General features: G+C 39.4%; 36 protein-coding genes and 2 pseudogenes (1 of these 38 cut by a window edge). 10 read left to right on the top strand and 28 right to left on the bottom strand.

The genetic code is table 11. From position 1 onward, the window contains the following. Window positions 1-271 precede the first annotated feature (271 nt). From I6F53_RS01410 to trhO, 3 genes are all read right to left on the bottom strand, one after another. On the bottom strand, window positions 272-982 hold the full coding sequence (locus I6F53_RS01410; protein ID WP_166419014.1) for a 3'-5' exonuclease: 711 nt from the start codon (window positions 980-982) through the stop codon (window positions 272-274). Between the two features lie 3 nt (window positions 983-985). Then, window positions 986-2,881 (bottom strand): DUF294 nucleotidyltransferase-like domain-containing protein, encoded by a 1,896-nt coding sequence (locus tag I6F53_RS01405; protein WP_165727499.1) that lies wholly within the window; start codon window positions 2,879-2,881, stop codon window positions 986-988. A 147-nt stretch (window positions 2,882-3,028) separates the two neighbouring features. Further along, the gene (gene trhO / locus I6F53_RS01400; RefSeq protein ID WP_165727498.1) at window positions 3,029-4,036 is read right to left on the bottom strand and encodes an oxygen-dependent tRNA uridine(34) hydroxylase TrhO; all 1,008 of its coding nucleotides are present in this window, start codon (window positions 4,034-4,036) and stop codon (window positions 3,029-3,031) included. Between the two features lie 208 nt (window positions 4,037-4,244). Here trhO and I6F53_RS01395 point away from each other — a divergent pair, with 208 nt between their 5' ends. Both I6F53_RS01395 and I6F53_RS01390 read left to right on the top strand, forming a co-directional pair. Continuing rightward, entirely contained in the window at window positions 4,245-5,573 is a 1,329-nt protein-coding gene (locus tag I6F53_RS01395) for a DEAD/DEAH box helicase (RefSeq protein WP_166419015.1), read from the top strand. Between the two features lie 2 nt (window positions 5,574-5,575). Then, a complete protein-coding gene (locus I6F53_RS01390; protein WP_024590152.1) occupies window positions 5,576-6,409 on the top strand; it encodes a CvfB family protein in 834 nt (277 codons plus the stop codon). A 43-nt stretch (window positions 6,410-6,452) separates the two neighbouring features. Here the strand turns inward: I6F53_RS01390 and I6F53_RS01385 are convergent, their stop codons facing one another. From I6F53_RS01385 to gyrA, 10 genes are all read right to left on the bottom strand, one after another. Next, a complete protein-coding gene (locus tag I6F53_RS01385) occupies window positions 6,453-6,827 on the bottom strand; it encodes a hypothetical protein (protein ID WP_166419016.1) in 375 nt (124 codons plus the stop codon). A gap of 93 nt (window positions 6,828-6,920) precedes the next feature. Beyond that, window positions 6,921-7,625 carry an orotidine-5'-phosphate decarboxylase gene (pyrF, locus tag I6F53_RS01380; protein WP_197238243.1) on the bottom strand — a complete coding sequence of 235 codons (705 nt, stop codon included), beginning with the start codon at window positions 7,623-7,625 and terminating at the stop codon, window positions 6,921-6,923. Window positions 7,626-7,668: 43 nt separating this feature from the next. Next, a complete protein-coding gene (gene lapB / locus I6F53_RS01375; RefSeq protein ID WP_166419018.1) occupies window positions 7,669-8,805 on the bottom strand; it encodes a lipopolysaccharide assembly protein LapB in 1,137 nt (378 codons plus the stop codon). Between the two features lie 2 nt (window positions 8,806-8,807). After that, complete coding sequence (locus I6F53_RS01370; RefSeq protein ID WP_024600249.1) at window positions 8,808-9,089, bottom strand: lipopolysaccharide assembly protein LapA domain-containing protein; 282 nt, start codon at window positions 9,087-9,089, stop codon at window positions 8,808-8,810. A gap of 21 nt (window positions 9,090-9,110) precedes the next feature. Then, entirely contained in the window at window positions 9,111-9,398 is a 288-nt protein-coding gene (ihfB, locus tag I6F53_RS01365; RefSeq protein WP_007583054.1) for an integration host factor subunit beta, read from the bottom strand. 67 nt (window positions 9,399-9,465) lie between these two features. Further along, entirely contained in the window at window positions 9,466-11,133 is a 1,668-nt protein-coding gene (gene rpsA / locus I6F53_RS01360; protein ID WP_002961176.1) for a 30S ribosomal protein S1, read from the bottom strand. A gap of 96 nt (window positions 11,134-11,229) precedes the next feature. Continuing rightward, window positions 11,230-11,940, bottom strand: a complete 711-nt coding sequence (gene cmk, locus I6F53_RS01355; RefSeq protein ID WP_076923977.1) for a (d)CMP kinase — start codon at window positions 11,938-11,940, stop codon at window positions 11,230-11,232. 106 nt (window positions 11,941-12,046) lie between these two features. After that, window positions 12,047-13,324, bottom strand: coding sequence for a 3-phosphoshikimate 1-carboxyvinyltransferase (gene aroA, locus I6F53_RS01350; protein ID WP_166419019.1), 1,278 nt, complete (start codon window positions 13,322-13,324; stop codon window positions 12,047-12,049). Beyond that, window positions 13,324-14,406, bottom strand: coding sequence for a 3-phosphoserine/phosphohydroxythreonine transaminase (gene serC, locus I6F53_RS01345; RefSeq protein WP_165739711.1), 1,083 nt, complete (start codon window positions 14,404-14,406; stop codon window positions 13,324-13,326). Before serC ends, aroA begins: the two co-directional genes overlap by 1 nt. 118 nt (window positions 14,407-14,524) lie before the next feature. Further along, on the bottom strand, window positions 14,525-17,224 hold the full coding sequence (gene gyrA / locus I6F53_RS01340) for a DNA topoisomerase (ATP-hydrolyzing) subunit A (protein ID WP_165727490.1): 2,700 nt from the start codon (window positions 17,222-17,224) through the stop codon (window positions 14,525-14,527). Between the two features lie 177 nt (window positions 17,225-17,401). Here gyrA and ubiG point away from each other — a divergent pair, with 177 nt between their 5' ends. The 5 genes from ubiG to yfaE all read left to right on the top strand — a co-directional run bounded on the left by ubiG (window position 17,402) and on the right by yfaE (window position 22,951). Then, window positions 17,402-18,112, top strand: a complete 711-nt coding sequence (ubiG, locus tag I6F53_RS01335; RefSeq protein WP_165727489.1) for a bifunctional 2-polyprenyl-6-hydroxyphenol methylase/3-demethylubiquinol 3-O-methyltransferase UbiG — start codon at window positions 17,402-17,404, stop codon at window positions 18,110-18,112. Further along, on the top strand, window positions 18,112-18,792 hold the full coding sequence (locus I6F53_RS01330) for an HAD family hydrolase (protein ID WP_197238242.1): 681 nt from the start codon (window positions 18,112-18,114) through the stop codon (window positions 18,790-18,792). The genes ubiG and I6F53_RS01330 overlap by 1 nt, the downstream gene beginning before the upstream one ends. A 408-nt stretch (window positions 18,793-19,200) precedes the next feature. Further along, the gene (nrdA, locus tag I6F53_RS01325; protein WP_165739716.1) at window positions 19,201-21,483 is read left to right on the top strand and encodes a class 1a ribonucleoside-diphosphate reductase subunit alpha; all 2,283 of its coding nucleotides are present in this window, start codon (window positions 19,201-19,203) and stop codon (window positions 21,481-21,483) included. Between the two features lie 65 nt (window positions 21,484-21,548). Continuing rightward, window positions 21,549-22,679 (top strand): class Ia ribonucleoside-diphosphate reductase subunit beta, encoded by a 1,131-nt coding sequence (gene nrdB / locus I6F53_RS01320; RefSeq protein WP_165727486.1) that lies wholly within the window; start codon window positions 21,549-21,551, stop codon window positions 22,677-22,679. After that, window positions 22,679-22,951 (top strand): class I ribonucleotide reductase maintenance protein YfaE, encoded by a 273-nt coding sequence (gene yfaE, locus I6F53_RS01315; protein WP_197238241.1) that lies wholly within the window; start codon window positions 22,679-22,681, stop codon window positions 22,949-22,951. The genes nrdB and yfaE overlap by 1 nt, the downstream gene beginning before the upstream one ends. Before the next feature lie 87 nt (window positions 22,952-23,038). Here the strand turns inward: yfaE and aldA are convergent, their stop codons facing one another. The 3 genes from aldA to I6F53_RS01300 are packed head-to-tail and all read right to left on the bottom strand — an operon-like array spanning window position 23,039 to window position 26,310. After that, complete coding sequence (gene aldA / locus I6F53_RS01310) at window positions 23,039-24,487, bottom strand: aldehyde dehydrogenase (protein WP_166419025.1); 1,449 nt, start codon at window positions 24,485-24,487, stop codon at window positions 23,039-23,041. Window positions 24,488-24,491: 4 nt separating this feature from the next. Then, window positions 24,492-25,256, bottom strand: a complete 765-nt coding sequence (locus tag I6F53_RS01305) for a 2,5-didehydro-3-deoxy-L-galactonate 5-reductase (protein WP_033016439.1) — start codon at window positions 25,254-25,256, stop codon at window positions 24,492-24,494. A 31-nt stretch (window positions 25,257-25,287) separates the two neighbouring features. Continuing rightward, complete coding sequence (locus I6F53_RS01300; RefSeq protein WP_166376312.1) at window positions 25,288-26,310, bottom strand: zinc-dependent alcohol dehydrogenase; 1,023 nt, start codon at window positions 26,308-26,310, stop codon at window positions 25,288-25,290. Window positions 26,311-26,600: 290 nt separating this feature from the next. On the opposite strand from I6F53_RS01300, the gene I6F53_RS01295 reads away from it, so the two are divergent. Beyond that, window positions 26,601-28,556: a CRTAC1 family protein gene (locus tag I6F53_RS01295; protein ID WP_197178679.1), complete on the top strand. Its 1,956-nt coding sequence runs from the start codon at window positions 26,601-26,603 to the stop codon at window positions 28,554-28,556. Between the two features lie 70 nt (window positions 28,557-28,626). On the opposite strand, the pseudogene I6F53_RS01290 reads toward I6F53_RS01295, so the two are convergent. The 11 genes and pseudogenes from I6F53_RS01290 to I6F53_RS01240 form a co-directional block, all read right to left on the bottom strand. Then, window positions 28,627-29,123: pseudogene (locus I6F53_RS01290) on the bottom strand (helix-turn-helix domain-containing protein). Window positions 29,124-29,237: 114 nt separating this feature from the next. Beyond that, window positions 29,238-31,601 carry an alkaline phosphatase D family protein gene (locus tag I6F53_RS01285; protein ID WP_197178681.1) on the bottom strand — a complete coding sequence of 788 codons (2,364 nt, stop codon included), beginning with the start codon at window positions 31,599-31,601 and terminating at the stop codon, window positions 29,238-29,240. 305 nt (window positions 31,602-31,906) lie between these two features. Further along, a pseudogene (locus tag I6F53_RS01280) lies at window positions 31,907-32,032 on the bottom strand (IS3 family transposase); the annotation flags it as partial. Between the two features lie 98 nt (window positions 32,033-32,130). Then, window positions 32,131-35,598, bottom strand: coding sequence for a TonB-dependent receptor (locus I6F53_RS01275; protein ID WP_197238240.1), 3,468 nt, complete (start codon window positions 35,596-35,598; stop codon window positions 32,131-32,133). Window positions 35,599-36,063: 465 nt separating this feature from the next. After that, on the bottom strand, window positions 36,064-38,403 hold the full coding sequence (locus I6F53_RS01270; protein WP_197238239.1) for an alkaline phosphatase D family protein: 2,340 nt from the start codon (window positions 38,401-38,403) through the stop codon (window positions 36,064-36,066). A 67-nt stretch (window positions 38,404-38,470) separates the two neighbouring features. Further along, the gene (gene galE, locus I6F53_RS01265; protein ID WP_197208603.1) at window positions 38,471-39,499 is read right to left on the bottom strand and encodes a UDP-glucose 4-epimerase GalE; all 1,029 of its coding nucleotides are present in this window, start codon (window positions 39,497-39,499) and stop codon (window positions 38,471-38,473) included. A 10-nt stretch (window positions 39,500-39,509) separates the two neighbouring features. After that, the gene (gene galK / locus I6F53_RS01260; RefSeq protein ID WP_165727477.1) at window positions 39,510-40,664 is read right to left on the bottom strand and encodes a galactokinase; all 1,155 of its coding nucleotides are present in this window, start codon (window positions 40,662-40,664) and stop codon (window positions 39,510-39,512) included. After that, complete coding sequence (locus tag I6F53_RS01255; RefSeq protein ID WP_166110873.1) at window positions 40,661-41,716, bottom strand: UDP-glucose--hexose-1-phosphate uridylyltransferase; 1,056 nt, start codon at window positions 41,714-41,716, stop codon at window positions 40,661-40,663. The genes galK and I6F53_RS01255 overlap by 4 nt, the downstream gene beginning before the upstream one ends. Before the next feature lie 12 nt (window positions 41,717-41,728). After that, window positions 41,729-42,811: a glycoside hydrolase family 117 protein gene (locus I6F53_RS01250; protein WP_197238238.1), complete on the bottom strand. Its 1,083-nt coding sequence runs from the start codon at window positions 42,809-42,811 to the stop codon at window positions 41,729-41,731. 9 nt (window positions 42,812-42,820) lie between these two features. Next, window positions 42,821-43,759 (bottom strand): sugar kinase, encoded by a 939-nt coding sequence (locus I6F53_RS01245; protein ID WP_165727474.1) that lies wholly within the window; start codon window positions 43,757-43,759, stop codon window positions 42,821-42,823. Next, complete coding sequence (locus I6F53_RS01240) at window positions 43,756-45,351, bottom strand: MFS transporter (RefSeq protein ID WP_197238237.1); 1,596 nt, start codon at window positions 45,349-45,351, stop codon at window positions 43,756-43,758. The genes I6F53_RS01245 and I6F53_RS01240 overlap by 4 nt, the downstream gene beginning before the upstream one ends. A 326-nt stretch (window positions 45,352-45,677) precedes the next feature. On the opposite strand from I6F53_RS01240, the gene I6F53_RS01235 reads away from it, so the two are divergent. Then, entirely contained in the window at window positions 45,678-48,017 is a 2,340-nt protein-coding gene (locus I6F53_RS01235) for an agarase (RefSeq protein ID WP_197238236.1), read from the top strand. A gap of 171 nt (window positions 48,018-48,188) precedes the next feature. Further along, a complete protein-coding gene (locus I6F53_RS01230; protein WP_149605600.1) occupies window positions 48,189-48,803 on the top strand; it encodes a GntR family transcriptional regulator in 615 nt (204 codons plus the stop codon). Between the two features lie 291 nt (window positions 48,804-49,094). Here I6F53_RS01230 and pbpC read toward each other — a convergent pair whose 3' ends face one another. After that, window positions 49,095-50,483, bottom strand: the 3' portion of a protein-coding gene (gene pbpC / locus I6F53_RS01225; RefSeq protein ID WP_197238235.1) for a penicillin-binding protein 1C. It continues 1,002 nt past the right edge of the window; 1,389 of the gene's 2,391 nt are visible here — the last part of the coding sequence; its start codon lies beyond the right edge, outside the window — the gene reads right to left on this strand; it ends in the stop codon at window positions 49,095-49,097.

Here is a 50,483-nt window from a genome sequence, read left to right as displayed (position 1 = left end):
ATTTTTAGATTCATATACACCTCAAAGTTGAGGTGTTATTTTATCAAATTAAGGAGGTTTAAGCGCTTAAATTAAATCGAAATTTTTGATATTGGTCTGATCAATGTCTGATATAGGGTCTATTTAACGTTAAGAAAATCACGCTAGAACTAGGCAAAATTTTTAACGACGTTATAGTGAAATTTAATTCGTTAAATTGATCAAAGATTTATGCAGGTTGGTATAACTATTTAAGATTATCAATTCGCTTAATAAAGTGATCTAATTGGTATTATACCCACAACTCTGAAATTGGAGTATCTACACGGTAATGATGACTCAGCTGCGCTTGTAATAGCTCAGCGGTAGCAAGAGCATCTGTTAATGCATTATGGTTTTGATACGCGGGCAAAGAATAACGCGCACGGCAATCTGTTAATCTGAGTGAGCCAAGTTTTGTGTTAAACAATCGACCTAATACTCCCTGCCTTGCTTTTAGTGCTCTTTTTTCTAACTCCATTGTATCAACAAGTGCAAACTCAATACCTTCTTTAAGCCTCAGTAATAACGCATTATTTAAAAAATGGCGCTCTATTGCAGCGTAATGCACCACGACAACTTTGCCACTTAGCGCTTCAAGTAAAGGTTCAATAATTCGGTTAAAGTCAGGAGCGTCATCCACCTCAGAGTGCGTTATTCCATGGATTAAAATAGACTCTTCATGCAGGTTACGTCTAGGTTGAACAACCCAATGCCGGCTGTGCTTACAATAAATACGCTTTAAATTAAATGGCACTAAGCCAACACTCACAATATCGTCGTTCTGGCTATTTAAACCTGTTGTTTCAAAGTCCATTGCTACAAAAGGCACATCTTCTACTGCGGCTTTATCTTGGTTATAAGCACCTGCATAAAAGTGTTTTAACAATTTATTTTTGGTGTTGTTGGCAAGCTCGTTATATCTAGCTTGCCAATCAAGTACTTTATAATTACGTGGATTCATAGGCTACTTCACACCAGAATTTGCTGTGTAGCTAAATTTTAAATAGCTTTGTGCTTTTTCTAAAATAGCAAACGCCTCTTTTAAATTTCGCTGCTCGAACGGAGACAATAAATGTGGATCTAAGTCATTATCAGGCTCTTCGCCCTTCTCTATTTGCCACGCTTGATGACGAATTCGCATCATAGCAATATACTCAAGTGCATCACGTAAATCTTGGGCTTTACCCTGCGGTAATAGTTTAGCTTCAATAATATCTTCTAAACGCTCAAACGAATTTTGTTTACGCGAACCAATGGCTAACGCATGCACGCGTATAACATCAGAAAGCGGTGCTGTACCTCTTCGCTTTAAGTTCATTGAACGTTTATGCTGGCCATTATGCTCCATAACAAAGCCTTTAAAAAAGCCAAGCGGTGGTGTTCTATTTCTTGCATTTGCTGCCATGTTAGCTAGAAATATACGATTCGCTTTACTTTGTTTCGCTATAAATATTTTAAGCTCATTAGCCCACTTAGTTTTGCCCCACACCCCGTCTAAATCAAAAAATATAGAGCTATTAAGCAGTGCTTGTGGTTTTGGCTGAGCAATCCAATCAGCAAATTGATCAAACCATTCGGAGCGGGTTTTACGCCACTTTTTAAACGACGCCATTATTTCGCCATCACAATAGGTATAACCACATTGCGCTAGGCCATCACACACAAAGTCTGAGATATTCTGAAAATATTCGTTATGTTTTTCGTCGTCGTAACTGTCATCTAAAATTAATGCGTTATCTTGATCAGTTACAATAAGTTGCTCGTCGCGAGCCATTGAGCCCAGTGCAATAAAGCAATAAGGAACGGGAGGTGGGCCAAATTTTTCTTCAGCTAATACGAGTAATCTTTGCTTAAATGTACGCCCGATAACCGCCATGGCAGTACCAATCATGTGTGAATTTGCATCTTCATTAACCATGCGTACAAATACATTGGGTAATTGGCGTGCATAATGCGCTAAATCCTCAATTGTTTGTTGAGCAAGTATGCCGCGCACGAGTAATAAGCTGCTTTGCGATTCATAACGTAAAATATCAGAGAGTGATATAACTCCTATAGGACGTCTTTTTTGTACTACAGGCAAATGATGTAAGTTATCTCTAAGCATGGCAAGTACTGCTTCGAAAATATAGTCATTAGCATCTAAAAGCACTAAGTTAGTCGACATAATCTCTTTTGCTTGAGTATTAAAATCAAGCCCTTTAGCCACTACTTTTGAGCGTAAATCCCTATCGGTTATTATGCCAACGACTTGCCCATCATCTTCTTCTGGGTCATCATTTATAGGTTTATTTACATCAGTTACCAAAACTGACGAAACGGCCTCTTCGGTCATCAATTTTGCAATATCTTGTATTGTAGACGTTGCATCTACGGTGACTACATCTCTGTGAATTAATGATTTTACCTTCGCAGTTGTAAGGTCATTCCCATCGGCTTGTTCAACAATAGCTTGATGTAAACGCACATTACCATCTGTTTCAAAGTAGTCAGCAAACGCATCAAACTCATCACAGTAACGATTGAATAGTTCAACATTTATGCAATAAACTAACGTATCTTCAAGAGCAGTTGCAGGAAAACGCACCTTACGGTTCATCAATAAACCCATTTGACCAAATATTCCTGCGATAGCCAAACGATTGTATAGCTCACCATTTCGGCGATACATTTCTACAGAACCACTTCTAATCACATACAAATCAGATATGTCTTGTCCAAAACTTAAAATGTCAGTTTTTGCTCTAAAATAAGCAACCTCAACTTGTTGAGCTAGCTCATTAAGCGCTTTTTGAGGTAAGTCATCAAAAGGAGGATGTTGTGCTAAAAATTGTGCGATTTCAACTTGTTCGGCTTGCATAAATCCCTTCCTGTATGCGCATTAAAATGACTAAATATGTTTGCAGATTAACACTATCATCGGAGCGTGAAAACAATTACTGCACAATTTTGGGCACAAAAAAAGAGCCCAGATAGACTCTTTAAATGTGATACTTATTGTAAAAATTTATTTACCGCGCTGAGCGTCTTTTTGCGCTTTTTTAGCTTCTTTACGTTGCTGTAAAACGGCTTGCGCTTCATTGCCAATATGACCTTCACCACGGGCTTGTGCTAGTTCTATTTGCTTTTGGCGTTCAGCAAATCGCGCGCGTTGCTCGTCTGTTACTTCCTCAATACAATGATGACAAGATACACCTTCCATGTATTCAGGCTTTAACTTTTCTTCTTCTGTAATTGGCATACGGCACGCGTGGCATTGATCATAAGAACCTTTTTGTAAGTCGTGATCAACCGCAACGCGATTATCAAATACAAAACATTCGCCTTCCCACATGGTTTCTTCTTTTGGCACTTCTTCAAGGTATTTTAAAATACCGCCTTCAAGATGATAAACCTCATCAAAACCTTGCTCTTTCATGTAGGCTGTCGATTTTTCACAGCGAATGCCGCCGGTACAAAACATTGCTACTTTTTTATGTTTCTCAGGGTCTAAGTTTTCTTTTGCCCACTGTGGAAATTCACGGAATGTCGTTGTATTTGGATCGACTGCATTTTGAAAAGTACCAATCTCAATTTCGTAGTCGTTTCGTGTATCAATTAAAATAACTTCTGGATCAGAAATAAGCGCATTCCAATCTTTTGGTTTTACATAGCTACCCACAACTTTTAGAGGGTCAATTCCCTCAACGCCCATCGTTACAATTTCTTTTTTGAGCTTTACTTTAGTGCGATAAAACGGGCATTCATCATCGTAAGATTCTTTTGTTACGATGTTTTTTAAATTTGGTTGCTTATCAAGCCATGCTAGTAAATTGTCTATCCCTTCACGTTTTGCAGAAACAGTGCCGTTTATTCCTTCAGCCGCAAGTAGTAATGTACCGCGTACTTCATTCGCTTCCATCACTTCAAGTAATGGCTTACGGATAGCTTCAAATTCAGGTAAACCAACAAACTTATACATCGCACACACTACAAAGTGCTCATTTGTTACATTATCTTTATGGACAGCCGTCATTTTATTTCCTATTTTGCTTTTTTAGCCAGTATTGGCGTTTACCGAATCGTAAATCCGGCGCATATGGGGCGCGTATTTTACGCTTTTTTAATTTAATTGCAAAAAATAGCGCTATAGATTGGTTTTTACTGTTAGCGACCTATCTGTGTAAGCTATAATGCGCTGATAAATTTATAGACTTAATTTGCTCATTTTGGAGAAACACACATTGCAGTTTACTGATCTTGGGATTGATACACGCCTTGAAACACAATTAGCACATCAAGGGATCACCCAGCCCACCGACATTCAAGCTCATGCGGTGCCTACAGCACTTGCGGGGTATGATATTTTCGCTCAGTCTAAAACTGGGTCGGGCAAAACCTTGGCGTTTTTATTACCTGCTGTACAAAGGGTTATGAAACAAAAAGCACTCAGTAAACGCGATCCTCGTGTACTTATTGTTGCTCCTACGCGTGAGCTTGCTACGCAAGTATTTACTCAACTGCGTTTATTAATTGCAGGCACAGCCATTAAGGCCGTAAAAATACTTGGCGGCGAAAACTTTAATGACCAAATAAAAGCACTTAGAAACGACCCACAATTCGTAGTTGCTACACCTGGGCGTTTAGCCGATCACATTACAAAACGCTCACTACAATTGAGTGGGCTAGAACTGCTTATTTTTGATGAAGCCGATCGTATATTAGATTTAGGCTTTACCGAGCAGTTAAAAATGATTAACGAGCAAGCTAATCACCGTTTACGTCAAACGTTATTGTTTTCTGCAACACTTGACCATGCTCAAGTAGATGCACTATCACGTAATCTATTAAAAAAGCCAAAGCAAATCACGCTAAGTGCGGCGAACGAGCAACATAGCGATATTAAACAAACGTTATACCTTGCCGATCACCTTGATCATAAAGAAGCGCTTTTAGAGCATTTCTTGAATCAAGATGATGTTGGCCAGTGTATTATCTTTACAGCAACACGTTCTGACACAAGTCGCTTGAGTGAAGCGCTTAATGCTAAAGGCTTCAAGTCTGTAGCGCTTGCTGGTGATTTAACTCAAAGTAAACGTTTAGATATTATGGATTCGTTTAGTCGCGAAAACTTTAAAATATTGATAACGACCGATGTTGCGTCTCGTGGTTTAGATTTACTAAGCGTAACGCATGTTATTAACTTTGATTTACCAAAACACGCAGAAGAGTATGTACACCGCATAGGTCGTACTGGGCGTGCTGGTTTTAAAGGTAACGCAATTTCATTAGTTGGGCCTAAAGATTGGGCAAGTTATTTAGCTATTAAAGCATTTTTAAATGACGAGTTAAAATTTGCGAGCGTAGAGGGTTTAAAAGCTAAGTTTAAAGGTTTAAAAGAGAAAAAACCTGAGGCAACGTGGGATAAATCTAAAGAAAAAGCAGCTGCTGTTAAAAAGCCTGTATTTAAACGCAAAGCTAAACCTAAAAAGCCAACAGCACCAATTAAAGCACCAATGAACATTGATGGCGATACACCAATGCGCCGTAAAAAAAAGACTGAGCAGGAATAATTATGAGTTACCTAGGAACCACACAAACATTATTTGTAAAAGAAGTGAGTAACGAAGGTGCTTACTTAGACGGCCATGATTTAGGTGAAGTATTTTTACCAAAGCAAGAAATTAAACATGAACTTGAAGCTGGCGATAGCATAAGTGTTTTTATCTTTTTAGATAATGCTAATTTAGCGACTGCGACAACTAAAAAGCCACACGCACAAGTAGGTGAATATGCCCTACTTCGCGTTAAAGAAATTAATAGTATTGGTGCATTTTTAGATTGGGGTCTTGAAAAAGATGTTCTAACTCCGTTCAACGAACAAAAACCACGCATGCAAGAGGGTCATTCATATTTAGTTCGTTTGTACCTTGATAATGCAAGCCAACGTATTTGTGCATCAAACAACTTTAATCGTTTCTTATCTAAAGATGAGCCGCAATATACTCACTTACAAGAAGTGGATTTAATCGTCGCTGGCAAAACGGATATTGGCTACAAGGTATTAATTGAAGAATCGCACTTCGGTGTTGTTTTTTACAATATGGTATTTAAAAGCTTATTTGTAGGCCAAAAGCTTAAAGGATTCATTCAAAAAGTACGTGAAGACGGAAAAATTGATGTTGTACTAGAAAAACCAGGCATGGGTAAAGTAAGTGACCTTGGTGAAACTATTATGCAAAAACTTAAAAACGAAGGTGGAGTTATTCCATTAGGCGATAAGTCTGAACCTGAAGCGATTAAAAAGATGTTTTCTACTAGTAAAGCTAATTATAAAAAAGCGATTGGTGGATTGTTTAAACAAGAGTTAATAGATATTGAAGCGAAGTCCATTCGCTTAAGATCTTAGTCATAAATAATAGACTTTAATTACCAATAATATCTGTTGGTAATTAACCTAAAATATACTTGTAAGGTAATGTACATTGCGTATATTGCCTTGAATAATCAAGAACTTCACCTTCCGACTCAATATTGAGTGGCGCTAAACGAAAAACCTTTTTTTCACATTCTGTTTTTTTATCATCAAGTTTCGATATGCATTCACTCACACTCACATGCTGAGATATGAGTGTATCTTCATTCTTGTAACACAGGTGATGAGCATAATCTTGCATTGTTTTTTTAAAATAAAACATATCGACTGGGTACGTTGAAATTATATCTGTAACGGTTGTTACACCGTCATATGCTTTATTAGAAAAAACATATTTATTTACCGAAAAAACTGCAACAATAATTATTAATGAACCAAATACTAACTTCAAAACAAACCCCTTACTTCGTCTTTATTCTAACAATGTAACATAAAATACGTATTAGGTAAGGGTTTTAGCACTATATTGCTGCTTTTTGTTAAATTATGATATGGTTTTATTAACATCGTTGAGCACTTTTACGGGATTATCCGATTGAGTAATAGGTCGGCCTATAACTAAATAATCACTTCCTGCATCGATTGCTTGCTTAGGAGTCATGATACGCTTTTGATCGCCGGCATCACTCCCTTCAGGACGTATACCTGGTGTAACAAGCTTAAAGCTTTCACCTAACTCTGTTTTTAATACTTTAGCTTCTTGCGCAGAACACACAACCCCATCAAGCCCTGCTTCCTTTGCAAGCTTAGCTAAATATATAACTTGCTCTTGAGCCGATTTATCAACGCCCAAACGCTTAAGTTCTGTTTCATCCATGCTGGTTAATACAGTAACAGCAATAAGCAGTGGCGCTTTATCACCAAATTGCTCAAGAGCAGATTTAGCTTTACTCATCATTTCAAAGCCACCAGATGCATGTACGTTAACCATCCATACACCCATTTTCGCAGCGGCAGTAACCGCTTTAGCTACTGTATTAGGAATGTCATGAAATTTTAAATCTAAAAAAACATCAAAACCTAAATCAATTAACTCTTTAACAAATGCAGGCCCAAAATAAGTAAACATTTCTTTGCCGACTTTAAGACGACATGTATCAGGAGAAAGTTGTTTAACAAAGTTTAAGGCAACTTCTTGATCATTGTAATCTAATGCTATAAGAATTTTTTTTGAGTGTTCGAAAGACATGACTATCCTAATGTATGGCAGTAAAATTATTAATATGGGGTTATTAAAATCCGTCTAAGCCTCGACTTGGAACAATGGTTTCCCAATGCTTACAAGAAGGGCAATTCCAATATATTGTGTAACTTGTAAAACCACAATGCTGACATTGAAAGTCAGGTTTTGTAGCAATATAAGAGGTTACAAGCTTATCAATTTCGTTAAGTACTTCTTTGGTATTTTTATTTTGATCGCCCATCAATTGCAGTAAAAAACTGAAACCACGAATAGTAGGTTGACGTTTTAAGCTATCAGTTAAAAATTCAAAGGCTTGTTTTGTATGCCCTTGTTCAAGTAAGGCTTGGCAATGTTTTATTTTAATTAATACACCGCCCTTTTCTAATAAATCACTGACTAATTCATGAAATTGATGCGTTAAATTTAATTGTTTATAACTGTGGGCAAGCTCATCAATAAACAACGGCGCAAACAAAGTGAATTGAGTAACAAGTTCACGCCAGTAATAAATAGCTTTAACGTAATCTTCTTTTGCGTAAGCAACTAAACCTAATTCGTACAGCGGACGCACGGCTTTATAATTTAAGCTAATCGCTTTTCTCATTAGTTGGGGGGTACTGTCACTTAAAGCCGACTCACAATAAAAATTAGCAATCGCTTTAAATTGTTGTTCTTTTGAAAATAGCTCGCTGTGGGCTTCAAACATGTTGATGCCTTTCTCCCATTCACGGGTTTGCGAGTATAAAGTAATAATAGGATCTAGCGCTTCTACATGCCCTGCTTTAACTAACCAAACTAAGTGCTCTTCCGCACTGTCTAGTAGCCCAGCCATTATGTAATCTTCGGCAAGTTCTAAACGGCTAGTTGCAGCTTGTTGTTCATTTAAGCCTGGGTGTTTTAATAGAAGTTCATGAATTTTAATTGCGCGGTCTAATTCACCTCTTCGGCGAAACATGGTGGCAAGTGTAGAATAGTGCTCAACTGAGTCGGCTGACACTTCAAGTAAGTTGATTAAGTGCTCTAAGCCTTGATCTTCTTCTCTATCGAGTAGAAACTTTAAGCCTTTGCTATATTCAGAAGTGATCTGACGATTAAGTTGATGAGCTTGGTTTTTAGCACTGTTTTTACCCATAATCCAACCGTAACCGGCGGCAACAGGTAATAGTAAAAACAAAAGCTCAATCATAGTTAGGTGTCTTTATTCGCGGCAAGCTTTTTCTTATCTTTTTCAGGCGCTAATTGCTTTTTTAAACGGTAGTTTTGCCACTTTAATTGCGAAAACAATTTAAAGCTAATAAAACAACCAATCAAAACACCTAATAAAAAGCAGATACTTATTATTACAGCTAAAGGTAGTGTATTACTGGCTATAATATAATTTATTTGTACTAACTGTGGGTTTTGTGACCCTAATACAAATGCACTGATAAGGCATAGCGCAACCAGAATAATTTTTAATACCTTGAACAAGTAACTACTCCACTAAGTTAACTAGGCAATGCTTTCATTTACGCGGTCGCGTAATTCTTTGCCTGGTTTAAAATGAGGTACATGCTTTCCTTCAAGCTCAACTGTATCGCCAGTCTTAGGATTACGACCTGTGCGAGGAGCGCGGAAATGCAAAGAGAAACTACCAAAACCTCTGATCTCAATACGATCTGAAGTAGATAATGAGCCGGCCATTTGTTCAAGAATTTCTTTTACAGCATTCTCAACATCTTTCACTGGAACGTGTGCGTGTTGTTCCGCAAGTGTTTCTATCAGTTCTGACTTAGTCATAGCGTTTCCTTAAAAAGAGATATAGGAAGGGCAAAAAATGCCCTTCCAACTAAAAACTAATTATATATTAGTCTTTTTGTGCATTTGCGAAAGCAGCTGCCATTGCGTTTTCAAACACTGGCTCTTCTTTCTTAAGCTTCTCTAGTACTTCTTTCTCTTCTGCTTCGAAAAGAGCTTTTACAGATAAGCTTAAAGTGCGGTTCTTACGATCAACACCAACGTATTTAACTTCAATCTCGTCGCCTACAGAAACAACAGTAGTTGCATCTTCAACGCGCTCTTGAGCGATATCAGCTACACGGATGTAACCTTCAACGCCTTCGATAAGTTCAACAGTTGCGCCTTTCGCATCAACTTCAGTCACTTTACCTTTAACAATAGCACCTTTTTTGTTTGCATCAAGGTAGTTATTGAATGGGTCAGCTTCGATTTGCTTAACACCTAGAGAGATACGTTCACGCTCTGGGTCAACTTGCAATACGATAGCAGTGATTTCGTCGCCTTTCTTGAATTCACGTACAGCTTCTTCGCCAGGTGTATTCCAAGAAATGTCTGAAAGGTGTACAAGACCGTCAATACCACCGTCAAGACCGATAAAGATACCGAAGTCAGTGATTGATTTGATCTTACCAGTAACTTGATCGCCTTTGTTCTGTAGACGAGCAAATTCCTGCCAAGGATTAGCAATACATTGCTTAAGACCAAGAGAAATACGACGACGTTCTTCGTCAATTTCTAAAACCATAACTTCAACAGTGTCGCCTAAGCTAACAACTTTTGAAGGATGGATATTTTTGTTAGTCCAATCCATTTCAGAAACGTGTACTAAACCTTCAACGCCTTCTTCGATTTCCACGAAACAGCCGTAATCTGTAAGATTAGTAACACGACCAGAAAGTTTAGAACCTTCTGGGTAACGACCAGCGATAGCTGCCCATGGATCTTCACCAAGCTGTTTAAGGCCTAGAGATACACGAGTTTTATCTTTGTCGAATTTAAGAACTTTAACTGCGATTTCGTCGCCAACATTAACGATTTCTGAAGGGTGCTTAACACGCTTCCAAGCCATATCAGTAATGTGTAGTAGACCATCAACACCACCAAGGTCAACGAATGCACCGTAGTCAGTAAGGTTCTTAACGATACCTTTAACTTCTTGACCTTCAACAAGGTTAGCAAGAAGCTCTTCACGTTCTTGTGAGTTTTCAGATTCGATAACTGCACGACGTGAAACAACAACGTTGTTACGTTTTTGGTCAAGCTTGATTACTTTAAATTCAAGCTCTTTGCCTTCAAGGTGAGTTGTGTCACGTACTGGACGAACATCAACAAGTGAACCAGGTAGGAAAGCACGGATTGAATCAACTTCAACTGTGAAACCGCCTTTAACTTTACCGTTGATAACACCAGTAACAGTTTCTTGCTCTTCACATGCTTTCTCAAGACGGATCCATGCTTCGTGACGCTTAGCTTTCTCACGAGAAAGGATAGTTTCACCGAAACCGTCTTCAATTGCATCTAGTGCAACATCTACTTCGTCGCCAACAGCAACTTCAAGTTCACCAGCAGCATTTTTGAACTGCTCAGCAGGGATAGCACTTTCTGATTTAAGACCAGCATCTACAAGTACAATGTTGTTCTCGATTGAGATTACTGTACCTTTAACGATAGAGCCTTGCTCTGCTTCAAAACCCTTTAAGCTTTCTTCAAATAACTGCGCAAAATTTTCTGACATACGAATATACGTCTCTATATATTATACCAATAAGCAACCATGCTGCATGGGGTTGTTAAAATAGCACTGGCATCCTGCTGGCGCATAAAATGTGTTTTAGCTTCGTTTAGGAAGCTTACCTTCAGAGATAGCAATATCTAATAAAGTTATTACTTTATCAAACACTTGCTGTGCATTAAGTTCGCTAGTATCGATCTCAATAGCATCCTCTGCAGGTACAAGCGGAGCAACGGCACGATTCATATCGCGCTCATCACGAGCTTGAATGTCCTGTAATAGACCACTTAGTGTAACATCAAGACCGCGCGTATTCAACTCAACAAAACGTCTGCGAGCACGCTCTTCTGCGCTTGCTGTTAAATATATTTTTAACGGTGCATCTTGAAAAACCACAGTGCCCATATCACGACCATCGGCGATTAAGCCATTTTCAGTGCGAAATGCACGCTGGCGGCGTAATAATGCTTCACGAACGCGAGGTAATGCTGCAACCTTTGACGCTGCAGCGCCTACTTCTTCATTACGAATAGTAGTCGTTACATCTTCGCCTTCTAAAATAACTTTTCCTGCATTAGTTTGGCTATCTACCAAAAACTGCACATCTAAATTTGCAGCAAGAGGGACAAGCCCTTCTTCATTGTCTAATGCAATTTGGTGATGAAGTGCAGCTAAAGATAAAACGCGATAAATCGCACCACTATCTAGTACATCCCACCCCAACTTGTCGGCTAACAAGCGACAAACAGTTCCTTTACCTGAACCACTTGGGCCATCAACGGTGATCACGGGCATTAATAACGCCTGCATTTAAAACCTCCTGCAATGCACACCTAAATAAACCGCGACATTATACGTCAGTTATTAAAATATATCTGCTATTAGTGTGTAACTTTTGTAATTACTTCTAAATAGCTTATTCACTGACTGATGCTAAAACATTGAAAAATGTAGGAAATGTTTTATAAGTACATTTTGGATCATTAATCGTTATTGGCTTTCCGCCTACGGCAACCATAGCAAAACACATAGCTATACGGTGATCGTCGTAAGTATCTATAGCAACATCATTAAAATGTTCAGGTGGAGTGATTTCTATAAAATCCTCACCCTCTACAACTTCAGCGCCTACTTTTCTAAGCTCAGTTGCCATTGCGTACAAACGGTCTGTTTCTTTAACGCGCCAGTTATAAATATTACGAATAGCGGTTTTACCTTTAGCAAACAAAGCAACTGTTGCCAGTGTCATTGCTGCATCAGGAATTGCATTCGCATCTATATCTACGCCATTAAGCTCGCCTTTGCGAACAACTAAACGCTCATCATACCAATCAATTTTAGCGCCAACCTGCTCCATGACTTTAGCAAAGCCAATATCACCTTGAACCGATTTAGCGCCAACACCTTTAATTTCTATCTCGCCACCGGCAATCGCTGCGGCTGCAACGAAATAAGAAGCCGATGAAGCATCACCTTCAACCATAATACGCTCGATTGATTGATACTGTTGACCACCTTTAACGTTAAAAGTTGCATAGTCACTGTGCTCAACATCAATACCAAAGCGCGCCATAACACCTAACGTAATATCAATATAAGGTTTAGATACTAAAGTACCCTTAATAGTTATATGTGTATCGCCGTTAAATAAAGGTGCTGCCATTAACAAGGCAGTTAAAAATTGACTTGAAATACTGCCGTCAATTTCAACTTCACCGCCGTTGATTTGGCCGCCTACGATTTTAAGTGGTGGATAATCTTTATGTTTTGTATAGGTAACATCGCCACCCAGCGTTTGTAGAGCATCAACTAAGTGCCCTATTGGACGCTCTTCCATACGCGGCTCGCCTATTAGCTCGTACTCACCACTTACAGCAGCAAGTACAGCGGTTAGAGGTCGGTAGGCAGTGCCTGCATTACCTAAAAACAATGGTTCACTTGGTGTTTTAAACACACCACCAACACCCTCTACAGTGGCTACAGTGCGTTCTTCATTAAGTGTCACATTTACACCTAAAAGCTTCAGAGCACCCAACATATGACGAATATCATCACTATCAAGTAAGTTCTCTACAACAGTAGTACCACTAGCAAGCGCTGCTAATAATAAAATACGGTTTGATAAACTTTTTGACCCAGGTAAGGTAACTGTGCCGTTTACACGAGAAATGGGCTCTAAACGAAGTTGCTCCATTAGCTATTTTCCTTTGCAAAGGCAGCCATAAAGTCAACTAGTGCTTGAACACCTTCAAGTGGCATTGCGTTGTAAATGCTGGCGCGCATACCGCCCACTATTCGGTGACCTTCCAAAGCAAGTAAACCCGCTTCGTTAGATTGAGCAACAAATTTGCTATTTAAGCTTTCATCATTCAACCAAAAAGGAACATTCATACGTGAGCGACAATGCTTAGCAACAATATTTGAATAAAAATCAGAGTTATCGATAAAATCATACAGTAAATCTGCTTTAGCAATATTTTGTGCTTCCATGGTTTTTACACCACCATTGCTTTCAAGCCATTCAAATACTTCAGCCGCTAAATACCAAGCAAAAGTCGGTGGGGTATTAAACATACTGCCCTGCTTTGCTTCAAGTGCGTAATCTAAAATACCAGGTTTTGCTAAACCTTCACGCTCTAGTAATGTTTTACGTACAATAACGATTGATATACCCGATGGGCCAATATTCTTTTGTGCACCGGCATAAATTAAATCAAATTTATTAACGTCTATTTCGCGCGATAAAATAGTTGACGACATGTCTGCAACAATTGGTGCTGTTGGGTGGCTAGGTACATCAAAAATCTCTAAGCCATCAACGGTCTCGTTAGGGCAATAGTGGATATACGCTGCATCTGCTGGTAAATCCCAGTCAGCAACCGCTTTAATAGAAAACTCGCCATCAGCATCATTACGTATATCGGTAAAAGTCGTTTGAGTGAATTTACTCGCTTCATCTCTCGCACTTTTTGACCATACGCCATTTTCGCAATAAAAAGCGGTTTTACCTTCTTGGTGTAAGTTTAGCGGTACAGCACTAAATTGTCCTCGGCCACCACCATGCATAAACAACACTTCAAACTCATCACTAATATTCATTAAGCGGCGAAGGCTAGCTTCACATTTTGCAGTAACCGTTAAAAACTCTTTACTACGATGGCTTATTTCCATCACAGAAACACCCAAACCTTGCCAATCTAGGAACTCTTTTTGCGCTTTTTTCATCACCGCTTGCGGAAGCATAGCCGGTCCCGCACAAAAATTATATTTACTCATTACCTTTGCCTCATTCCAGTAATTAAAAATTTCAAGCCTGATCGCACTGCAAACAAGCTGTATTAGTTTTATTCAACAACATAAAAAAAAGCGGCTAAAGCCGCTTTTTCAATTTCAATTATTCAGAAGGAGGATTGTCATCCACTACTTCTTCAATAACCGTATCAACTGTTTCAACGTCTTCGATATCAATTAAGTCACTCTCAGTAACTTCAATCTCTTCTATACGTTGTAAACCAACTACTTGCTCTCCGTCAATAGTTCTGATCAAAATAACACCTTGCGTGTTACGTCCAACCGTAGAAACTTCATTAACGCGAGTTCGTACTAAGGTACCACGATTAGAAATAATCATTATTTCATCGTTGTCATCAACTTGCACAGCACCAACAACAGCACCGTTACGTTCACTCACCTTGATAGATACAACACCTTGTGTTGCACGACTCTTAGATGGATAATCTTCAAGCTGTGTACGTTTACCGTAACCATTTTCAGTTACTGTTAGAATAGCACCGTCAGTTTTTGGTACAATTAACGATACTACGCGTTGCTCGTCTGGCATTTTAATACCACGAACACCTGTAGCAGTACGACCCATTGGACGAACACCTTTGAAACGAATCTCAGGGTTGCCTTCTTCATCAAGTACTGGGTTACCGTTTTCATCAACAACGGTTGTTTCTTCAGCTTCTTTAAAGCGTACTACTTTACCAGCATCAGTGAACAACATAATTTCGTTGCTACCATCGGTAATATCAACACCAATTAAGCTATCGCCATCATTTAAGTTAACAGCAATAATACCGCTTGCACGTTGACGACTGTAAGCCGTTAATGGTGTTTTCTTAACAGTACCAAATGCAGTTGCCATAAAGATGTATTTATCTTCTGCGTACTCGCGTACTGGCAATATAGCTGTAATACGTTCATCAGCTTCAAGTGGTAACAAGTTAACAATTGGCTTGCCGCGCGCTGCACGACTTGCTAGTGGTAACTGATACACTTTAAGCCAATATAAACGACCGGCCGTAGAGAAACATAAAATAGTATCGTGTGTATTTGCAACTAACAGACGTTCAATGAAATCTTCATCTTTCATCTTCGTTGCTGACTTACCTTTACCACCACGACGCTGCGCTTCGTAATCAGACAATGCCTGATACTTCACATAACCTTCGTGAGAAAGCGTTACTACAACGTTTTCTTCAGTAATTAAATCTTCTAAGCTTATATCGTGAGCTGCGGCGTTAATTTCTGTACGACGCTCATCGCCATATTGCTCTTTAATTTCTACTAGTTCGTCACGAATAACTTCCATTAAACGCTCAGGCGTAGCCAAAATATATAAAAGATCAGCAATTAAATCTAATAAGGTTTGGTATTCACTTATAATTTTTTCGTGTTCAAGACCAGTCAGCTTGTGTAAACGTAAATCTAATATTGCTTGAGCTTGTTGCTCAGAAATATAATATTGACCATCACGAATACCTAAATCAGCGGCTAACCAATCAGGACGAGCTACATTATCTTCACCCGCTTTCTCAAGCATGCCTTGTACATGACCTAGTTCCCACGGACGCGCTGTTAAAGCAATTTTAGCTTCAGCAGGTGTAGGAGATTTACGAATAAGCTCGATAATTGGGTCAATGTTTGCAAGTGCAATCGCTAAGCCTTCAAGCGTGTGTGCACGGTCGCGGGCTTTGCGTAAATCAAACACGGTACGACGAGTTACTACTTCACGACGGTGAATAATAAACTCTTCAAGCATTTCTTTTAAATTAAAACACTTAGGTTGGTTATTAATTAAAGCAACCATATTCATACCAAACACAGTTTGTAACTGAGTTTGTGAATATAAGTTATTTAGAATAACTTCGCCTACGTCACCACGTTTGATCTCAATAACGATACGCATACCGTCTTTATCTGATTCATCTCGTAGCGCGCTAATACCTTCAATTTTCTTATCTTTAACCAGCTCAGCAATTTTTTCAATTAGGCGAGCTTTGTTAACTTGATAAGGAATTTCGTGAACGATGATTGTTTCACGGCCTGTTTTTTCATCGGTTTCGACGTCGGCGCGTGCACGCATGTACACTTTACCACGGCCAGTTAAGTAGGCTTGTTCGATGCCCTTCTTACCGTTGATAATTGCAGCCGTTGGGAAATCAGGACCAGGGATATAATCCATTAACTCTAAAATAGTTAAATCAGGATTTTGAATAAGTGCCAAACACCCGTTCACAACTTCAGTTAAGTTATGTGGTGGAATGTTTGTAGCCATGCCTACTGCAATACCCGACGAACCATTCACTAATAAATTAGGAACTTTCGTTGGTAAAACATCAGGGATGAACTCTGTGCCATCGTAGTTAGGAACGAAATCAACCGTTTCTTTTTCAAGATCGGCTAATAACTCATGCGACATTTTTGCCATACGTACTTCTGTATAACGCATTGCCGCTGCTGAATCACCATCAACCGAACCGAAGTTACCTTGGCCATCTACAAGCATATAACGTAGTGAGAATGGCTGAGCCATACGAACTATCGTGTCATAAACTGCACTGTCGCCGTGTGGGTGGTATTTACCGATTACGTCACCGACCACACGGGCCGATTTTTTGTAAGGCTTGTTCCAGTCATTACTAAGCTCGTTCATTGCAAACAAAACGCGGCGGTGAACAGGTTTTAAACCGTCACGTACGTCTGGTAATGCACGTCCTACTATTACGCTCATTGCGTAATCTAAGTAGGAGTTTTTTAACTCGTCTTCAATATTGACTGGCAGAATTTCATTGGCGAGATCAGTCATTTGATATCACATTCCTTCAGTATCAGCTCTCAACAACCCGGTATTGGGTATTAAGAGTATTTGTTATTATTACTAATAGCCATGCTATCACAATTAATTTCAATTTACAGGCGCAAAACTTTGCGATTTATCAATTTAGCCCTATATAATGGCCTCAGATTGACGAGGAAGTATTTTATGACCGAACATCAAAATGTAGATCACGCAGAAATAGCAAAATTTGAAGCCATCGCAGAGCGTTGGTGGGACCTAGACGGAGAATTCAAACCTCTTCACGAAATTAACCCGTTACGTTTAGATTTTATAGCAAACAAAACGCAAGGCTTATTCGATAAAGAAACACTCGATGTTGGCTGTGGTGGCGGCATTTTAAGCCAAAGCATGGCGCGTATGGGTGCTAAAGTAACCGGTATCGATATGGGGCAAGAGCCTTTAACTGTTGCTAAATTGCATAGTTTAGAGACAGGCGTAAATGTAGATTACATAAAAGTACCTGCCGAAGAGTTTGCATCGCAGTACCCTGAGCGCTTTGATGTAATAACGTGTATGGAAATGCTTGAGCACGTACCCGACCCAGCTTCTATCATTCATGCTGTAGCTGCACTTGCCAAACCAGGTGCAGACGTGTTTTTTTCAACCCTGAACAAAACCCCTAAAGCATATTTATACGCGATTGTTGGCGCCGAAAAGCTGTTGAAAATGGTACCTGAAGGTACACATGACCATAAAAAGTTTATAAAACCTGCGCAACTTATTGTATGGGCGGAGCAAGCGGGTTTAAAAGTACGTGCAAGTACAGGGCTTTCTTATAACCCACTATCAAAGCAATATACGCTTAATAACGACGTTAGCGTAAATTACATACTTTATTTTGAGAAGTTAGCTTAATGGCTAGCTCTCAAGCCCCACTGCCTCTTATTGAGTACGATGCATTTTTATTTGATTTAGACGGCACCCTGCTCGATACCGCTGATGATTTAGGCGCCGCTTTAAACGCAGTGCTTATAAGTAATAAAATCACACCTGTTAGTAGTGATGTATACCGCCCTGCAGCATCTAACGGCGCAGGTGCGCTATTAGAGGCTGGTTTTAAAGAGTTATGGGCTAAACAACCCCAAAGCGAGCTGATTAAGCAATTAGTTGACGAGTACGCTGCAAACATAGCAAAACACACGCATTGCTTCTCTGGAGTTGAATCGTTACTTATCGCCCTTGATCAAAAAAAGATCAAATGGGGGATCATGACTAACAAACCTGGCTTTTTGACCGAGCCTTTAGTGGCTGCTATCCCCGCTTTAAAAAACGCCAGTGTAGTAATAAGTGGCGATACCTTCGCTGAGGCCAAACCATCACCGCTACCACTGCTACATTGTGCAAAGCTTATGGGGGTAAAACCAAACCGTTGTTTGTACATTGGTGATGCACAGCGTGACATACAAGCAGGCAAAGCGGCAGGTATGCACACTGCAACGGCACTTTGGGGTTATATACCAAGTATTGATAAAGCCAACAGCTGGAATGCTGATTTTAACTGGCAAAGTCCAATTGATGGTTTTAACCATATATAGTGCCATGTTAATTATTAAACACTATATATTGTGATTGTGTTAGTTTTCACACAAAGCTTGTCGATAAAAAAAGCAGTCAAAATTTATTTTTAAAATGCGTAAATTTAGCAGATCATTAGTTGATTTTTGCATATTCTAACTTAAATGATTGTTCGAAGGTGAGTGTCTACTAACACAAATGCGTTATCCCAAAGTTATCCACATATAGGGGCAATTATGTCCCTTGCAAAACAACTCAGACCACACTATCTTGTGATCTCTAAATTGAACAACACCAGATATTGTGGCCAAATGTTATTCAATTAAATTCGCCATTACGGTGAAACTTATAATAAATGAGTACTTACCTTGCCATTGCGAGGTATGACGCATTGGTCAAAATACATAATTCCCAAGGAATACAGGCAAATGAACCAACAGTTATCTGTAAGCAAACGTGACGGGCGTAAAGAGCCTCTTGATCTTGATAAGATCCATCGCGTTATTGAATGGGCCGCCGAAGGTTTAAAAAACGTATCGGTTTCGCAAGTTGAATTAAAATCACACATTCAGTTTTACGACGGTATTCGTACTAAAGACATACACGAAACCATTATTAAAGCTGCTGCAGATCAAATTTCAAAAGAATCGCCTGATTACCAATACCTAGCGGCACGTTTAGCTGTATTCCATTTACGTAAAAAAGCGTACGGCCAATTTGAGCCACCACGTTTATTTAACCATGTAACAAAAATGGTTGAAGATAAACGCTACGACGCTCACTTACTTGTAGATTACACTGAGCAAGAGTTAGACGAGCTTGATGCATACCTCGATCATTCTCGCGATCTTAATTTTAGCTACGCGGCTGTAAAACAGCTTGAAGGTAAATACCTTGTTCAAAACCGTGTATCGGGTGAGATTTACGAAAGTGCACAGTTTTTATATATTTTAGTCGCGGCAAGCTTATTCTCTGACTACCCACGTGAAACACGCGTTTCTTACATTAAGCGTTTTTATGATGCAGTCTCGTTATTTAAAATATCATTACCTACGCCTATTATGGCAGGTGTACGTACGCCTACTCGCCAGTTTAGCTCATGTGTATTAATTGAGTGTGGCGACAGCCTTGATTCAATTAATGCTACATCGTCTGCGATTGTTAAATACGTATCACAACGTGCGGGCATTGGTATTAACGCAGGTCGTATTCGTGCGCTAGGTAGCCACATTCGTAACGGCGAAGCGTACCACACAGGTTGTATTCCTTTTTATAAGCACTTTCAAACAGCTGTTAAAAGCTGTTCACAAGGTGGTGTACGTGGCGGCGCAGCAACATTGTTTTACCCGCTTTGGCACCTAGAAGTAGAGAACCTACTTGTGCTTAAAAATAACCGTGGTGTAGATGACAACCGTGTTCGCCACCTTGATTACGGCGTACAGTTTAATAAATTAATGTACTCTCGTTTAATTAAAGACGATTACATTACGTTATTTAGCCCATCAGACGTGCCAGGCCTTTACGATGCATTTTTTGAAGACCAAGAAGAATTTGATGCGCTTTACGTAAAATATGAACAAGACGAATCTATTCGTAAAAAGCGTATTAAAGCGATTGAGCTTTTCTCTATGTTTGCACAAGAGCGTGCAAGTACAGGTCGTATTTATTTACAAAATGTGGACCACTGTAATACACACAGCCCGTTCATTGCTAAAGTTGCGCCTATTCGCCAATCTAACTTATGTTTAGAAATTGCATTGCCAACTAAGCCACTAAGCAACGTAAACGACGAAGAAGGCGAAATTGCCCTTTGTACACTGTCTGCGTTTAACTTAGGTGCCATTGAGTCACTAGACGAGCTTGAAGAGCTAGCTGAACTTGCAGTGCGCGCACTTGATAACTTACTTGATTTCCAAGACTACCCAGTACCGGCTGCAAAAAATGCGACTATGGGTCGTCGTACACTAGGCATAGGCGTAATTAACTACGCATACTACTTAGCTAAAAACGGTAAGCGTTACTCAGATGGCAGCGCAAATGCACTGACTCACAAAACGTTTGAAGCGATTCAGTACTACCTAATGAAAGCATCAAACGAGCTTGCTAAAGAACGTGGTGCATGTCCTAAGTTTAACGAAACAACGTATTCACAGGGCATTATGCCAACAGATACGTACAAACGTGACTTAGATAAAATTTGTGATGAACCACTTCACCTTGATTGGGATACATTACGTGCCAGCATTAAAGAGCACGGCATGCGTAACTCAACACTAAGTGCGTTAATGCCTTCAGAAACATCGTCGCAAATCTCTAACGCAACAAATGGTATTGAGCCACCACGTGGTCACATTAGCGTTAAAGCAAGTAAAGACGGTATTTTGAAACAAGTAGTGCCTGAGTACGAACGTTTAAAGAATAACTACGAGTTATTATGGGATATTCCATCAAACGATGGTTACCTACAACTTGTGGGCATAATGCAGAAATTTGTTGACCAAACTATATCGGCAAACACAAATTATGATCCAAATAAATTCGAAGGCGGTAAAGTACCTATGCAAGTCTTATTAAAAGACTTACTAACAGCGTACAAACTGGGTGTTAAAACCTTGTACTACCACAACACTCGCGATGGTGCCTCAGATATGCAAGAAGATACTCCAGAAGTGGAAGATGATGATTGTGAAGGCGGCGCGTGTAAAATATAGTTATTAATTTTTATTTTAAGCGGGCATTTAGCCCGCTTTTTCTGATAGTTTTTTGAGTGATAAACATGTCTTATACTACATTTAGCCGAAACCATAATAACCAAATGCTAGAGCCAATGTTTTTTGGCCAAACTGTTAACGTATCTCGTTATGACCAACAAAAATACCCAATTTTTGAAAAGTTAATCGAAAAGCAACTGTCTTTCTTTTGGCGTCCTGAAGAAGTAGATGTAAGCAAAGACCGTTTAGACTTTCAAGCATTACCAGATCACGAAAAGCATATATTTTTAAGTAACTTAAAATATCAAACTTTGCTTGATAGCGTACAAGGTCGTTCACCTAACGTTGCCCTACTTCCTATAGTATCGTTACCAGAGCTTGAAACATGGATAGAAACGTGGGCATTTAGTGAAACGATTCACAGCCGCTCGTACACGCATATTATTCGTAATGTTACACAAGCCCCTGAACTTATTTTTGATGACATAGTTAGCAACGATAAAATCAGCGAACGCGCCGATGCTGTAACCACATACTATGATGACTTAATTAATTCAGTATCGCTTTACAACCTTTACGGTGAAGGCAAGCATGAAATTAACGGCAAAACAGTGATCGTTAATTTGTTCGAACTTAAAAAGAAACTTTACCTTGCCATGATGTCGGTAAATATTCTTGAAGCCATTCGTTTTTATGTAAGCTTTGCGTGTTCGTTTGCGTTTGCTGAGCGTGAATTAATGGAAGGTAACGCTAAAATCATTAAGCTTATTGCGCGTGATGAAGCACTTCATCTTTCGGGTACTCAGCATATTTTAAATATTATGCAAGACGGTAAAGACGACCCAGAAATGGCAATTGTTGCAGCTCAGTGCCGCGACGAAGCTATTAAAATGTTTGTAGAAGCCGCAGAGCAAGAAAAAGAATGGGCAGAGTACCTATTTAAAGATGGTTCTATGATTGGTCTAAACAAGCATATTTTATGTCAGTACGTTGAGTACATTACTAACGCACGTATGACCGCTATTGGCTTACCAGCACAGTTTGAAAATAACAGTAACCCTATCCCATGGATCAATTCATGGTTAGTGTCTGATAACGTGCAAGTAGCACCACAAGAAGCAGAAATTAGCTCATACCTTGTTGGTCAAATCGACTCGCAAGTAGATGCCTCTGAATTTGGTGACTTTGATTTATAATGAGTGACAAGTCTACTGCAAGCATAACGCTTGCAGAAAACAGCCAGTGTATAGAATTTACCACTGGCTGCCCTTCTGTTTTACAGTGCTTAGAATCAATGAAAATAGACGTTGCATTCCAATGCCGCGAAGGTTACTGCGGCGCCTGTAGAGCAACGTTAGTGTCAGGTAACGTCGAGTATAACGAAGAGCCACTGGCGTTTGTGCGCGAAGGCGAAATACTCCTGTGCTGCTGCAAGCCTAATGGTGACATAAGCATAAATTTAAAATAATTTATGAACAAAATAAAAAGCCGATAATAAATTATCGGCTTTGTTATTTATAAATCAACGACCCAGGGAGATTGTTGTTTAATTATATTATTTTTCTTTTAAGTAAACGGTTTTCTTTTCTAGATATTGCTCTAAACCAAACTTACCGTCTTCACCGCCAAAACCACTTTGTTTCCAGCCATTATGAAAACCTTGATGCTGCTCACCCATACCACGGTTAATATATACCTCACCCACTTCTAATTCGTTAATAGCTTTATTAATATCAAAAAAGTTTTGAGTGAATATATAGGCGCTTAAGCCATAAATACTGTCGTTACAGTACTGTATTGCTTGGTCCATATCTTTAACTTTTACAATAGGGAGTACTGGGCCAAAAGTTTCTTCGTGTACTGCAATGTTATCTTGCTTAACGTCTACAAGTAACGTTGGTTCGTACCAACAACCACCTTCGAAACCCTCAACAGAAGCAACTTTACCACCAGTGGCGACAGAAGCGCCTTGTTGAATACTTTGTTGAACAATGTGGTCAATGTTGTCTATTTCACGTTGATTACATTTAGGCCCCATTTGTGTATCTGGGTTCATAGGATCCCCAACACGAAGTGCTTTTACTGCTGGTATAAATTTAGCCATAAATGCATCGTACACAGACTCTTGAACATATAAACGCTCAACACAGGTACATACTTGCCCGCAGTTAGCAAAGCGACCCCAAAGCGCACCTTCAACAGCCTCATCAAGGTCGGCATCTGCCATAACAACCATCGGGGCTTTACCGCCAAGTTCAAGCATTACAGGCGTCATGTATTCTGCGCTAGTTTTATAGATTTGCTTACCTGCAGCAGTAGAGCCTGTCATGGTGATCATTTTAGTAATTGGGCTTTCACACAATGCTTGGCCAACAACAGAACCTGATCCATTAATAACGTTTAGCACGCCAGCAGGAATCCCCGCTTCGTTTGCTAAACGACCCAGCTCGGTGGTTGCTAAAGGTGTTTCTTGGGTAGGTTTTAATACAATAGAGTTACCTGTAATCAACGCAGGTCCAATTTTACGACCAGCCAATGCCAGCGGAAAATTCCACGCAGTAATACCAACAACTACGCCACGCGGCACTTTATGAATGTATATTTTTTCATCTTCGTTATCTGAAGGTAAAATATCGCCTTCAATAGTAAGTGCATGGTCGCATGCATAGTCAATAAAAGTCGCTGTTACGTCGACTTCCATTTGTGCAACTGATAGCAATTTACCTTGCTCTGCAACAAGCATTGGTGCAAGAATATCTTTATTTTCACGAATTTTATTAGCAAACACGCGCAATATATTTTGACGTGTGCGAGCTGTCAATTTAGCCCACTTTTTCTGGCCTACATTCGCTGACTCAAGTGCATACTGCGCATCTTCTATACAGCCTTTTGGTATTTCACCAATTTTTTTACCCGTAGAGGGGCTTAGTATTTCAATGATGCCGCTCGCTTTAGACGCAACATATTCACCGTTTATAAAATTTACATTATTATGGAAGTTCATTGAACTATCTCCCCATCCATCCGCCATCAACCAATAAAATAGCGCCGTTTACATAACTAGCAGCCTCAGAAGCCAAGAACACTGCGGGCCCTTTAAAGTCTTCAGGATTTCCCCATCGACCTTGTGGAATGCGCGCTAAGATGGCTGCATTACGCTCTTTGTCATTGCGTAATGCTTCAGTGTTATCGGTATCAATGTAACCTGGCGCAATGGCATTTACATTAATGCCTTTACCTGCCCATTCGTTAGAAAGCGCCATAACCAATTGCCCAATAGCACCTTTACTAGCTGCGTAACCTGGTACTGTAATACCACCTTGAAAGGTAAGCAAAGAAGCTGTAAAAATAACTTTACCCTCGCCATGTTCTATCATTTGTTTGCCTATTTCGCGGCTTAAAATAAATTGAGCATTTAAGTTAACTTCAATCACTTTATCCCATAAATCATCTCCATGCTCAGCCGCAGGAGCACGTAGGATTGTACCTGCATTATTGACTAAAATATCAATTTTAGGAAAATCGCTTTTAACATCATTAATAAAAGAATAAAGCGCATCACGATCACCAAAGTCACATTGATAGGCTTTAAAGTTTCGGCCAAGGGCTTTAACTTCTTTTTCTACTTCTGAGCCTTCAAGCTCTAAGCTTGCAGACACACCAATAATATCAGCGCCAGCCTGTGCTAAACCTAGTGCAATACCTTTACCAATACCGCGCTTACAACCTGTAACAAGGGCTACTTTGCCTTCTAAGCTAAATTTTTCTAACATATTATTCATTTTAATACCTTTATAATTTTTATTATTGTGGATTACATTCAACAAGCGCTTTCATGCCTTCTGGATTTCCATCCATACTCGAAAATGCACTACCAATATCAGTTAACGAACTAACCGAACTAATAAAAGGTTTAAGATCTATTTGGCCCGATGAAATTAACTCTATTGCCCAATCAAAATCTGCCGCTTCGTATACGCGCGCACCTAATAACTCCAACTCTTTCCAAAAGAATTGAAATAAATCGATTTCAGGTTTAACACTGTGAATAGCCACCATGACTATACGACCCCGACGCCCTGCTATTTCGGTCATAGCCTCTATTGCGGGTTTTACGCCTGATACTTCAAATACAACATCTGCACCTTTTGTTTGCGTCCAGCTATCTACATAGGCTGCTAAATCTTCTTCAATGGGATTAACCGATTTAACACCTAGCTCATTGGCAAAAGCACGGCGGCTTTCGTTAGGCTCAGACACGAGCACTTCTGCTCCAACACTTTTAGCAACCGCAGCAACTAATTGCCCAATTGGCCCGCCACCAAGTACAACCACTTTCTCACCCGCTTGTAAGCGCGAGCGTCGTACATCATGGCACGCAACCGATAACGGCTCTATTAATGCGCCTTGTTTTAAATCAACGCCTGCTGGTAATTTATGCAAAGTACGCGCTTTAACTGTCCAGCTTGACTGAAAAGCACCTGGCGTATCTATTCCCATAAACTTTAAGTTTTGACAAATATGCGTATGCCCTGCATTACACGTAGGACAATCGCCACACCAATCTAATGGACGTACTACCACGTTTTCGCCTACAGCAAAGCCTTCAACGCCTTCACCTATTTCTGCAACAACACCTGATATTTCATGGCCAATTGTTTGCGGAATAGACACTCGTTGATCCATTACGCCGTGGTATATGTGCATATCTGTACCGCAAATCCCAACGTATCCAACACTCAATCTAATCTCACCCGCTTTAGGTTTAATAGATGTGCCTTCAACAATGTTAAATGACTTGTTACCTATATATTGTGCAGCTTGCATATTTTTATACCTTCAAGAATGTTTAATTAAATAGTAACCAAGTAAAGCATCATTAAAACAATGCCGATACGAGGAATATCAAAGTGAACTATCACACCTTAATATGGTTTATTGTTAACAATTTACACCTAGGTATGTTGTTTGTAAAGCCACTATCAAAATTTAATATAACTTTAGAGCGCAAAAGCCAATACGTTAAAAAGCATTAAGAATAGTTATTAAAATTTACTTGTATGTTTTAATATCAACATATATTGTCAACAATTAACACGGTATAAAGAGGGACAATAATGATTAAAAACAAAAAATCTGCGCTTAGCGTAGTGATTATCAGCGCTCTAAACTTAGCGGGATGCAGTCAAAACATACAAACACACACGCCCAGTAGTAAAACAAATAACAACGTAGTCTTTTCTGACGTATCTGAACAAGCAGGTTTAATAACACAAAAAAATTGGAAGTATGGCGGCCCTACCATTGCAGATATAAACAGTGATGGTCACTATGACCTACTACTAACAAATCACGACACCACTCCTATTCGGTTGTTTATGGCAAATGGCGATAATACATACACACTACAAGATAATATTTTTCCACGAGCAGATCTTCATGGGATGTCGGCCGGTGATTACGACAACGATGGCGATCTCGACGTACTTATTGCCCTAGGTGGCGGAAATGGCACCAAACCTAAACCACAACGATTACTTAAAAACAATAATGGCAAATTTGAAGATAAAACTGTTGAAGCTGGCTTATCTAAAATGGGAGCTCGCGGGCGCTCTGTGCGTTGGATTGATGTAGATGGCGATGGCGATCTGGACTTTATACAGATAAACGCCGAGAAATTAATTCACGAAAACTCGCCACGTAATATAATTTTTGAAAATATTGGTAACGGAAAATTTGCTCATCACCCCTCACCTTCTTTTGAAAATATAAAAGCCGAGCGCGTATTATTAACCGATTATAATAACGACAACATACTCGATATTTTTGGCTTCGATGCTTATAATAATTTAAGTATATACAAAGGAAATAACGACTTTTCATTTACTGATGAAACTAACAACGTTATTACAAATAACAAAGAATATAAAAACACGTTAGTTATTGCTCAAGCTGATATTGATAACGATGGTGATATGGATTACTACCTAGCTCGCGGTAAACCAAATTACCAAATAGCTAATAATAGTATCTCGTATAACAAAGAAAATAAGCGGTTAGATTTGCGCGATGAAGGTAACAAGAGTCACGACGGTATAACACTCATTACAGACAACACAAACTCAGGAAGCCTTATATTAAGTGACTTTTATCACTTCCCACGCGCCAAACTATTAAGCCAAATGGATGTATATATCGGAGAGCAAAAAAAATTAATTAATACACCTAATAAAAATACAACTATTAGCCAACAAAAAGCGCTCGGTTTTCCAACTAAGCTTGATAAAACCGGCTGGTACATTGGTTATTTAGGTAATAATAAATGGCGTGTTGAATGGGTACTTACAGATAACCTTGCATGGGATATACGTGCATCGTTCAAAAATGTAGCTGAATACCAAAGTGATTGGCAGCCACAAAATCAAGTCCTTACCGATGTATTACTACGTAACGATAACGGTAAGCTAGTTGATATTTCATCTAAATTACCAGCATTAACAAACAGTAATAACTGGGGTGTTGTACCAGGAGATTTTAATAATGACACTAAAATAGACTTTATGGTTTATCGCTTTGGTAAGTTAAAAGAGCGTATTTCTGATGTACTCTTAATAAATCAAGGCGATTACAAGTTTGAAGCAACAACAGTACATAATGCCAATACTGAAATAGGCCAAGATTCTCATGGTGATATGGGGGCTGCCTTTGATTATGACCAAGATGGTAAATTGGACCTACTCAGCGGTGATACAGACAACGGCCAGTGGCATTTGTATAAAAATACCACTGAGTTAAGCGACGCTCATTATACCCTTATAAGAGTTGGCTACTCAAAAAGTGGTATTGATCCGTATGGTGCAAAAGTACAAATTAAAACGCCAAGTGCAGCTCAATATCAAGTTATTGGTTCGCAAAGCGCATCTCACTCGCAAAGCTTACTTAATATTGTGCATTTTGGATTAGCACAAGCTGATACGCTTTCATCAGTTGTAATTACATGGCGAGATGGCAGCCAAAAAACGCTCACTAATGTTAAGGTAGACTCACTAATAAAAGTGGGAGAATTTAAGTAAGTCCTGTTTAATATGTACTAGCTCAGGCTTGATCTGACAGTTACCCATTTTTCTAATGATGACTGTTAGTTTAGATTTGAGCTAAATTCTTTTCTGCCCAAACCGTTTTTCCATCCAGTAATGTTTTAAGTGGTGTTCGACCGCAACATACTTTCCCTTGATGAGTCCGATCATTGTTGTAGTAATCCATCCATTCGTCCAGATCTTTTTATAGTTCTTCCTTAAGCGTATAGCTAACAATTGAACGAACACCACTACCTGAAACAAACACGCCTAATTTACGAAGCTCATTGCTGCTTCTATGATGGCCGTGAGCAGGATAGTCAACTGCATATTTAATGACGGCTTGCTCTGTTTCTTCGTCAACGCGATTCTTTATATTTGGTGTACGGCGGTTCTTTTCGATTAATGCATCAATCCCCCCTCATTAACGAGTTCTTGATAACGATAAAATGTATCTCGTGATACGCCCATGACTTTAAAGGCTCTTGATACATTGCCTAGTTCTTCAGCGAGGTTAAGTAAACCAGCTTTGTGTTTTATGGTTGGGTTGTTAGTATGCAACATGAGAGTTACCTTTTTGTTTGTTTTGATTTAAAGATTCGACACCTTTATCAAAACGGGTAACTCTCACTTTTTCAAGTTGAATTGTCAGATATTGTCTGAACTAATACATATAAGTTAACTTAATATATTTTTGCCTTTATTCTCTTGTTGATGAATAGTTACTGGCCATCCTGGATACTGATTACTTGCTTTACCATCGGCTATATCTATTAAAAACTTATATGCTTCCATTGTGTATGTCAGCTTTTCAGAATCAAATGTAATAAAGCCAAAACCACTCCCTTTCTCATGTGCCTTTACATAACGATTACTGGATTTACCAACCTGTGGATTTCCTACCGCATAGACATAAATCTTATTACCGAAAGTGTCATTATATTCGCCAGTTTCTCCAAGGCCGTGTGCTGGCCGGTTTTGGTAAGGCATGCTCATCGAATCAGGTTTCCACCATCTTGGCCAACCGGCAGAAATAGCTGGCGTACAAAAAGCCCAATTGCTATCTCTTTGCTGGTTTACGCCATATTGCGATAAAGAACCTAAATGGGTATCTCCACAAATATGTAACGCCATAGAGTCACGCATTGCGTCAATTGCACGGTTACGTGCAGATGCAGGCCAACCACTCGAATCAAAATCATATTTCAAGAAGCGATCAGGCAAGGGCTGATGAGTAGAAATAGCAGCAAACACCGTTTGACTTAATACCGCTTTTAATTTATGCCCACGCCAATCATTACCCCACTTTATAAGAAAGTTCTCTTGGCGGTTTCCTAACAGGTCTAAGCCGGGGGGATTGAATATAGGATTATAAAAAAGTGGGTCTTCATCTTGTCCCGTTTCGCCAACCGCAACATTAATACGCTCTGGGCCACTTTTCCATTGTCTGTCGGCAAGAATCGCAAAACCGACACCGCCATATAGCATAGTGCCATAATACGAGCTAATACCATTAGTTGGCGTTGGATCATAAGGATCTGGATTATGGTTGAGAGTGGTTTTATGTATCATATTTACCACGCGTGCAGAATCAATGTAACCACCTAATGCACTTGCTGAAGGGTCTTTGGAAATGTTTTCCATCCTTGCACCACCTTCCCCCCACAAATTACCTTGGAGTACATCATGATCATCGGGCAAACAAATTGTCGGTTGATTACGCATTACCTCTTTGAAAGCCAAGCCAAACTGATAGAATTTGCGTAAGTAATTTAAAATCGCTAAATTATCTGGAGTACGAATTACACCAAATCCGCCATGACTTTCATAAATTTGATCACCAGAAAAGAACACCAAATCGGGGTTTAGTTTTTCGACATTTTGAGCAACAGGTTGGTACGGAAAACCATAATCATTTTGACACGTGAGCGCGGCCATTCGTAATTTTTCACTCGCTGGGTTCGCTTTTATAATCCCTGAATATATATCTGGGGTTTGTGTACCATCTGTGTGTTTTTCACGGTATACAACCCGAAAAGGCGTATCGCGTGTTTCATCCCAATTAGCAATACGAAAGGTCGCCAACCAGCCATCATGGTCTATGACTTGCGAATCAATAGCGAGCCACTGATCATCACGCTGTATTTGTAGTTCTATTTGCTGATTATCTTGTTCACCTATAGGCCCTGTGTAAGCACTCAACTTCATCACAAAGCCTTCATCACTCAATGTATCGTTTAACGAATACATAGTCCAAAGTATCGGACCAAACGCTTGTTCATCTATTACTGAAAATGCTTCACCTTGCATGGTCCAATTACTAAATTTATATCGTGCGCCCAACTTGTCTTCAGGTGCATTTTCATATGTGACGGATGGAATCGAAAAGTTACTCACCAACGCCACATTGCCTAATAATTCAGTGGCTGCAGCCAAATGAGTGAGAGTACCTATCACTTTTCCTGACGACGTTAAACTAGCCGTTAACTCTAAAGCCATGGCACCTGATTGAGGTGTTCCAGTCAGCGTTAAAGTAACAGCTTGATCCTCTATCGGAATCGATATAGGCACGGTGTTATTGCCTAACACTAAATCGTTGTTTTTAATACCAAGGTCATAACCCTGCTGTACAAAACAATTACTACGGTATTCATTTAATTCACTTTTAGCACCAAGACGAATACCCGCGCCACCATCGTTGCTGTTTTGCTCTAAGCGAGACACTTGCACCGACATTGTAAAAGCTTGGTCAAGATGCGCTATTTGGTGAGTGAGTGAATGAACACTACGATTACCACCTCTACTTCTACATTCAGCAGCACCATTAACTACGCGCCAATCCTCCATTGGATTAGCCCAATATTGTTTTCCAAGCCATACTCTATCATACGTTTTATACCAATTATCATGATGAGATTTAGTACCGCGGGTAGTTGTTGAAGCCACTGTCCCAAAACTGCTAGTGCAACCAGAAATTCCTGTAGCAGCAACACCAGCAGCTAGTATTTTGAGGACTGAACGACGAGATATGTTTTTGTTCATAGTTTTAATCTCACAAATCAAATATTGTTAACAGTAAACAAACTATATTTGATTTTTTACTAAAGATCAGCATTTTTTTTCTAAAAACGGTTACAAATTGATAAAAGTTAATTGCAAGTATTATCAGTGATGTTTACCTAGACACTAAATATTTTACCTAGCTTGTTATAAAAAGGTATTATTGCTGATAGTTTTCTTAACCCGCCCTATATAAAGCTTTGTTTAGATAACCGATTAGAGCTTCCCACTATGAGAAAACTACAGTAACAATTTCTAAAATGAGATAGATTCTCCACTTTCAGTTAATAAATTTTTTGGGCTTGTTTATAAGTCATATCGCCTTTTTCTACAGCGTCGACAACTTGCAATTTAAAGCCTAATGAATAATCTCGTTGTGTTCTTTTAATCGGTGTATTATTTGACTTGGTCATAATAAGTCCTAAATGTGTAAACACATTTCAGGACGAGACAAGTAACAAAAGCCAAAAAGCCCGCAGAAATGCTGCGGGCTTTTTATTAGATTAAAAATTTAGAAATTAATACGGGTATTAAGTCTAAATGTACGTCCGGTATGATACTGGTAGACCGTGCGTGACTTAGTTGCATCCCCTTCAAGTGGGCTGCCTTCGGAGAACGTTTGGCCACCAGCATTTAAGAAACGACTCGTAAAGTATTGGCGTACGCCTTCGTCGGTTACATTGGCAACTTGTAGTGATAGCGTCATGTAGTTATTTACTTTATAACTTGCAGAAAAGTCGAGCGTTTTACGTCCCTCTTCCCACAGCGATCCGTTTTCCCATGAGCGTTGTACAAGCTGATCGGTTGTCCCTTGGTAAGATAGACGTAATTGATGACCATCTTTTTCCCAAAAACCCGTTACGTTGTAGCTATGCTCTGGCGTATAGGCAACCGCCAATGAAGGAATTTTTACATTATTATCAATCGATGATACTTCTTGATCGTACTTACTGTCTTGATATGTATAGTTAGCCTGCAAGCCAAGGCCGGACCAAATACCCGGTAAGTTATCGTAGGTTTGCATGTATTGAAGCTCTAACCCTTTAATACTTGCCCCTTTACCATTTTTAATACGGGTAGTGTTAAATTTGGCACACATTTGCTCTAAGTCACCTGAATACATCCACTCTTTTTGATAATCCTGGCCACCTTGGAACCGTTTAGGCATACACCCTTCTAAGCTATCTTGGCCAGCAATCAGTACTAAATCATTTGGATCATAGGTTTCTCCTTCTGTTAAACCTACGTCACGTAAATCATCCATGTAAGTAACGATTGTTTCTGATTCTTCAAAGTTAGTCATATCTTTATAGAATAACGTCGCGGCTAATAAGCCGGAATCATTAAAGTACCATTCATAAGATAAATCTAAATTAAATGATTCAAGAGGGTCTAATTTAGGATTAGTCAGTGTAATTGAGTTATTACGATTTTCGCCACCCCATTGCGTTTCTCTCACTTTAAAACCAGGGCGAAGCGAGTCAATTTGCGGGCGTGCCATTGTTTTTGATGCTGCGAAACGAATAATAGTATCTTCACTGTATAAGTAATTTAGATTTAAACTCGGTAAAAATAAATCATATTCATGCTCATCCGTAACGGCAAAAGAGCGCAAACTTCTGTCTTCCGTTGGTAATAAATTTCCTGCTTCATCATAAACTCGTTCACCGTAAATCCAATGTTTTTCTGTCGAAACATCAGAATGACGCCATAAATACCACTCAGATTCAAACTCGCTACCTTGTATCGCGTTAGGATCATGACACGGGCCTTGATCTGGTATCCTAACATCATCAGTCTTATCATTGGTTCCTAAGGTGTCATAACCCAAACCATCCGTTCTAGACCAACGAATTTCTTCATTATAATTAGTGCCATAAAACGGAGTCGCTGCACAAAGCGGTAAACTTGGGTCACGCAGTTCTGCAAGCTTGAATGGATCCATTAAACGGGCATTATTTGATGGGTCATAAGCAAACTGCACACCTGATGCACCTTGAACTTCAACCGTTGTTTTAACATAACGAACACCGACATCACCACTAATGCGTCCATCTAATAACTCAAAGTTGAGCTTTGTGTAAAATGCTAGGTTATCGAATTCTGTATTTCTTGTATTTGAATTATCAGTATTAAATGCCACTTCTGGGCTACCTAACGCAACTTCAAACGCTTTGAAAGCTGAAAAGCTATTCCAACCATCAGTTACATTATCGCGACCATAACCAAGGCCTGCCATAAAATCATCTACTGGGAATTCATTGCCGTCTGTAACCATTGCCCCGGTGATATCACGTAAGCCACTGCCTAAAACCGCAGGTAATCCAGTATTTGGGTTTGTAATTACAACGCCTTCACCTACACTGTTAAAAGACCCTTGCTGTGCATCAACATACTTAGAACGTTTAGACCATTTAGCACCAAATTCGATTGAACGAAAGTTATTTGAATCTAGAACGTAGTCAAAGTCGACAAATAATGACTTTTGTTCATCTTCTACCCTATTTAAAGTTCTGCCCATGTAAGATAAATGCTGAGCATCTAATTCGTCAGGGTTAAACCCGGTAGTGCTATAGTTATCCCACAGGCTTTCTGGATCACCAAAGGTATTATTTTCGCCATAGTCAATTAAGCCCGTACCGGTTACTAAATTACACTTCCCACTAATACAGTCATAACCCACAGGTTCCATATCTTCAGGCGGAACATTTTTTAAACTCCATGCACTAATGTTTGCAAAATTTTGTAATGCTACATATACAGAATTATTGGGTATTTGCTCAGTTTTAGAGTAACCAACTCCCGCATCCATCGTTAATGAATCACTAAAATTATGGTTCATATCTAAAGAAAATATTTGATTGTTATTTTCAAAATCCCCTTCAGATTGTACCAAGCCACCACTGCCAAAGCGGTTAACAAATTTAGTAAATGTATTCGTTTCTAAATCAATGGTACGCCAGTCTTGTTCAGGATCTGTATATTCAGCAGTTACACCAGCCAAACCAGGGTCTTCACCTTCAACCAAGTTTTTAGTTTCTACTGAGCGGGTGTTAATTCCATGCATAGAATTATTTATATCTTGCTTACCAACAATAGCATTAAAGTTAAATTCTGTATTTTCTGTTGCGCGCCATTGTAAACCTAGACTGAAATTCACACGATCATTTTGACTTTCTTGATATTGATACTGTACGGCTCGAGGTGTAATACCTACAGCATTTTCAATAACATTACCGTTAGTATCTTTCGCTAAAGGGGATTCTAAGGCATACCAATCTGTTGCCGAGTATTGATCTTTACGATACGCATTGGTTTCTTTAACTGCTGTTACAACCACGCCAAACGTATCATCAAAAAACTTTCTTGAAAATGTACCCGACACTTTGTAATTATCTTCTTCTGATAAGTCATTGTAACGACCTTCGAGCGTCATGGTGTTTATTTCGTAGTTTAAATCTAACGGCTTAGTTGTTGTTAAATTTATATTGGCACCTAATGCCCCCTCTTCATGATCGGCACTTGGGGTTTTAACCACTTCTATTTTAGATAAGATATCTGAAGAATACTGCGATAAATCGACACCTTGACTATAACCTGTTGAGCCAAGCTGGACACCATTCATACTGATGTTATTTTGTTGTGAATTAGCGCCACGAACAGTCACCCGTGCGCCTTCACCATCAACAGATTGCACCGACACACCAGTTACACGAGAAAGCGCATCAGCGATGTTTTGATCAGTGGACTTACCAATGTCTTCAGCGTTTATGGAGTCAACAACGTTTTCAGCAAAACGCTTATCATTAATAGATTTTTTAAGACTGGCGGCTAACCCGCTGACTTCAATTATTTCAATATCGGCTTCTACTTTCGATTTTTCTTGTGTGCTTTCGTCTTGCTTGGCGTAAACCAATTGTGTTGCAAGTACTGCAGCTGTAATCGCGCTCAACTTGAACGCTTTGTTGATGATTGTCATGTGTGTTCCCTTTCTAAGGTATTATTATGTTGTCAGGTTAATCTTTTGTAAACAATAATATAATAACCAAACAATTGTCAACTGTATTTTGTTAACAATCTTTACTTAATTATAAAAAAGCAACTTAATGCGTAAGCATTAAATTGCTCTTAATTAACAGTGTTAAAGTAAATATTTACACAGAGTTTATCTAGGGCGTGTTGATCTTTGGTGGGTTAATTTGCAGCAGTATGTTTGGTTTTTAGGCAAGGCAGAGCCTATAAAGTGTGGTTATTCCCCATAAATAGGCGATAACGCAGCATAAATACCAAACATGCGCTGCCTGTTGGGTTCTTTCTAGGGACGATTAACTCTTTGTTGCTCGGTTTTTACTTAGCCCACTAGGTTACAAACCTCGCGCCGCGATTAAATCGCCCCTAGATTGAACAAATTTCAATCCACAAAGATCAACACGCCCTAGCCTAATCAAAATTCTTTTATATACGGCCAACCAGCAAACTGTTTGCCTATAGAAGGATCGGTATTCCATTCCCAACACTCTAACTGATAATATTTTTTAGCGTGATTTATTTTAATAATTCCGTAACCTTCGCTTTTTAAGTTTCGGTCTGCTAAAAATTTACCCCACGTTGTATTTTGTTTAGCAAAAAGCTTATGCGTTACTTTTGGATTAGCTGCGGCCAGTACACGCATTTTATTACCAAACGTGTCGGTAAAATCACCGGTATTTTTGTCGTTGTTTCGCTGATTGGGTAAAGGTGCGTGGGGTTCAAACCAACGCTGCCAAAACGCCGCACTAGCTGGGCCTGCAAAAAATAAGCTGCCATCATCAAAGGTATTTATTCCTTGGTAGGCAAGCAAACCGAGGTGTTGATCTCCCGCAATTACTAATGCATTAGCGTCACTTACTAGTTTTACTGCGCGTGTACGCCCATCCGCCGGGTAGCCATGTGCATCGTAATCTATTAATGCTTTGCCATTTTCATCGGTTTGAGGCGACCCCCACATGGAAGCAGTAATACATATTTTAGGTTTACCCGGGTGCATAGTTTGCCAGTCTTTTAAAAAGGCTTCTTGGCGTTTACCTAATAACTCACCCGTTGTGGCAAGCTTATTAGCTTTGTAGTCAGGTGGCGTTTTAAATTTACGATCCTCAACCATCGCAAAGCTAATTCCGCCATATTCAAAAGCGGCGTAGGCTACAGGAATATCATATTTAATAGGCGTAGGGTCGTAAGGGTCTGGATTGTGACCGTTTTGCATACGGTAAATCATTCTAACTAAGTCTTTATCCCACTTATAACCACCGTCTTCTTCTTTTGGCATATCGGAGTGCTCGGCTCCATCGCCCCACAAGTTACCTTGCAGTACATCATGATCATCAACCAAAACAAGTGTAGGCTTATCTTTTATACTATCGGCAAATGCCCAGTACCATAAGTACCATTTATATAAGGTATCTAGTTTGGCATCTTTTGTGTGCCGACCATAACGAGTTGGGTATGTTTCATAGTACTGATCGCCACAAAAAACATACATATCAGGGTTATGATAATTGGCATTTTCAACAAGCTCAGTGTGAGGGAATAAAATATTATCTTTGGTGTAACGCCCTAAATCGCGCTCGCTGCTAATAAGGCGCGTGTAATGTGTGTTGTCTAAGCTTTTGGAGGTAGGAATAATACAAGAGTACAATGCAATCGTGAATTCTTTAGTATTTTGTGGGTCCTTAGCAATAGTGCCAAAGTATAAAGTGTCTTCAGGCTTTTGTGGGTTAACAATTCTGTATTGAGCTTGTTTTAAATAGTTCCAATTACTTAACCTAAACCTTGCTACAAACCCATCTTCAATTTTTGCTGTGCCTGCATGCTGCCAATCCAATTGGTTTTCAAACTTATATTGCAGCTCTACGCGTGAAAATTCTTTAATATTAATAGGCATTAACTGACAAGATAACTTGAGTACCTGTTTATTAACGCTATACATACACCCCATAACCGGGCCTAAGGTATTGGCATTATTTAGAGTTATTTTACCGCCACCGGTTTCAATATCACTAAACCCCCAACGTGCGCCTGCTACAAAAGGCTCTGAGGAGCTTAATAACGAAATCCCCCCTTGCAGTTGTTCTGCGGGTACTTTGTGAAGTACAGCAAATCCTAACTCCTGGGCTGTATTTGTGTTACTTGCCACAAGACGAATATCAAAATGGTGTGCATCTATTGGGTCTAAATGGCAATCGAGTGTTATTTTATCGCCGCTTTTATATTGTTGTATATTAAATGGAGCACGATTAATAATAGTAAAATCAAGCGCTTTGCTTTCATCATCAAACTGTCTAAATGATAATTTACCTAAACTGTCAAAGGCGGCAATTATTCCGCCATTTTCGCCACCAGCTCGCTGTGCTAAAGCAGCACCTTTAGCTGATAGCTCACCTTTGCCAATTCCTAATAAAAATCCACAAAAGCCCTCTTCATTCGGTGTTAAATTGCGTACGGTGGCTTTTATACGCCCACTTTGTAATGAGCCATTAAGTTGCCTGGTGAGTAACGATACAGTACGCGCTTCAAAATCTTTTCCTTCTCGGGTACATAAAAGCTCATTACCTATACGCTGCCAATCTTGTAGTCTGTTGCCCCAAAAATGCTTACCAAGCCACACCTGCTTACTAAAATTCGTATTATCTAATGGCGCAGTTGAGGTTAAGTCACCTCGGTATGATGCAAATAATCCGCTGCAACCACTTAACAGGCTTGAACTTAGTAGACCAGCGCTGAGTTTTAAAAAACTTCTCCGTTTCATTTTAATCACCTTTATTATTGTGTGTGGATTAGGGCGCCTTGTGTAGACAGTGCTTTACATAAGGAAGTTATACATTTGGATAGCCATTAGGGTTATTACTTTGCCAGCGCCATGTGTCTTTCATCATGTCTGCGAGGGTATATTGACATTGCCAGCCTAAAACAGACTGGGCTTTAGATGAATCGGCCCAAAAGGCAGCTAAGTCGCCATCTCGGCGCTTTACAATGTCAAAGTTAATATCAACTCCGGTATACTCAATAAATGCTTTTACTATGCCAAGCACAGAATAAGGAGTACCAGTGCCTAGGTTAAATGCTTCATATAGACTGTGGTGTTGCTCGCCAAGCCATTTAAGGGCTTTAATATGACCATTAGCTAAATCACTAACGTGTATATAGTCCCGCTCACATGTACCGTCTTCAGTAGGGTAATCGCCTCCATAAATGGCTAATTTGTCACGTTTACCTACAGCAACTTGAGCAATAAAGGGCATTAAATTGTTAGGAATACCTAATGGGTCTTCTCCTATTTGGCCGCTAATATCTGCGCCAATAGGATTAAAGTAACGCAGGCTGGCTACTTGTAAACCAGTATTTGAGGCGACTATTTCTTGTAGTATTTGCTCAATCATTACCTTTGTTTGCCCATACGGGCTTGCTGCACGCCCTAGAGGTAAACTTTCGGTATAAGGCACCGATGCGCCTTGTCCATAAACTGTAGCTGATGAGCTAAACACGAGTTTATCAACATTATATTTAAGCATGCATTGGCATAAATTTAAGGTAGACACCAAGTTGGTATAATAATACTCAAGTGGTTTTTCTATGGATTCGCCTACCGCTTTTAAACCTGCAAAGTGAATAACCGAATCAAATTTATGCTCGCTAAACGTGGCAGACAACTTATCGTTATCAAGTAAACTGGCGTGAATAAATTCAACTTTTCGCTTTGATAACGCTTCTACGCGAGTTAGCGATTCACGACTCGAGTTACTTAAATCGTCTATTACTACTACGTCAAAACCATCTTTTAATAAGCTTAAAACAGTGTGGCTGCCAATATATCCCGCGCCTCCTGTTACCAGTACTTTTTTCATTAGATTGTCCTTATGCTCTTATAAGTGATACACCAGCTGAAGGTACGCTTGTGTAAATCGTTTCTTTTAATCCTGTTTGTTGCTCGTACTGCGTTTCAATAGCACTAATTACATTCTCTACCAAAAAATTAGGAACAAACGCCACTACACAACCACCAAAGCCACCGCCCGTCATTCTTACGCCGCCGTGTTCATTAATTACTTTTGCGATAATATTCACAAGAGTGTCGATTTGGGAGGTGGTTATTTCGAACAAATCACGCATAGAGGCATGGCTTTGTGCCATTAGTGTGCTTAGTTTGGTTATATCGTTATTACTAAAGGCTTGCATGGCTTCTAATGTTCGCGCATTTTCATACACAATGTGCTCTACTCGCTTGGCTACTTCAACGCTTAATGTATGTTTTTTTGCCTCAAACTCATCAATACTTACATCGCGCAAGCTCGGTTTAGACAAAGCTTCTGCCCCTGCATAACATTGCTCTCGGCGTAAGTTATATTCGCTATCAAGCAAGCCTCGTTTAACGTTTGAGTTAACCATTAAAATAGTCATCTTTGGGTCAATGCTCACTTCAATTAAATCAAGTGAGCGGCAATCTATACCCAATGCTTGTCCTTGCTGACCACACGCCGATATAAGCTGATCCATAATTCCACAGTTGCAGCCCACAAAATTGTTTTCAGCGGCTTGTGCAATTTGAGCTATGTCTTTTCGCTCAATAAACAATTCACATAAATGATTAAATGCATAAGCAATACCTACCTCAAGTGCAGCCGATGAACTAAGACCAGCTCCTTGCGGGACATTACCTGTGATGCATATATCGCAGCCACTGAGTTTATGATTTCGTTTTTGCAGTTCATCAACTACGCCGCGAACATAATTACTCCACGTTTGCGTACTGTGGCTATTAAGCGGTTTATTTACTAAAAAGTTGTCAGTTTGGTTATCGCAATCAAGTGCAAGTACATTTACTACATCGTCTGTTCGAGGGGACACAGCAATGTAAGTAGCGTATTCAATGGCACAAGGCAGTACAAAACCGTCATTGTAATCGGTGTGCTCACCAATTAAATTAACACGCCCTGGGGCTTTGACAACAAAGTCGGCATCGCGTCCAAAGTGGTTTGAAAAAGCTAACCGTGCGCTTTGTTCAACATTCATTTAGTGTTCTCTTTATAATGCGTTAGTGATTGTTTCTTCAAAATAGTGGCAGCTTGCTCGGGTGTAATATCACGCTGTGCTTCGGCCATCATTTCGTATCCAACCATAAATTTTTTAACACTGGCTGATCGTAGTAATGGCGGTAAAAACTGCGCATGTAATTGCCAAAATAAGTGGCTTTGACCATCATAAGGCGCGCCATGCCAGCCCATAGAGTACGGAAATGAACACTGAAATAAGTTATCGTAACGAGTTGTTATATTTTTAATAATTTCAGCTAGACTACTTTGTTGAACGTCTGTCAGCTGTATCATTTGAGTAATCGCAAACCGAGGCAATAGCAGTGTTTCAAATGGCCATGCAGCCCAATAAGGTACAACCACCAGCCAATCATCGTTTACACAAACCACGCGTTCTTGCTTTTCAATTTCACGTTTTGCGTAATCAAGCAGTAAATTACTTTTATACTTTTCGTAATATCGTTTGAGGTTTTCGTGTTTACGCGCAACCAAACTAGGTAATTTATTTTGTGCCCAAATTTGACCATGTGGATGTGGGTTAGAGCACCCCATTACAGCGCCTTTATTTTCAAATACCTGAACCCATTTGTAAGTTTTTGATAACTCTATGCATTGCTCTTGCCATGTGCTTACTACATTTGTAACTTGCGAAACACTAAGCTCTGGTAGTGTTTTTGCATGATTAGGCGAAAAACAAATAACACGCGCAGTGCCACGCTCTGTATGCATACTAAATAGGGGATCGGTTTGCTCCACATCAGGCACACCTTCACGCAAGGCGGCAAAGTCATTAGTAAACACAAAGGTGTTTTTGTAATCTGGATTTACTTCACCGTTAATACGCGTATTGCCTTTACATAAAAAGCAGCTTTCGTCGTACTCTGGTTTAACCTCAATATCTACACTTTCTTCTTGACCTTGCCATGGGCGTTTAGCCCGGTGTGGCGACACCAACACATATTCATTTAATAATGGGTTTAAACGCCGGTGTGGATGCTCTGTCGGGTCAAATTGATTTTGTTGCTCACTCATTCTTTACTTTCCCTAGTTACTGTTTTGAAAGGTACCGGCGTCAAGCACTTGCTTACGAGGAGTAAAACGACAAATATAGTTCCAGTTCCAACTGGCATCGTATTTATGGCACAATCCCCAGCTAATTCCAGGTGCTTGGTTTTGGTCGAACCCTTGTGCAGGCCTATATAAACCAATTGCTTCTGGACCGCCTTTTATATGCGCCATAATTTCAAAATTAATACCGTCCTGAGCAAATTGAATAGTGTTTTTTTCAGGGCCATCGGTTGTTAGCAAACTAGCAATACCCCCTTTATAATTCCAAACAACGACCTCATGACCGCTATTTGAAATAGGGTTATAAGGCGATTTAACATAAGGACCTAATACATCATCAGCAATAGCAACACCGTGTTTTATTTCACGACCACCAAAGTTCATTCCTTCACCTTGGGTTTCGCCTTTGTAGTACAAGTAAAATTTATTATTAAAAAATACTAAACATGGGTCGTGTACTTTATGACTATCAAAACTACCTTTAGCTGTTACTGCAAAACGACTGTCTTCATCACCAAGCCATTTACCATCTTTGCTTGGGCTTACAATCGGTTTTGGTGATTTTATCCACGGCCCAAATGCAGATTCAGAGTGAGCTATTGCAATATGTTCGTACTGACGATTTGTATAAGGTGTTTGTACTGTTTGATAAACCAAATAATAATGACCTTGGTGTTCAAACACTTCAGGCGTAAAAATTGCTCTGTCGTCGTAATCACCTGGTTTACCTGGGCTTACAGCTAAGCCTTGTTCTTGCCATGTAATACTGTCTTTTGAGGTGGCATGCCAAACTTGCGTTAAATCCCATGGAAATACTTTGTCATTCGGATTAGTAGAGTTAAAACCAACCGTTTCCCCCTCACCTTTGGTGTACCAACAATGGTAAACACCATCAATGTATAAAACAGATGAAGGATCGCGACGTATAACCCCTTCTTCATAGGCAAAATCACCCAGCAACGGTTCTATATCAAATTCTGTAAGCCACTGCGGGCCATATTTATCGTAGCCACGCTCTATTGCACGCTTACTTGCTAAACTTAATTTTTTATCAGACATGTTAATTCCTTACTTACCTAGGCTTATATTTAGCGACTGGTATACGTCAAGAGGTAAAATAGCGCCTTGATGCTGCACAACTTGTGAGGCAACACTGTCAGCCATTTCTAATGCATTTTGAGGGTTTTGTGCGCACATTCTGGCGGCTAAGTAGGTTCCGGCAAATGAGTCACCTGCCGCTGTACTATCAACTTGCTTTGCAGCGGGTGTAAACGGACATGACGCTTTAAGATCATCTTTGCAATAAACCTGCATCCCGGCACTACCAGCTTTAATAACAATTTCGTCGATATCAAATTGTGTACAGTACTGAACAATCTCTTCAATGCTTGAATGACCGAATAACACACGGTGATCATCAAGACCTGGTAAAACTACATTACTAAGCGCATAAGCACGCTCTAGCCATTCAATAGCGTGGCTTTTTGATTGCCACATACGCGCGCGATAATTAGGGTCGAACGCAATTGTGCAGCCTTGTTTTTTAAGAGCAGCTAATAATGTGAGTAAACCTTGTTTAGATTCATCATCTAAAATACCTAAACTAATGCCACTGAAAAACACCCAGTCTGATTCTTTCAAACCTAAATTAAATGGCTTTTGAGTATATAAACTCATCATATGCTTCGCTGCTGATTGATTACGCCAATAATCAAAGCTTCGCTCACCATCAGCATCCGTTGAAATAGCGTAAATACCCACGTTATAGTCTGCTGTTGTAATCACGTTTTGTGTATTAATACCTTCTTGTTGCCAACATTTGAGCATATTGGCACTCAGTACGTCGCTACCTACAGCTGTAAATAGCGCGCAATTTAGTGTGTTAGCAAAACGCTTTGCATACACAAGAGCATTGTAAGTATCGCCCGCAAATGACTGCTTGCATTCGCTAATACCTGTTGGTACTAGCTCAACCATACATTCGCCAATAGCGAGTAAAGTACTCACACACCCTCCTGTACTTTTTTAGTGTGTAGGCCTTCTAGGTAGACTTCAATTTCTTCTATCGATTTATTTTTAGTCTCTGGCATAAACTTAAATAACAATGCAAAGCCGGCTACACCCGATACGGTATAAAGTAAAAAGATGTTTGCAGCGCCTAAATTACTTAGCTGCCATGGGAAAAACTGCTGAACAAAATAGCTAATTACACTGGCTATAAATGCAAAGGTAGGAATGGCCACACCTCGAATACGAGTCGGGAATATTTCAGAAAATATTACCCACATAATTGGCCCAATCGAAAAGTGAAAGGCTGCAATAAAGCCCGCTATACCAAATGATATAAGTGGCGCGTTTATAGTTGCTGCGCGTGAAATTAAATCGCTTTCAAATAATTGCTGTTGCGAAGCTGTAAGTACGCTCGCTAAAGCCTGCTTAAATTCAATATCACTGTGATACACGGTACCAATTATGTGCTCCAGTCCTGTAATAGAGTTTAACGCTGAAAACGAGGCTATATCTTCAGCCGACAAACTATACTCTGCCTGGCTAAAGCCTAAATAACACATAAACAAACTAATTGTTGCAGCTGCTAATCCCCAAATAACAAGGGGTCTGCGCCCTAACTTATCTATCAAAGCAATAGCTACCACAGTAAATACAATACTGACTAAACCAATTAAAACAGCGTTAAAAAAAGCAGCATCAGTGCCGACTCCCAGTTGTTCAAACACAGTTGGAGCATAAAACATTATGGCGTTAATCCCCGTCACTTGCTGCACAATAGCAATAGTAAAAGCAATAATGACAGCTGTGCGAACACGACTTTCGAGTAGTTGTTTAAATGAAGAAAAATACCCACCTGTTTCGCTGTAATCAACCAAGCTCTCTTTAATACTCTTAAGTTGCTCTTGGGCCAATTCAGTATTTTTATTTAAACGATGCAAGATAGTTATAGCGCGTGTTTCGTTGCCTTTCATAACTAACCAACGCGGGCTTTGGGGAATAGTAAATAATAATAAAAACCATAAAATAGCAGGAATAATCTCAACGCCTAGCATCCAGCGCCATAAATTATCTTGTACATTCCACTGTGTTACCCACTCAAAATTACTGTGAGCTAAATCAACAAGTAAGTAGTTAGCAAAATACGCTGCGGATAATCCAACAACAATATTTATTTGAATCATAGACACTAATTTACCACGGTACTTAGACGGTGCAACTTCACCTATATACATAGCAGCGACCGATAAAGACGTGAATGCTAATCCACCTATAAAACGAGCAGTAACTAATAGCTCGTAACTTGGCGCGAAAACCGATGCAATTGCCGACAGTATGTATATAAACGCAATGCCTATTAAGGTATTTTTTCGGCCAAACATATTGCATATGTAACCGGTAATGACTAAAGCAAATAGCACACCAAAACCAGGCGCACTTACTACAGTGCCTATTTGGATGTCAGATAAATTAAATTCTGCAGATACAAAACGAACCGTACCTGAAATAAGAGCAGCGTCTAATCCAAAAATAAAGCCACCAAAGGCGACGATAAATGCAAAGAAAAACACATTACGTTTGCTACCATTCATACTTCTATCCAACTTTGTTGTTATCATTGTGTGTTGCTTTATATAGAGAATAAAGCGAGTGCTAGTGTCAAAACCCAACATTGTTAACAATTAACCATGAGTAATAACTTCGAGACTATTTCAAAATTAACGCACTTGCAACATCTATTTTAAGAAATCATGCTTTAACTTAAACTCTTTTACAATTAGCATTAAAAATTAGTTAAACAAAATCAAAAGTTTATTATAAATAACACATAAAAACAAAAATTGCATATTGTCAACAATATTCAATTTGGTTTTTTTGTTGTATGGTATGTTAAATTGTAATTAAAGGTTGAACAGCAATGAAATATAAAAAGAACATACTACTCACATCGCTCTTACTTGCGCTAAGTGCCTGTAACCAACAAGAAATCAAGGTTGAAAAACCAACCAATGAGCCTACAGAGGTTAATTCAGCAGATACATTAATGTATTTATTTGCTGATGCTGCACACACACAGCTAACCCCAGTTCAATACAAAAGTAATGCAGCCACTGTAAAGGCAGAAAACTCTGTATTAGATGTGACATTTCAATCTAAGAAAAATTCGTACGCTAGTATTGTTTTTTCACCGGAAAAACCTTGGGATTGGAGTGAATTTAGTGATTTTAATCTTGCCTTTGAATTGGCAAACCCAGGAACACACTCTGTACAAATTTATTTAGATATCTCCGATATTGACGGTGCTAACTATACGCGTAGCGTTAATGTGCCGGTAGGTGGATACAACACGTATTACGCAAAACTTGACGGCCACGACCTTGCAACGCCCGATGGCAAAGAAAATGTAGAACTTAACTTTACCTCAGGACTTCGTTCAAACCCTGATACATGGGAGTCTGATGAGGTACAGTTTATTTCTATGTGGGGTAAAAAAAATCTTAACTTAAAAGGCATCGCTAAAATAGCAATTAGCGTGCAAAGTACATTGCATGACAAAGAGCTGGCAATAAAATCTATTTCACTTCGTAAAAACCCTCAATTTAATACTGCTTTTTTAACCAAAATTGTTGATGAATTTGGCCAAAATGCCAAACAAGAATTTTCAGGGAAGGTACATTCAGAAGCCGAGCTATTGAGCGACAAAAAACAAGAAGCAGCACAGTTACTTTCTAAACGCCCTACTAATCGCTCACGCTTTGGTGGCTGGGCAGAAGGTCCAAAATTAGAAGCTACTGGTTATTTTAGAACGGCTAAATATAATGATAAATGGTCATTAGTCGACCCTGATGGCTATTTATACCTTGCAACTGGAATTGATATTATTCGTCTTGCAAACTCAACCACACTAACTGGTTACGATTTTGATCAAGCATTATTGGCAAAACCAGCGGATGCAGGGGTAACACCTGAGGATTCAAAAGGGTTAAACCAAGTAAATAAAGAAGCGCTTAAAAGCCGCTTTTTAGCGTCACAAGTGCGTAAAAATTTATTTGAATGGCTACCTGATTATAATGAGCCTCTAGGTAAACATTTTGGCTATCGTAAAAGTGCGCATTCGGGTCCGTTAGAACACGGCGAAACATATAGCTTTTATGCAGCTAATTTAGAGCGTAAGTACGGACAAAATAATACAGATTATATGCAAAAATGGCGTGAAGTGACTCTTGATAGAATGATCACATGGGGCTTTAGCTCACTGGGTAATTGGACTGATCCGAGTTATTACGATAATCAAAAAGTGCCCTACTTTGCCAATGGTTGGATTATAGGTGATTTTAAAACCGTATCAAGCGGAAACGATTTTTGGGGAGCCATGCCGGATGTATTCGACCCTGAATTTGCTGTGCGTGCCAATGAAACTGTAAGTGTTGTTGCAAAAGAAGTTAAAAATTCGCCTTGGGCAGTAGGCGTATTTATTGATAACGAAAAAAGCTTTGGCCGCCCTGATTCCGTTAAAAGCCATTATGGTATTGTTATTAATACCTTAGGCCGTGATGCTAAAACAGTGCCTACTAAAGCTGAATTTTCTCGCTTAATGAAAGAAAAATATACTGATGTCGCTAAACTTAATAAGGTATGGCACTTAAACTTAGCCTCATGGGTTGAGTTTGACAAAGGTGTAACGGTTGATATAAAAAATGAAGAACAACTGAGTGATTTTGCTATTTTACTTACAGCCTATGCCGACAAGTATTTTAGTGTTGTAGATGCTGCTATGGATAAATACCTGCCAAATCATATGTATTTAGGTGCACGTTTTCCGGATTGGGGCATGCCAATCGAAGTGGTTAAAGCATCTGCTAAGTATGTAGATGTAATAAGCTTTAATGCATACAAAGAAGGCTTAAGAGAAGATAAATGGGCATTTTTATCACAATTTGATAAACCAGCAATTATTGGCGAATTTCATATTGGCGCATCTGACTCGGGTTTGTTTCACCCTGGGTTAATACATGCAGCTAACCAGCAAGACAGAGCAAAAATGTATACAGATTACATGAACTCAGTCATCGACAACCCTTACTTTATTGGCGCACATTGGTTTCAATATATCGACTCGCCAATTACTGGTAGAGCCTACGATGGCGAAAACTATAACGTTGGCTTTATTAGCGTTACAGATCGCCCCTATACTGAAATGGTTGAAGCAGCTAAAGCAATGAATGAGTCTATGTATGAACGACGTTTTAAAAAATAATCGTAAATACAGCCATTAATTGTACATTTATTGGTCTATTGTAATGTGTTGACAATAGACCATTCCACTTTTTTTATATACACTGAGATAAGTACATGATCTTGACTAAATTAACAAAGCTTATTAATTAATGTTAGGGTCAGATAAAGTTAATCAAATTTAGGAATAAATATGGCTGGTAACAGAGCAACTAAAATTTTATCTGTAAAAGATCAAATAGCTGAGCAATTACGCTCAGATATAATCTCTGGTGAAATGCCACCACAAACTAAGTTAAATGAAAAAGAGCTGGCAGAGCGATTTGGTCTTTCTCGCGGCCCTATTCGCGATGTAATATTACAGCTTACAAAAGAAGGTTTACTTATTTCTCGCAATAACTGTGGTGCGTCTGTAAATAGTGTTTTAGAGCCTAAATTACAACGCTTAATGATAAAACTTCGCCGTAGTATTGAAGAGTACGCAATCACTGAATTAAACGGTAATTTAACTGATCAAAACATTGCTGAACTAGAAGGCATTTTAGCATCTTTAGAAGACGCGCTCGATAGAGAAGATTATACCGAAGTAACTAAAATTGATATTTCGTTTCATCAGTATTTAATATACCAAGCTGGTGGCGAAGAACTTGTTAATATTTGGTACCCGTACGTAATGCGTATGCGCTTAAACTATAAGCGAATTACTTCAAGTTCTGAATGTGTAAACGAGCACCGCGCTATTTTAGAAGCACTTAAAGCTCAAGATAGCGCCGCAGCAGTTAAAGCAGTAAAACATAATATTAAGTAACGTACTTTCGAAGTCATTTTGATACTCCGCTATATAAACTAGCGGCTATGAAGTCATAAGGGCGTGTTGATCTTTGTAGATTGAAATTTTTTCAATCTAGGAGCCGATTTAATCGCGGCCCGAGATTTGTAGTCTAGTGGGCTACCGAGCAAAAGCTCCGCGTCCAGCTCACGCCCTTACCATCATCCACATCCATGTAGGTAAGAAAGAGTAAATCGCTCTCGTTTATATAAATTTCAGTTATAAAAAACTACCCTTTATTTATTACATTAAATGCATGAACACTCAATATCACTGAACGAGCTTTACACGCATTGAAACTGATGCGCTACGCCCTAAATTATCAACCACTCTTACGTCAAATTCGCCTACTTGCGGGTGCCAGAAAAAAGGCGTATCTCGCTCTACTTTACCAACAAAGCTGTTATCTACAAACCAATATAAAATACGTGAATCTGTATCTGTGATTGCGCTAAAAGGCAGGCCTTCTTGCTTCAACTTACTGGCTCTTATCGTGTAGCTAATTAAATTACTCGGGGATGTAATACTCGGTGCTGAGCCTCGTGTACTCGTGTCATTAATTAAGCATGAATCTAAATAAGGTGGAGGCTGGCGTTTAACAATGCCTGCTTGTTTAAATAATCTGACTAAGTCAGATGGCCAAAATTCATAAACTGCTTTTGTCGTTGTAGATTCATCATACTGACAAGCACGTAATCCAGATGCTTTATCAATATAAATTTCACGATGTACATCCGATACTTTAATTGGCGACTTACCTGGAATAAAAAGCCCTTTTTCTGTTTTAGGGCAATGCACATTAGGTAAATCACCTGTTGTTGAACAAATATCTACTTCTGTAATATTTAAACCACCTGGCTTTATATTGCCTTTGATTAAGCCGTAACTATCTAATGAACGTATTATTTCAAAAAATAAAGGCGCGGCTGCTTGTCGCCCAATAAAAGATGGGTGCCCTTCTCCTGAAAAATTACCAACCCATGTAGCTAAAACATACGGGCCAACAATACCTACTGACCATGCATCACGAAAAGCAAATGAAGTACCTGTTTTCCAATATACAGGGTAAGCTTGCCTTCTTTCTTTTTGAAATGAGATCTCATCAACTGCACTATTTTTACTTAGCATTTGTAAAGTCAGGTAGGCTGCCTCAGGGCTGATGAGTTGCTTGATATGTTTGTTTGGGTTGTTTGGGCTGTTTGGGTTGTTTTGGTTAATAACAGCGGCGTCTTTTTTTAATATAACTTCATCCTTATACACCCCTAAATTAGCTAACATGGCGTATAACTTAACGAGCTCTAGCATCGTTACTTCACTGCCGCCCAGCGCAAGCGCTAAACCATAAAACTCTTTAGGCTGAAGCTTTTTAACATCGGCAGCAACGAGTAAATCGTATAACCCCACTTTTTGTAAGCGATACATCAAATTAACGGCAGGCACATTACGGCTCAACACGAGCGATTCAGTAGCTGATATAGGGCCTAAAAACTGTTGATCGTAGTTCTCTGGTGTATATCCTCCAAAGCGTTTGGGGGCATCTTTTACAAGCGTTAATGGATGAATTAACCCTTCGTCTATAGCAAGCGCATAAATAAATGGTTTAAGGGTTGAACCTGGCGACCGTTTAGCTCTTACACCATTTACTTGACCGCTAATGTC

It is taken from the genome of Pseudoalteromonas sp. SWN29 (assembly GCF_015864465.1).
GTDB lineage: Bacteria > Pseudomonadota > Gammaproteobacteria > Enterobacterales > Alteromonadaceae > Pseudoalteromonas.
The sequence above is the reverse complement of the archived record's forward strand: the minus strand, read 5'-3'. Positions and strand labels throughout refer to the sequence as shown.

Coding starts and splice junctions, on each gene's coding strand:
- I6F53_RS01410 (WP_166419014.1), bottom strand. CDS start 982: ATGAATCCACGTAATTATAAAGTACTTGATTGGCAAGCTAGATATAAC.
- I6F53_RS01405 (WP_165727499.1), bottom strand. CDS start 2,881: ATGCAAGCCGAACAAGTTGAAATCGCACAATTTTTAGCACAACATCCT.
- trhO (WP_165727498.1), bottom strand. CDS start 4,036: ATGACGGCTGTCCATAAAGATAATGTAACAAATGAGCACTTTGTAGTG.
- I6F53_RS01390 (WP_024590152.1), top strand. CDS start 5,576: ATGAGTTACCTAGGAACCACACAAACATTATTTGTAAAAGAAGTGAGT.
- pyrF (WP_197238243.1), bottom strand. CDS start 7,625: ATGTCTTTCGAACACTCAAAAAAAATTCTTATAGCATTAGATTACAAT.
- lapB (WP_166419018.1), bottom strand. CDS start 8,805: ATGATTGAGCTTTTGTTTTTACTATTACCTGTTGCCGCCGGTTACGGT.
- ihfB (WP_007583054.1), bottom strand. CDS start 9,398: ATGACTAAGTCAGAACTGATAGAAACACTTGCGGAACAACACGCACAC.
- rpsA (WP_002961176.1), bottom strand. CDS start 11,133: ATGTCAGAAAATTTTGCGCAGTTATTTGAAGAAAGCTTAAAGGGTTTT.
- cmk (WP_076923977.1), bottom strand. CDS start 11,940: ATGCAGGCGTTATTAATGCCCGTGATCACCGTTGATGGCCCAAGTGGT.
- aroA (WP_166419019.1), bottom strand. CDS start 13,324: ATGGAGCAACTTCGTTTAGAGCCCATTTCTCGTGTAAACGGCACAGTT.
- serC (WP_165739711.1), bottom strand. CDS start 14,406: ATGAGTAAATATAATTTTTGTGCGGGACCGGCTATGCTTCCGCAAGCG.
- gyrA (WP_165727490.1), bottom strand. CDS start 17,224: ATGACTGATCTCGCCAATGAAATTCTGCCAGTCAATATTGAAGACGAG.
- ubiG (WP_165727489.1), top strand. CDS start 17,402: ATGACCGAACATCAAAATGTAGATCACGCAGAAATAGCAAAATTTGAA.
- I6F53_RS01330 (WP_197238242.1), top strand. CDS start 18,112: ATGGCTAGCTCTCAAGCCCCACTGCCTCTTATTGAGTACGATGCATTT.
- nrdA (WP_165739716.1), top strand. CDS start 19,201: ATGAACCAACAGTTATCTGTAAGCAAACGTGACGGGCGTAAAGAGCCT.
- nrdB (WP_165727486.1), top strand. CDS start 21,549: ATGTCTTATACTACATTTAGCCGAAACCATAATAACCAAATGCTAGAG.
- yfaE (WP_197238241.1), top strand. CDS start 22,679: ATGAGTGACAAGTCTACTGCAAGCATAACGCTTGCAGAAAACAGCCAG.
- aldA (WP_166419025.1), bottom strand. CDS start 24,487: ATGAACTTCCATAATAATGTAAATTTTATAAACGGTGAATATGTTGCG.
- I6F53_RS01305 (WP_033016439.1), bottom strand. CDS start 25,256: ATGTTAGAAAAATTTAGCTTAGAAGGCAAAGTAGCCCTTGTTACAGGT.
- I6F53_RS01300 (WP_166376312.1), bottom strand. CDS start 26,310: ATGCAAGCTGCACAATATATAGGTAACAAGTCATTTAACATTGTTGAA.
- I6F53_RS01295 (WP_197178679.1), top strand. CDS start 26,601: ATGATTAAAAACAAAAAATCTGCGCTTAGCGTAGTGATTATCAGCGCT.
- I6F53_RS01285 (WP_197178681.1), bottom strand. CDS start 31,601: ATGAACAAAAACATATCTCGTCGTTCAGTCCTCAAAATACTAGCTGCT.
- I6F53_RS01275 (WP_197238240.1), bottom strand. CDS start 35,598: ATGACAATCATCAACAAAGCGTTCAAGTTGAGCGCGATTACAGCTGCA.
- I6F53_RS01270 (WP_197238239.1), bottom strand. CDS start 38,403: ATGAAACGGAGAAGTTTTTTAAAACTCAGCGCTGGTCTACTAAGTTCA.
- galE (WP_197208603.1), bottom strand. CDS start 39,499: ATGAAAAAAGTACTGGTAACAGGAGGCGCGGGATATATTGGCAGCCAC.
- galK (WP_165727477.1), bottom strand. CDS start 40,664: ATGAATGTTGAACAAAGCGCACGGTTAGCTTTTTCAAACCACTTTGGA.
- I6F53_RS01255 (WP_166110873.1), bottom strand. CDS start 41,716: ATGAGTGAGCAACAAAATCAATTTGACCCGACAGAGCATCCACACCGG.
- I6F53_RS01250 (WP_197238238.1), bottom strand. CDS start 42,811: ATGTCTGATAAAAAATTAAGTTTAGCAAGTAAGCGTGCAATAGAGCGT.
- I6F53_RS01240 (WP_197238237.1), bottom strand. CDS start 45,351: ATGAATGGTAGCAAACGTAATGTGTTTTTCTTTGCATTTATCGTCGCC.
- I6F53_RS01235 (WP_197238236.1), top strand. CDS start 45,678: ATGAAATATAAAAAGAACATACTACTCACATCGCTCTTACTTGCGCTA.
- I6F53_RS01230 (WP_149605600.1), top strand. CDS start 48,189: ATGGCTGGTAACAGAGCAACTAAAATTTTATCTGTAAAAGATCAAATA.